At 41.1% G+C, this 40,505-nt stretch carries 34 protein-coding genes, 1 tRNA gene and 2 pseudogenes (1 of these 37 only partly in view); 11 read left to right on the top strand and 26 right to left on the bottom strand.

The window, feature by feature from the left end; all coding sequences use genetic code 11:
• A protein-coding gene (locus ICL16_RS26110; protein WP_190833835.1) for a sulfate ABC transporter substrate-binding protein crosses the window boundary here: on the top strand, positions 1-366 show its final stretch. The gene continues 756 nt to the left of window position 1, outside the view; 366 of the gene's 1,122 nt are visible here — the last part of the coding sequence; the start codon falls outside the window, past its left edge; the stop codon is at positions 364-366.
• A gap of 52 nt (positions 367-418) precedes the next feature.
• Here ICL16_RS26110 and ICL16_RS26115 read toward each other — a convergent pair whose 3' ends face one another.
• The 5 genes from ICL16_RS26115 to ICL16_RS26130 form a co-directional block, all read right to left on the bottom strand.
• On the bottom strand, positions 419-715 hold the full coding sequence (locus ICL16_RS26115; protein ID WP_190833838.1) for a putative quinol monooxygenase: 297 nt from the start codon (positions 713-715) through the stop codon (positions 419-421).
• Between the two features lie 200 nt (positions 716-915).
• Positions 916-2,268, bottom strand: a complete 1,353-nt coding sequence (locus tag ICL16_RS26120) for a selenium-binding family protein (RefSeq protein WP_190833839.1) — start codon at positions 2,266-2,268, stop codon at positions 916-918.
• Between the two features lie 35 nt (positions 2,269-2,303).
• The gene (locus ICL16_RS46925) at positions 2,304-2,426 is read right to left on the bottom strand and encodes a hypothetical protein (protein WP_273039495.1); all 123 of its coding nucleotides are present in this window, start codon (positions 2,424-2,426) and stop codon (positions 2,304-2,306) included.
• Positions 2,427-2,713: 287 nt separating this feature from the next.
• Positions 2,714-2,815 (bottom strand): PEP-CTERM sorting domain-containing protein, encoded by a 102-nt coding sequence (locus tag ICL16_RS46000; protein ID WP_190833841.1) that lies wholly within the window; start codon positions 2,813-2,815, stop codon positions 2,714-2,716.
• A gap of 307 nt (positions 2,816-3,122) precedes the next feature.
• A complete protein-coding gene (locus ICL16_RS26130) occupies positions 3,123-4,184 on the bottom strand; it encodes an isopenicillin N synthase family dioxygenase (protein WP_190833843.1) in 1,062 nt (353 codons plus the stop codon).
• A gap of 891 nt (positions 4,185-5,075) precedes the next feature.
• Between ICL16_RS26130 and ICL16_RS26135 the strand changes: the two genes are divergently transcribed.
• The gene (locus tag ICL16_RS26135; protein WP_190833845.1) at positions 5,076-5,582 is read left to right on the top strand and encodes a sterol desaturase family protein; all 507 of its coding nucleotides are present in this window, start codon (positions 5,076-5,078) and stop codon (positions 5,580-5,582) included.
• A gap of 35 nt (positions 5,583-5,617) precedes the next feature.
• Here ICL16_RS26135 and ICL16_RS26140 read toward each other — a convergent pair whose 3' ends face one another.
• Positions 5,618-7,942 carry an FAD/NAD(P)-binding protein gene (locus ICL16_RS26140; RefSeq protein WP_190833847.1) on the bottom strand — a complete coding sequence of 775 codons (2,325 nt, stop codon included), beginning with the start codon at positions 7,940-7,942 and terminating at the stop codon, positions 5,618-5,620.
• A 126-nt stretch (positions 7,943-8,068) separates the two neighbouring features.
• A complete protein-coding gene (locus ICL16_RS26145; protein ID WP_190833849.1) occupies positions 8,069-8,281 on the bottom strand; it encodes a hypothetical protein in 213 nt (70 codons plus the stop codon).
• Between the two features lie 99 nt (positions 8,282-8,380).
• Between ICL16_RS26145 and ICL16_RS26150 the strand changes: the two genes are divergently transcribed.
• Positions 8,381-8,776, top strand: coding sequence for a hypothetical protein (locus tag ICL16_RS26150; RefSeq protein WP_190833852.1), 396 nt, complete (start codon positions 8,381-8,383; stop codon positions 8,774-8,776).
• A gap of 166 nt (positions 8,777-8,942) precedes the next feature.
• On the opposite strand, the gene ICL16_RS26155 is transcribed toward ICL16_RS26150, so the two are convergent.
• Both ICL16_RS26155 and ICL16_RS26160 read right to left on the bottom strand, forming a co-directional pair.
• A complete protein-coding gene (locus tag ICL16_RS26155) occupies positions 8,943-9,824 on the bottom strand; it encodes a helix-turn-helix domain-containing protein (protein WP_190833854.1) in 882 nt (293 codons plus the stop codon).
• Positions 9,802-13,641: an AAA domain-containing protein gene (locus tag ICL16_RS26160; RefSeq protein WP_190833856.1), complete on the bottom strand. Its 3,840-nt coding sequence runs from the start codon at positions 13,639-13,641 to the stop codon at positions 9,802-9,804. The genes ICL16_RS26155 and ICL16_RS26160 overlap by 23 nt, the downstream gene beginning before the upstream one ends.
• Positions 13,642-13,944: 303 nt before the next feature.
• Between ICL16_RS26160 and ICL16_RS26165 the strand changes: the two genes are divergently transcribed.
• A complete protein-coding gene (locus ICL16_RS26165; protein ID WP_190833858.1) occupies positions 13,945-14,682 on the top strand; it encodes an HAD family hydrolase in 738 nt (245 codons plus the stop codon).
• Here ICL16_RS26165 and ICL16_RS26170 read toward each other — a convergent pair.
• From ICL16_RS26170 to ICL16_RS26200, 8 genes and pseudogenes are all read right to left on the bottom strand, one after another.
• Positions 14,674-14,853 (bottom strand): type II toxin-antitoxin system HicB family antitoxin, encoded by a 180-nt coding sequence (locus tag ICL16_RS26170; protein ID WP_190833860.1) that lies wholly within the window; start codon positions 14,851-14,853, stop codon positions 14,674-14,676. The genes ICL16_RS26165 and ICL16_RS26170 overlap by 9 nt on opposite strands.
• A gap of 228 nt (positions 14,854-15,081) precedes the next feature.
• On the bottom strand, positions 15,082-16,353 hold the full coding sequence (locus tag ICL16_RS26175) for a phthiocerol/phthiodiolone dimycocerosyl transferase family protein (protein WP_190833862.1): 1,272 nt from the start codon (positions 16,351-16,353) through the stop codon (positions 15,082-15,084).
• Positions 16,354-16,511: 158 nt separating this feature from the next.
• Positions 16,512-18,848, bottom strand: coding sequence for a GUN4 domain-containing protein (locus tag ICL16_RS47375; protein WP_337907124.1), 2,337 nt, complete (start codon positions 18,846-18,848; stop codon positions 16,512-16,514).
• Between the two features lie 408 nt (positions 18,849-19,256).
• Positions 19,257-19,514: pseudogene (locus tag ICL16_RS46015) on the bottom strand (hypothetical protein); the annotation flags it as partial.
• Positions 19,515-19,517: 3 nt separating this feature from the next.
• The gene (locus ICL16_RS26185) at positions 19,518-21,170 is read right to left on the bottom strand and encodes a hybrid sensor histidine kinase/response regulator (RefSeq protein ID WP_190833864.1); all 1,653 of its coding nucleotides are present in this window, start codon (positions 21,168-21,170) and stop codon (positions 19,518-19,520) included.
• A 131-nt stretch (positions 21,171-21,301) separates the two neighbouring features.
• Entirely contained in the window at positions 21,302-21,994 is a 693-nt protein-coding gene (locus ICL16_RS26190; RefSeq protein ID WP_190833867.1) for a DevA family ABC transporter ATP-binding protein, read from the bottom strand.
• A gap of 13 nt (positions 21,995-22,007) precedes the next feature.
• On the bottom strand, positions 22,008-23,183 hold the full coding sequence (gene devC, locus ICL16_RS26195) for an ABC transporter permease DevC (RefSeq protein ID WP_190833870.1): 1,176 nt from the start codon (positions 23,181-23,183) through the stop codon (positions 22,008-22,010).
• 60 nt (positions 23,184-23,243) lie between these two features.
• On the bottom strand, positions 23,244-24,665 hold the full coding sequence (locus ICL16_RS26200; protein WP_190833872.1) for an HlyD family efflux transporter periplasmic adaptor subunit: 1,422 nt from the start codon (positions 24,663-24,665) through the stop codon (positions 23,244-23,246).
• Positions 24,666-24,738: 73 nt separating this feature from the next.
• On the opposite strand from ICL16_RS26200, the gene ICL16_RS26205 reads away from it, so the two are divergent.
• The gene (locus tag ICL16_RS26205) at positions 24,739-25,353 is read left to right on the top strand and encodes a TetR/AcrR family transcriptional regulator (RefSeq protein WP_190833874.1); all 615 of its coding nucleotides are present in this window, start codon (positions 24,739-24,741) and stop codon (positions 25,351-25,353) included.
• 73 nt (positions 25,354-25,426) lie between these two features.
• Here ICL16_RS26205 and ICL16_RS26210 read toward each other — a convergent pair.
• Positions 25,427-25,499: transfer RNA gene (locus tag ICL16_RS26210), tRNA-His, on the bottom strand.
• 112 nt (positions 25,500-25,611) lie between these two features.
• Between ICL16_RS26210 and ICL16_RS26215 the strand changes: the two genes are divergently transcribed.
• The 4 genes from ICL16_RS26215 (at position 25,612) to cobA (ending at position 28,551) form a co-directional block, all read left to right on the top strand.
• Positions 25,612-25,992 carry a DUF4359 domain-containing protein gene (locus ICL16_RS26215; protein ID WP_190833876.1) on the top strand — a complete coding sequence of 127 codons (381 nt, stop codon included), beginning with the start codon at positions 25,612-25,614 and terminating at the stop codon, positions 25,990-25,992.
• Positions 25,993-26,175: 183 nt separating this feature from the next.
• Complete coding sequence (locus tag ICL16_RS26220; protein WP_190833878.1) at positions 26,176-26,865, top strand: manganese catalase family protein; 690 nt, start codon at positions 26,176-26,178, stop codon at positions 26,863-26,865.
• A 136-nt stretch (positions 26,866-27,001) separates the two neighbouring features.
• Positions 27,002-27,715: a sirohydrochlorin chelatase gene (locus ICL16_RS26225; protein ID WP_190833880.1), complete on the top strand. Its 714-nt coding sequence runs from the start codon at positions 27,002-27,004 to the stop codon at positions 27,713-27,715.
• Complete coding sequence (gene cobA, locus ICL16_RS26230) at positions 27,715-28,551, top strand: uroporphyrinogen-III C-methyltransferase (protein ID WP_190833883.1); 837 nt, start codon at positions 27,715-27,717, stop codon at positions 28,549-28,551. Before ICL16_RS26225 ends, cobA begins: the two co-directional genes overlap by 1 nt.
• Here the strand turns inward: cobA and ICL16_RS47380 are convergent.
• The 5 genes and pseudogenes from ICL16_RS47380 to ICL16_RS26255 all read right to left on the bottom strand — a co-directional run bounded on the left by ICL16_RS47380 (position 28,548) and on the right by ICL16_RS26255 (position 33,406).
• The gene (locus ICL16_RS47380; RefSeq protein WP_337907125.1) at positions 28,548-30,116 is read right to left on the bottom strand and encodes an ATP-binding protein; all 1,569 of its coding nucleotides are present in this window, start codon (positions 30,114-30,116) and stop codon (positions 28,548-28,550) included. The two genes, cobA and ICL16_RS47380, sit on opposite strands and share 4 nt — an antisense overlap.
• 360 nt (positions 30,117-30,476) lie before the next feature.
• Entirely contained in the window at positions 30,477-31,499 is a 1,023-nt protein-coding gene (locus ICL16_RS26240) for a response regulator (RefSeq protein WP_190833885.1), read from the bottom strand.
• Between the two features lie 451 nt (positions 31,500-31,950).
• The gene (locus tag ICL16_RS26245) at positions 31,951-32,700 is read right to left on the bottom strand and encodes a hypothetical protein (RefSeq protein ID WP_238360966.1); all 750 of its coding nucleotides are present in this window, start codon (positions 32,698-32,700) and stop codon (positions 31,951-31,953) included.
• Positions 32,701-32,885: 185 nt separating this feature from the next.
• A pseudogene (locus ICL16_RS47385) lies at positions 32,886-33,029 on the bottom strand (helix-turn-helix domain-containing protein); the annotation flags it as partial.
• A gap of 203 nt (positions 33,030-33,232) precedes the next feature.
• Positions 33,233-33,406 (bottom strand): hypothetical protein, encoded by a 174-nt coding sequence (locus ICL16_RS26255; protein WP_190833887.1) that lies wholly within the window; start codon positions 33,404-33,406, stop codon positions 33,233-33,235.
• Between the two features lie 68 nt (positions 33,407-33,474).
• Between ICL16_RS26255 and ICL16_RS26260 the strand changes: the two genes are divergently transcribed.
• On the top strand, positions 33,475-35,037 hold the full coding sequence (locus ICL16_RS26260) for a transposase (protein WP_202895728.1): 1,563 nt from the start codon (positions 33,475-33,477) through the stop codon (positions 35,035-35,037).
• 435 nt (positions 35,038-35,472) lie between these two features.
• On the opposite strand, the gene acsF is transcribed toward ICL16_RS26260, so the two are convergent.
• Positions 35,473-36,549: a magnesium-protoporphyrin IX monomethyl ester (oxidative) cyclase gene (gene acsF, locus ICL16_RS26265; protein ID WP_190833894.1), complete on the bottom strand. Its 1,077-nt coding sequence runs from the start codon at positions 36,547-36,549 to the stop codon at positions 35,473-35,475.
• Between the two features lie 558 nt (positions 36,550-37,107).
• Between acsF and ICL16_RS26270 the strand changes: the two genes are divergently transcribed.
• Positions 37,108-37,605, top strand: coding sequence for a TM2 domain-containing protein (locus tag ICL16_RS26270; protein WP_190833898.1), 498 nt, complete (start codon positions 37,108-37,110; stop codon positions 37,603-37,605).
• Here the strand turns inward: ICL16_RS26270 and ICL16_RS26275 are convergent.
• Positions 37,602-38,261 carry a DUF2996 domain-containing protein gene (locus tag ICL16_RS26275; RefSeq protein ID WP_190833901.1) on the bottom strand — a complete coding sequence of 220 codons (660 nt, stop codon included), beginning with the start codon at positions 38,259-38,261 and terminating at the stop codon, positions 37,602-37,604. The two genes, ICL16_RS26270 and ICL16_RS26275, sit on opposite strands and share 4 nt — an antisense overlap.
• Positions 38,262-38,407: 146 nt before the next feature.
• The coding region (locus ICL16_RS26280; protein ID WP_238360967.1) for an autotransporter outer membrane beta-barrel domain-containing protein at positions 38,408-40,505 on the bottom strand (2,098 nt) is incomplete at its 5' end.

A 40,505-nucleotide genomic window follows, 5' to 3' on the forward strand; every position in this document is an offset into this window, starting at 1 on the left:
AACTATGAGAATGAAGAGATTTTGGCTAGTATCAAAGGACAATCTCAATTTCCTTCAGTGCTTCCTCCAGTCAATATTTCCATTGACACCCCAGTTGCTGTTGTAGACAAAGTGGTGGATAAGCGCGGTACTCGGCAAGTCGCTGAGGCTTTTGTCAAGTTCTTGTTCACGCCAGAAGCTCAACGAGAATTTGCCAAAGTAGGGTTCCGTCCTGTTGATGCTACAGTAGCTAAGGAAACACAGAAGCAATTTCCTAAGATTGGCAAACTCGCTACTATCCAAAACTTCGGCGGTTGGGGAGCAGTTCAGAAGAAGTTCTTTGATGATGGAGCTATTTTTGACCAAATTCAGGGAGGTAGACGTTAGTAGTAAGGCTGTAGGGCAGGCAAGATGCCTGCTCCACAAGAAATAGCTATTTTTAAGCCAATAAATTGTAAAAGCGGACTTCGGGTTCAGAAGCAATTCCTTTGAGTTTAGCTAGTACTTCCTTAAGATGGGTTGAGGCTAAATGAACATCAAAGGCATCTTTTGAAGCCCATTCCTCCACAAAAGTGAAGTCTGTTGGCTCAGACTGATTTTGTAGCAATTCATACTTAATACAACCTGCTTCTTGTCGAGTTGGTTCAATTAGCTCCAGCAGCACAGCCTTGACTTCTTCTATCTTTTCTGGTAAAGCTACGAAACGGGCAATAAGGCGAAAAGTTGAATTTGTCATAAGTAGGTAGGCGTAAATAAATGAAGTACTTAGCAGTAGAGATTAGCTCAAAAACAAGGTCAGTTAGCATTACTTTTTAAGCACAATGTAGAGACGCGAAATTTCGCGTCTCTACTACTTTTACAAAATTAAATACGGTTTATTTATCAAATTATCTTATTTATTCGCGGAGCATTTTCAGATGAGTGTATTTGCTGTTGCTAAATCCAGATATCAGAGGTGGAATCGCCGCCTGGATAGCGTATCTCATGGGCGCGAGCGGGACCACTGGGTTCTTTGCCAAAGTCAACATAAAAGTTCTCGTTAATCTCCAATCCTCCTTTGTTTGCGTCACAATCAATTTGTAAAAGGTAAGAACCTGTTTGAGCTAAATCTGGGTAGAACTGATTATCCCAGGTGCTAAATAGGGAGTTAGTGACGTAGAGCCGCCTGCCATCTAGACTTAGTTGTAGCATTTGCGGTCCTCCAACGAGCTTGTGACCTTTAACTTCACCGCTCTTACCTAACAAACCTCCGCACCAAACCTGTCCGGTTAGCTTGGGATGGGTAGGGTCAGTGATATCATATTGTCGGATGTCTCCATGTAGCCAGTTGGAAAAGTAAAGATAGCGATCGTCCAGAGATACCAGTAAATCGGTAATCAACGAGGGAACTGGGAAAGGCCAGCCTGCTAGTTCTACCGCAGGCACATCCACTACTTTCTCTACCTGCCAGGAGCCATTGGGCTTGTGCCAGTGCCAGATATTGCTGCTAAGAGCGGCTCCTACGTAGCCATGAGTACTGTCAGGATTGTGGTGAAAGCGGACTTCTAGGGGAATTAAGCCTTCCTCTCCCAAGTCAAAACTTTGAATGATATCGTGCTTGTGCCAATCCCAAAAATGTATTTGTTTCCCATAATTGCCAGCCTGGACATCATTCAAGTCAAAGCCAGGGTAAAAGGTTTTGGGTGCGCCCCATTCACTGCTAACCATCACGTTGTGCCGGGGTTGATACCAAAAGTCATAGTTGTACTTCATGGCATCAGCTTGATGCTCCCAACGCCCGATGATGTCAAAGTTTTCATCAAGTAGTAAAAAGCCACCAGGTCCATTTCCCTCGCTGTCTCCCAACATTGAGATCATCACTTGACTATTTGCCAGACAGTGAACTGTATGGGGGGCAGTAAGATTGGTTTTTGCTTTTATTTCCTCTGCCTCAATCACCTTGTGGAGCTTAGGTGCTTTAGGTTCAGCGGTATCGACGATGTAAATACGACTAGAACGAAATCCTGGAATGATTAAATAGCGTCGCGATTTACTGGCATCATCGTGGCAAGAGCTACAGGCGTTCCAACCAAAATGGTGTAGCTCATCTCCGATGTATGGCATAGTCAGGCGATGAATCACCTGGGAATAGGTGGGCGAGTCTGGGTTAGCATCCACTGTTGCCAGGTAATCTGGTTCTTCAATTCCCGATCCAGTGTAGAGGGCGATCGCATACAGGAGCTTTTCCCTATCTGCTTTGCTCGCCGCTTCTGGGGAGGCATAGCCGGGTCCACAACAGGCATGTGCCATATTTTTACCCTCAAAATTGATCACGCACAAGTTAATTACAGCAATTCTACCGGATTACCGTAAGAAATGACCGCCATACCAACCACTAAAGCTAAAGTTAGTCGGAAAGCTATACTCTGCCAATCGCTTGGACTGAAAAACATTTCATTCATAGTCATAACAGTAGGAAAACGAAAACTGGGTAAAGCTAGCCGACGTTATGTAGGATCTACAATGTCGTAGTCTTAAGTATTTTCATTTACTACGGTAAACCGCTCGAATTATGGTATATTAAAATTCAGTTTAAGTATAAAGTTAAGTTAAAATTAACTAATTTAACAAAAAATTAACATATGGGGTGAATTGATGGAACAGTCTGATCCGAAAGACAAAAGCAGTTTTCTCTACCCTCGGGGGCGCTATTACGGTCAAGTTAAGCCCGACAGATCAAACGTGCTTACTTAAATCAGCCTGCAACAGTTCGCTGACGATTTAAGATAGTTCCCAAACCACCAATGAAAAGTACACCTAAAATAGTGGTAGGTTCGGGAATGGCTTTTGCTGCCACAATCTTGAAATCAGGTCCGTTTATAGACCAAAAATACACTTATTTGACTGAATATTACTAAGCACTACAAAAGTAATTGCACAGACTTAAACATGTGCAACAAAGCAACAAGCGAAGTTTTAGACTTCCCTACGCACAAAGGTTGTCAGTCTTTCAGTTGTTGAAAGCTTTTGCAACAGCCTTTTTTATTACTGTATCTCTACAAAATTACAGTAGATAAATATAAATATCCCACAGTTTTTTGTCTGCGTCAACTAAAAAAGTTGTATTACCTTAACTTTTTATACCTTGGTTATTTCTCAATAATTCATAAAACTGTACGACGCAATTCTGGGAAAACTTTAGACACCTTGCTCAACACATAATCACCATAGGTTCCCCGAAAGGCGTGGACGCTAGCTCGATCCCAACGTTCTTCAAGATCGTCATGCACCCCAGAGCGCAGTTCAATGGGCTTGACTTCCACGTGGAAGTTGGGATCGAAGAAGAAGGGGAAAGAAAGGCGCGAGCGTCCCGATTGGTTTTGAACGCGGTGAGGTGTGGAACGATACAAACCGCCCGTCATGCGATCTAGCATGTCCCCAATATTGCACACAAACGAACCAGGAACAGGAGGCGCAGCGATCCAGCCTGACTTAGACTTCACCTGCAATCCACCAGAGTCGTCTTGTTTGAGAATGGTTAAAACACCGTAGTCAGTATGTTCTCCCACCCCCCACCTAGTTCCACTATCAGATGATGATGAATCAGGAGGGTAGTTAAATATACGAAATAATGTCAATGGGTCTGATGTGTAACGGTCAGTGAAGTAGGATTCTTCCAGCCCAAGGCTGAGAGCAATACCAGTCATGAGAGTGTGTCCAAGTTTCGTCATTGCCTCCATATATTCCAGTACTGTCTCCCGGAATAATGGTATGTTGGAGGGAAAGAGGTTGGGACCATGCATGGGAGTGTCAGCTTGCACAAGCGGGTGATCCTCTGCCAATTCCGCACCAAAGTAAATTCCCTCTTTCATGTCGGGTTTGCCAGATGTTAATTCGCCTCCAACCGGAAAGTACCCCCGCCATGCTTTACCACCCAGAGCCATGCGAATTTCCTGTTTAGTTTCCAACGGCTGCGCGAAAAACTGTCGGCTGAGTTGTTCGAGCCTTTGTTGCAACCCTTCATCTACGCCATGCCCAATAATATAGAAAAACCCGCACTCAAGACATGCCTGCCCGATTTGAGATGCAACTGTCTGGCGTAGACGTGGCGGTTTGCCTTTGGCATCGCATTCCGTCGGAGAATCGCCAATTCCAGTCACCAACGCGCTGATATCAATTACTGGGACTTGAGAAAACTCTTTGCCTACAACTTGCGATATTTTCATACTGGTAACAAAGAAACATGTGCTTATTAAAATTTCACATCACTAACGATATTAATCACTTTGAATCCCAGTGTTTTTATGGTAAAATCTAGCTTTTCGATAGCTTTGTGAGAAGTGACAACACTGCTCAAAATTAAAGCACATGATAATAAATTATCACATAGCATCTGAGCCAAATACAACTATTTTGTAATCAAAATATATGTAAACTTAAAATTAAGTAATACTAATTGTGAGTATAACTAAATATATTGCAAAAAAAATGCCTTGCCTTGGATGAGGTCTTGTGTTTTTTCAGGGACTGTGCAATAGTATAATCATAAATATACGTTAAATATATAAATTTAGCGTATTTTATATAGTAATGAAAGATTTTTAAGGACTTTGGGAACTCGTTCCACTTTCTCCAGAGTTGATTTAGGAACAATAATACGCTGCTGATGTCTTTTATCGCTTTGGTTTACTCTCGAATCAAATCAACGTTTCTGAGGCACTATTAACCGATCCACTCAGGGTGTTTGATGCCGTTGCTATATCTAACAAATAATTTATTGTTCTCCTCGCGAGAGAAAGAGATGAATGGAAAAGAATGATTGTATCATTTCTCTTCTTACTGTTTATCTCTTTCTCTTTTTCTTTTGAATATTATTCAATAATGAAACAGCAGAACCTCCTGAATTTGCTAAGTAGAGAGTTGATTGTGTAACTGTGTACGATCGCTTGCTTTTTACTGCAATTTATGCAAGAGTATTATTCAACGGCAAAAATACGGTAATTTGATAAACTTTAAGTAAATAAAATTTTGGCAATACAAGCTCCGCCCAATCTTAGGGCATCGCTAGTAGAAGTCAACGATACGCTTAACAGTTTTCCCTTCAAAAAGGAGTCAAAATGTTTGAGGCTTTGGCTTTTGCTTGGCTATTACTGTTTTTTGGTGACTTTCTTTCTACCTTCTGCTACCACGTACCCGAACATGTTTTTGGTAGCCTCCATCTAAAAACACACCACTCGGCAAAGAAAGAATTCCGTCACTACGCTATCCTGTTGTTCAATTACAAGATTCTTTTAGATGGTTTTCTGGGTGCTTTACCGTATATACTCGTAGCGTTAATTTTATGGTCTTTTTCTCCCGTCGGCGTAGTCTTGGGATTGCTTTTTGGTCAGTTTCATGTATGGTGGAGACATACCAGTGTTATCGGTTGGCAAACTCCGAAGTTTGTGAATTTTTTGTGTCAGATTCTGTTCATCACAACTCCTGAGCAACATTGGCTTCACCATCAAAAAACTAACGTAGGCTTTGGCGATATTTTTACATTCTTTGATCAACCTGCTAAAATTTGGTTCTGCTGGCTACGCTTTCTCAGACTGTACCTGCGTTCCTTACTGATTCAGCATTAGTACATGGCTAATAGCTGAAGTCTATATAAGCACTCTTAAATGTACATAGCAAAGTAGTCCTCATAAATTTCAGTATTGGTTGATAACGTTAGTTCTACTTTTTCACGCTCTGCATCGATCGCCGAAGTGCCATTAGAAAGACTTGCTTCTGGCATAAAATCGCCACAGTATTCATTGGCGGGTACGGCTTCGTTCATCTTTTTAGGATAGCTTAAACCCAGATGGTTCATGATCGTGATAAATTGATCGCGGCTACGATCACTAAATCGGGGATTGAGGCGTTTTTCTTCGCCAATTGTAGAAACGGTGCGCCCTTTGTAATCATGGGCGGGATAAACTAGGGTTTCCTCTGGGAGAGTAAATAACTGTTGTGTCACAGTATCGTACAGAATGCCTGCATCGCCCGATTGAAAGTCTGTGCGTCCACAGCCCCGAATTAATAAGGCATCCCCTGTTAATAGATGAGTTTTGTTGACTAAATAAGCCAGATGACTATCGGTGTGCCCTGGTGTGGCAATCGCCTCAATCCGTACAGTTCCCACAATTAAGGTTTCGCGATCGCCAAGGGAGTGATCCGCAGACCGAGCAGTACTATTTAAGGGTACCATTACCTGACAACCTGTTTGTTGTCTCAGTTTACCTGCTCCGGTGATATGATCGGCATGGATGTGAGTTTCCAAACAGTAGCGCAAGTTCAACCCCAAGTCATCCAGCACTTGTAAATCACGGTCTACTTGTTCTAATACTGTATCAACCAGCACCGCTTCTTTCGTTTGACTGTCCGCAATCAGATAAGTGTAAGTACTGGATTCCGGGTCAAAGAATTGGCGAAACAACAGTGTTGACTGGGGAATGGGGGATCGAGGAGCTTTGCTGTCAAGTTCAATGGTGCGATCAAAGGGTGAAACGGGACGTACTCTCACTGGGAGTGACTGCAACAGCGTTGCCGCTAGTGCCTGTGCCTGCTCACGCAATTCTGGGACGGCGATCGTTTCAAACAAATTGCCTTTGCGCGGCGTACCCAAGGTATAGAGCAGGGTTGAACGGTTGCCCTGAGCATCGAATACTACACCATCAGCGGCAGTATCCATCCCCAAGCCAATTTCGTTGGGACGGATCAACCCTTGGTCAAGTAAACTGGCAATTATTAGGGGTTGGGGCGATCGCCGATAATCTGCGTGAACCCCAGTGCAATTCACTACGCGACTAACCTGCAAAACCCAATTCATTGTCGTTTGACGTCGGCGAACTGTCACTGCTACCCCGTCAGATACCGTTTGATAGTCCTGAATGCGCCCGGAGGTAATAGTTAGTTGTCCTGAATCCAGCATTGCTTGGATAATCTTGCCAATTTCGGGGGCAATTCGATGCCGATGCACATCCCAATAGGGGGTGGCATGGCGTAAAAAACGCTGCTGCTCCACGCGGGGCAGTTGCTGCCACAGTTGCTGAGTGATGGGACGCAGGGAATCAATCACTGATCGCCAGTCGTATCCCTGCGCCTCTGCCGTCTGCACCTCACTGCGAATGCGCCGGAGCAAGCCTCGAATTGTTTTAGGTGCGGTGTCAGGGGTTAAAAAGGCGGGGTAGGGTTTTGTCGATTGATGTGGCAATGGTTTCAAGCCCCGGCGAGACACGGCATGAATTTTGCCTCGATGGTTGCGCTCGTGGAGTGCCACCACCATATCCACCATCGTTAATCCAGTGCCAATTAGCAATACAGGCGCATCCGGCTCAAGCTCTTTCAAAGCATCGATTGACCAAGCATGGCGTAGGTAGGAGTTGTTGGTGCGATCGTTTGACTGTGATGTTGGAGGTGGAGAAAGTGGAGGAGGTGTGGATGCATTTCCTACTGCCAGCACAATTTTATCTGCCACGAAAGTACGGCTGCTCCGTAAGGAGACGATCGCTTGTTTTGCTTGTGGCTCTACTGCTACCACTTCATCAATGACGCGCTCTAGCCGAACGTTACTTGAAGCCGTAGCTTCTGCTTCCTCCAGAATGGACTGGATATAAAGCCCGTAGATCTGACGGGGAATGAAGCTGCTGGCGTTCAAATCTTTGGGCAGGTATACCGCCAACTCGTTACGGTTATAGTGGAGCCAGCGCAACAGATGACCGGGATCATCGGGAAAGGCACTCATCTTGCCTGCGGATACATTCAGCAAATGGCTGTTGGTGTTGGTGCTGTAGGCAACTCCCTTGCCAATTTCGTGACTGCGCTCAATCAGCTTGATCAGCAGAGGTCGATTGGCAGTTTTTAACAGGTGAGCCGCTACTAAAGAACCACTGAAGCCAGCGCCGATGATCGCGACCGTGGTAGTTGAAGGATGTGCTGTCAGGAAATTAGAATCAATCACGGTGCTTAATAATGTTTATAGTGACAAATGTTCGAGTAGCAGATTGCTACTCACAAAATCCCAGATGACATCTCCTCAGGCACTAATGCTTTTATTAAACGCCCGTGGTAAAAATAATTTTGTCTATTATACTACAGATTTATCGGGTTTTGTGTGTATGACTTGGAAGACTGCCAAAAATAGATAGTTTGCCCTACTAGAGTCTGCATCCAACAACATTCTACAGTGGCGATCGCTACAAGCAAAAACGAACTCGCCCAGCCCAACTTCCAACACTTTACTACCTATCTTTGAGACATGATTCTTAAAGTTAGAGACAGCCAACAACCAGATCATCATTACTGACTGGCTATAGTCATCCTCTCAGGTGATGTCACAAAGAAATTTTCAACGCTAAATTAAAAATACCAGGAGTTCTCAACTCTGGAGACTAATAGTATGAAAAAAATTATTCCTATTCTTTTAGTAGCTTTAGCAACCACTACTGGATTTCTACTTAACACTCAGCCTGTTGAGGCACATGGACGTTACTACCGCAAACATTACTATCGCCGATATTATCCATTTCCAGCCAGATCTTGCTTTCCCGTAACTCAGTGGTATCTTAAAGAAGACCCAGGCTATCATCCTCAAGCCTATTCCGATGGTTATCGTCAGGGACGTGAGAGCGCAAAAGACGGAGATAAGTACAAGCCGCGTACTGCAGGTGGTGAATTTGCGCGTGGTTTTGATGACGGTTACTACGGTAGGAAATTTGCTGGGCAGAGGCAAATTGTTGCTAACACCTATGTACCATATACCTCATCAGATTGCGGCTGGTATGGATTTTATTAAACTCGTCCCCACTCACTCGTTTTCAGCCTCCGGCCCACTCTCGTTCCCAGCCTCCGGCTGGGAATGCCTTCCTTGAGGCGGAGCCTCAACCTAAACCAAGCGAGGCAGAGCCTCGTAGTAGACATTCCCATGCTGAGCATGGGAACGAGACTCACTAAGACTCGCCTCAGGTTATACTGTGAGGAGCATTTTTTTTCCTAGTTCGCTTGGGCTTAGTCGGAGTTTTTGACTTGTGAGCAACTAAATTAAGTTGAGATTCAAACAAATCATTTAGAGAAATTTTTTGTTGACTTTCTAATTCTGCCAGCCAAGTAGATGCTTGCTCTAAAATTTGCTTACCCCGCCTTACTTGAATTTTATGTTTATCTTCTAAAACGTCAAATAAAACAAAAATTGAGATAGGTTTCCAGTAGGGATGAGACTCACCTGCGATAGAAAAACTATTGACATTTTTGCCATTTTCTGGTATGTGAAGTCCTAATCCAGAAGTTTGAATAAATTGTTGAATATCTGATAAAGTTAAGGAATTAACATCAGGTGTTACACTATCTATAGGAAGTTTTTCTGTTAAATCAGGCAAGTCTGTTACTTCCATCGCTAAAGAATCAAAGCGAAAAGAAACTTCCGCAAAAGGATCAGCGATCGCATATACTTGTTTAAGTTGTGGTGGTAGTGGCACACCCCCTTGTTGATACAACATACGCCCTTCATCGGTAAGTATAATTGCACCAGCCGATGAAACTTCAAGGTTAATTAAGCCTTTCAAATTTTCCACCGTACTTTTCACAAACACCAAATCTAACCCAAGTACCTCTGCCAATTCCTTCACAGTCGGCACAGGATTAAACTCAGTAGCAGCACGGAGAATAAACTCCTCTAACACATTAAACTTACGTGGCTCTGTAATAGAAACATCTACTGGTGTTTGTAACAACTTATAGCGAAATTGACGTGCAGCCAGCACAGATAAATTTTGATGCTGCTCAATTTGCTCTACTAATGAACTTAAATTAGCATCGATTGGCTTAGCAGAGGACGTTTGAGACATCTACAAATCCTCCATAACTACGCACCACCTGAGAAACTTCCTGATACATACTTCCCACTGTACCCAATTGCTGTGTAAATAAATCATGACAACCCACCACTACCAGCAATTCTTGAGCGCGAGAAAATGCGACATTAACCCGTTCTGGTTCTTTAGCAAAACCAATATCTTTTCTGGTATTATTACAAACAGTACTAACAATAATTACCGGACGCTCCATACCTTGAAATATATCAACAGTACCAGTACGAATATTCAGAGAAGGATATTTTTCAGATGCAATTCTGTCTTTAATTAATCTTAATTGAGCGCCATAAAAAGTGATAATTCCGATTTCTTTCTTAGGTTCACCAAGTGCCACCTGAGACAACCATGCTGCTTCCATTTGCTCACATATACGTTCAATTATATCAACTTCTCGTACATTAAAGCGTGATGTACCTTCTTTTTGCTCAGCAAAACCCTGCCCAACCGGAGTTTTCACCCAAATAAGATGGTGATTTTCTTGAATATTTTTAGTTACTAACTGGTGAGCGCGTCTCTTGTCTGGTTCCAGAATACCACAGTTGAGTTTATGCTCGTAAAACTGATTAATCGCCCTCATAATTTGCGGGTGCATCCGATATTGAATTGTCAGCATTCTTTTAATGCTTTCATCAGCAGACTCAAATTGAATTTTGAAGAGAGATTCCTTAATAAAACTTAGCTCCTCTTTTGTACTACCCACTTGCTCAGCAACATCTTCTATAGTATCATCACGTAGCATTGGTGGTAACTGTCGATGATCGCCTACTAAAACTAACTTTTGTCCTTTCAAAGCAGGAATTAACAGTTCTGGAGGAGTACATTTACTCACCTCATCAATAATGACAACATCAAAGCTCGGAAATTCTCTCGAAAAATCTCCCTTCGCCGCCTGTACACAAGTAATCCCAATGACGTTAGCATTATTAATATAAATCTGTTTTAAATCGTTTTCGTCTTGTGCTGATGGATTGCGTAGTTTAGCAATCCAGTCTTGCACAAAGTCTTTGTAGCGATCAAGATAATTTTCTTCTTTTGCTAATTCCTGTTGCCCTAAGTCAAATTGTGATTTAATTTGATGTAAAACTTCTAAATCATAAATTTGACTGTTCGATATATCAGGTTTAAATTTACTTGGTATTTCTGCCCATACTTGCTGCCACCAATCTCGCTCTTTAATTAAACTAGTTGGTATATACGTTTTTAGTTGCTGCTCAACTGTAGCTAACTCTTGGCGTGATTCTTGAAGTTGCAGTCTGGCATTCTCATATTCTACTTCTAACTTAGATAGCTCCTGCTGTAAACTTGTTTGAATTACTTGGAGAACAGAAAAAGGTTCCAAGGAAGAAATTAACGGTATAAGCGAAACACTCTCTTCCCAATATTGAACTTGCTGGAAAAACTGTGGCGAGTTTTGTAAAATCTCCGATTGATTGGCAAGATATTGATTAGAGATATGACGTATTTTTTCTGGTATATTTTCTTGTTGACTCAGCTTCTGCAAAAGATTAATAACTGGACTAAGTTTTAAATTAATTTCTTGCTGGGTTGTTTCTACCTGATACTGTGTAGCAGATATTTGCTGTTTCAAGTTAGCTTCTTTTTGCTTAAATTCATTTAACTGTTCCCGCAGACTTTGTAACTGTTGCTCAGTTTCAGTTTTAACCGGAAAAACACATTGACGTGCATTTGTCAGAATACTATCTAGCAATTCTTGTGCAATCCGGTTGAGAGTAGCATCAATATTATTAGGTTCCCAAGATGCACCATACACCTGTTCCATTTTATGCAAAAATTGGTGTGTATTCTCAATTAAGATTCGCCTCTGATTCTGATTAAGTTGGGAATAGTTAAGAAATTTTTGGACAATTTCTCGCCAATGAGTATAATCGCTGCTTGATAATACTATAGGAGTTTGATTTAAACTTTGGTGTAAAAACTCACTAAATCGATACTGCTTACCACGTCTGTCAATCAAACCTCCTTCTACTTCATAAGACAGTGCATTTCTCAATTGCGCCCAGTTGGGTAGATGATTTATCCTGTTGATTTTGTAATTTTTTGGTACTAGTGGTAGGTTTAATGAACGAGCAAGCATCCATAAACCTGCTGGTAATTCAACTAAATCATCTTTGAACAGTTCACTTGTTTGCTGACAATTTTTTAAAATTTTGTACAGTTTAGCATGTGCTGTAGACTTCCATTCCTTAACTGTAGTAATTACAAAATCAATCTCTGATTTACGCTTTTCTAAGTTATTGAGTTTCGGTTGTATTGCTTGTTGTTTTGTGAGGATTTGTTGATAATCTCTTTTCACTTCCTCTAGAGACGCAGAATTTTGTTCTAAAATCTGTACCAAGCTTATAACTTCAGATATAGCTGTAGTCACATCACCACAAGTAGCTAATATTGTCCTCAGTTCAGATATTCCTGTTGCTACAGTCTGTTGTAACCAAACTGCCAATCCAAATGCACCATATCCAGGGCGAGTAAAGCCTAGTTCATTAGTTTGATGAATAGCTTTGCGCACGTTTGCTACAAAATGTTCTACTACAGTGTTACCTTTTGTATAAGGTTGAAGACGTGGTAAAAAGTTGGCAACTTCCTCGGCTTCCCAATTTATATTTGGTGCAGCATTGAGTAAATTTGCTAATCCTGTTATGAGTGATTCTATCTCTGTTCTCTGTGCGATCGCAACACTATAAATTGTTTCTTTGTTTCTACAGTTTATCTCTAAGCTCGTCTTTTGATTTTGCAAGTGCTGTTGTTGTTGTTGAAACTCTAACTCTGCTTGAAAGTATTCTGTAAATTGTTGTGCTGGTATCAGCAATTTATGAATATTTTCTAAATTTTCTTGCCGTTTTAATAGATTATTTTCACAATCATTGGCAGTATTTTGTAACCATGTACCTATTACGTTGTCTTCTAAAAATATTTGACCTTCTTCTTGTACTCTTTCAGCTTTTCCTCTACGTAAAGCACGAATCACAGGATTGTGAACTAATCGACTTAAGGCGTTATCTACAGCTAAATTTGCTTGTGAGGCAATGAGTGTTTTACCACCACGTAAGGCTACTTGATAACAAATTTCGGCAATAACTGTTGTTTTACCTGTACCTGGTGGTCCTTGAATTAGAATAAGATCTGGGGAGGATAGTACTGTTTCTACTGCTGCTATTTGATCTGGATTTGCGTCGCGTTTTAGTAAGTCTTGGGTTTGTAGTTTAATCGTTTTTTTGGGAATTCTGGCTGTAGCTGCGTTGAATAAAAATTTGTTTAAGTATTTGTTTTTGGTGTTACCTGCTTGCAGGTTTTCTAAGGCTTTTTTCTTTTGGTTGATTTGGTGAATGTCTCCTGCGGCTTCAAAATATATGAATCCTTTTTTGGGAAGTTGGTAACGTCCGTAGGCTATGCGTTCAACTATATTATTATCTAGTTTAATCCGAATTTTGTTATTTTCGTCAATGTCTATGATATTTCCTAATTTTTCTATTTCTCTTCGGCTTCTTGGTTGGGGTGGAGATTCACAGATGGCTACTTCTTCGTTAATGGCGTTTCGAATTCTTTGCCAAAAGTTATCTTCGTCTAGTGGGTTTTGTTTTGCTCCATCCAGGGTTGCTAGTTCTGGTTTGATTTCAAATGTGACTCTTCTGGGGTTGTTTTCTATGTTGTGGCTGAGAAATGGTACGCAAAATTGTCTTGCTTTGGCTATGCGTTCTTCTATTTCTAGGAATGTTTGCCAAATTTTTAGTTGTTGATTTGTATTTGTATGGTGATTTTTTTGTTTGAACATTTGGCTTTTGATCGTATAAGATAGTGTTTGGTTTATTCTATTGGGTCTGTTATATTTTTTTTATGAACCGCCTTCTCTTCGAGAGGCTTCGCCAACGCGCAGCGTCTCGTTCGCGCAGCGTCTCCGACAGGAGAAGAGAAGACGCCAAGAACGCTAAGGAAAGAGAAGAAGAGAAATGAAAGTGTTCACGAATTATTTAGGATGACTATAGGTGATTTTATGATGGGAGGGGAGTTGCTTTATTAGGATACATTAAAAAATAAGAGGTTGACAAATTTTTTCAGTAATTTTGGGAGGTGTGATTTGGTTACGATTAGGTGTAGGAATTTGACGTTTGCTAATATTGAGGCGATTTTGTTTGATAAGAATGGTACTTTGGAGGATTCGGAGAGTTATTTGCGATCGCTTGCTCAAAGAGGTGCAAGGATTATTGATGCGCAGATTCCTGGTATTGGGGAGCCTTTGTTGATGGCTTTTGGTGTTAATGGTGATAGTCTCGATCCTACGGGGTTAATTTCTGTGGCAAGTCGTCGTGAAACGGAGGTGGCGGCTGCAGCATATGTTGCTGAAACTGGGCGGGGATGGTTTGAGTCGCTGAAAATTGCCCGTCAAGCTTTGGCGGAAGCGGAAAAATATGTTGGTGTAACTCCTTCGCCTCTATTTGTTGGTAGTTTGGAGGTTCTTAAGTATCTATCTGATGCTGGGCTGAAACTTGGTATTCTCTCAGCGGCTAGTACATCAGAAGTAAACGATTTTGTCAAGTATCATAAGTTAGGCGATTATATTCAATTGTTGATGGGTGTTGATGAAGGTCCAAGTAAACCAGATCCAGTTTTATTTTTACAAGCATGTCTTGCTTTGGGTGTGGAACCGAGTGCTACATTAATGGTGGGAGATTCTGTCGGTGATATGCAAATGGCACGTAATGCTAACGCCGCAGGTTGCATCGGTATTACTTGGGTAGGTAAGTCAGATAATGTTAAAGGTGCGGATGTGGTGATTAATCAACTTGATGAGATTCTAGTTGATCCGTTACAGTAAGTGGACAAACTGGTTGAGTTCCTCAACAACTTCCAAGTACTCTCGAATTGCGATCTTAATGTTTTCTAAAGCCTCCGTCTCCGTTTCACCTTGAGAACAACATCCGCGCAAGGCAGGGCACCAGACAGCATAGCCTTCTTCAGTTTTAAGCAATTTAACTAGATATCGCATGGGTATTCGACTGCTTTATAAGCATAACCTCTTCTCTATGTTACTGATCGGCTGGTTTGACAAATGACTCCCAATACTTCTCGGTTAAGACTTGATCCCCCCAACCCCCCTTATGAAGGGGGGCACCAAACTAGGCTGTTGACTCTGTGCCTTTTTTAGCGGGTTGTTCATGCATAATTTGAAAATTTTGACTACAGCGGAGTGTCAACAGCGAGGCTTTTTCTTCATTTAAATCATTTTTGTTTGAGCGGCATCAGATAGTCGCTGCATCGCTTCAAGTTTGATTCTCTGTGCGCTGGCATTGGGAAGTACTGACTCTGGATAACGCCACGTCAAACACATTCTACCTTTTAGTGTTACTACACCTATTATAATTGGTAGGGTTTTTGGACCAGTTACTGTTACATAGAGTTCCTGTAGTTCCAAGTCATTAAACTGATGAGGAATATTTAACCGTCCCATATTGGTGATTGCTAAATCGACAGTGATTTGGTTTCTGAAATCGACAAATCTGTCTCCTTGATAGCAGTTAGATAACAAAGACCGTGCTCTTGATACATCTTCAAACAATTTCCCTTCTGTAATTACTAAATTAAGCTTGTGTTTGACATCGCGGGCTAAGTCCCAAAACTCGGAACTCTTAGTGATGGTGTGAGAAGTTGTTGGTCTAGTAATATATTCACCAAAGTTTTCACCGATGGGTGGGTGAAGATATTTGCGAAGATTTATCGGAGAGTGACAGTAGATAACAGTTTCAAGTTGTAGGTTTTTCTCAGTAGCCAGCGCTAACAAAAATGAAGCACATATTGCACCATGAACAGTGGTTTGCTGCTCTCGACATCTAGCAACAAGTTGAGTTGTATCTTCATGGGAAAAATTCCAATGGAGTAAACGTAACTGCCAATCTGAAAAATCCTGTTTTTGTTGCGGATGGGTAAGTAGTGCAACTTCAGGAAGTTGAGTCCACTCTTTGTTGTCTTGCCCTACTGTATCTGAAGCAGTTTCAATCAGTTCGTCAATGGGGGGCAAATCAGGTAGTAGGGAGCGATCGCTATCTGGTTCACCTATGTAACGTAAGATATCCCGAATGAGATAAGCTGCTGATATCCCATCACCAATACAGTGATCGAAGGTGAGAATTAAATTAGCTTCATTAGGAGATTGCAGCAACACGAAACGCAGAAGTGGACCAATATTCCAAGGTATAGGGTGCAATAGTTCTTCTTGTACAACCTGACACCAATGCTCCGCTCCTTGTCTGGGAATAACTTTAAGTGGGATATTCGGGACGTTTTCAGAAACAAATCGCGGTCGATTATTTTGTTCAACTACAATTCTCAAGCCAAGTCGAGAATGACGACGTTGTACCCAAGCCAGAGCGTCAGTTAGCTGCTTAACGCTCAACATTCCTTTAATTGTTGCACATAAAACAACATTTTCTGGACTATTCTGGCTGCTTAACCACATCAAATGTTCTGTTGGTGTAAGAAGACGGTTCATTGTTTTTCCTCATCTGTGAGTGTTTCTTAGAAATATCTAACTCTAATTGGAACAAGCGTTCTGGCGTACTAATTACTAAAGAATTTTTATAACAGATAATCCTCCAAATCCTTAATAGAACTGGTTTCTAGCCGAATAATCGCACTATAAGTTACACTTTACAAGCAGCGATGCGAGAGAATAGACCATCTTTCGTGGATGTGTTTCTCATAACACACGTACTCTGGGAGATGTCCTTGTGGAGCGCTTGTATTAAATACTACATTTGAAGAGCCAATCCACTGTCCTTTCTCCCTCCATCCCACGCGATCGCCAAATTTTTTCCAAGCTTCTTCATAGAACTTGCCGTCGGCCATTCCCCCGACTTCAAGGTAAATTCGTTTCTGAACGCTGAAGCCAAAACGCCCATTGCTATATCTTACCCATAAGCTGTCTATGGTACGGAGGTCTGTACAAGGAAAGTTCAGCAGTTCTTCAACTCTGATCCAATCACCTGTGCTGCGACCAACAGCTTGGAGTATCACCAAGTAAGTTTCATAGTCTGCTTCAAACCACTGTCCTGCTTTCAGTAAATTTTCTAGTTTAGTATAATCTATACCTTTTTCAGACTGTTGTTTTGGACGGGTAATACGTGGTGAAACCTGTAGCAGTTTAGCTATATCTATACCTTCTAAGCTATATTTTTCATTTATCATTATTTTTGAGTCCTGAGTTTCTTGTTTATCAGAATAGCGAAGGAGTTCAACAAGTTTTGCATCGCCTCCCCAGTATTTTGTAGTACTGTCATAATCATCAAAGTTAGGAGACACACTGAGAGCATAATTTTGTAATTTTTTCATGAGCGCATGGTCTGCATCTAAATCAACAAGCAGCCGGGGCCATTTCAAAACGAGCACAGTAAATTTCCCTAACTGCTCTAGCGTTAAATGTTGTTTATTAAAATCCTCTGACTGCACATCGTCAAATAAACCTGTAGAAGCAGCGATAAACGCTTTCAATCTAAATAGATTAATAAACTGCTTTACCCGACGGGGGTTATAATCCAAAGCAGAAATAACCATTAATACGATTTCGCAAGTTGTCGAATCTTTAGTTACATCTACTTTGATGCGCTCAATGCGTTGTTGTATTATCTGGGTTTCAGGTAAAGGTTCCTGCTCTGGATTGTTAGTTGGTTCTGGTTCTGATTGAGATTGTTGTCTTAACTTACGCTTACGTTTTGGTGCCTTAGTCTCTTGTAATGCAGGACGAGAAATGTGTTCTAAAAAACTGTCAAAAACTTCCTTACTAGGTTGTGGTACTTGGAAAGGTAACTGAATAAACTTCTCCATGAAAGTATAAGCGTAATCCATTCCTTTGGGAGATGAACTACGCCTGACTCTATTTTCTGATTCTAGTACTAAATAAGGAATTAATTGCTTGTATTTGATTGCAAGACCCGCTGCCACTTTATCCCGATCCATTCCAAGAATAAAAATCAATTGCGGGTCGTTTGATATCATCATATTTATAGCAAGCATTAGCTCAGCCCACTTAGGGACTTCACAACGGTCAATGTCATCAATGAAAACATACACCTTGTTCTTGCCTGCAAACGCCTCGACAATCTTCTTAAAGTCTTTATGAAAACTTTCAACGAAAGAAACTTGATTTTGATAGTTAGGAGAGCGAAGATATTTAGTCAAATCGTTTTTGGAATCGCCCATGTTGAACAACTTTAGTAAAACAGAAACAACGCCTATTCCGCCAAATAAAATTGTTACTAATTGTAAGAGTGTTCGCAGATTAATTGGCTTTAGATAGTTGCGAGACAATAGTTGAGTTAATTTCTCAATGAAATCATCTCCTATAAACAAAGCAACAATAACAATTACTACTACAACCAGTAAACCAAGTAACACCAAAGAAATAGTCTGAAATCCGTTTTTCCAATCAAAGCGAAGAAAAAATAGCTTAATATTTCCTTTCAGCACACGAAAGATATCACGACGCCGACGAACTTGAGAAATCTGTCGTAAAAATTCAAGTGCGAAAGCTGCCCATAAAGCTTCTGCTTTATCATGCCTCCAAGCATTGAACCATACTGTTTTTGGATGTTTAAATTTTGTAAAGCTGATGCTAAGCGATTCTTTAATGATGCTAATTAGCTTTGGGAAAGCACGTAATTTATTAAGTAAATTTTTGGCGTTATACTTATTAGTTTTAGATTGAAGTTCCTCTTTGCGTTGTTTAAGTTCCTTTTCAAAATTCTGACGCGAAACCTCGACTATTGCTTTCTGTAGCTGCTTCATAAAGGAAGATTTACCACTACCCCACTCACCTTCAATTGAAAGAGTAAGTGGGGGTAGGGTAACGGGATTAGTTAAGAATTCTGCGATCGCTGTAACATAAGGCTCAAAACCAAGAAAGTCTTTTTCTGTAGCTTGGTCGTTAAGACTAGCCTTAGCAATATATGCTTCTTTTGGCTCAGACGTACTTGGATTATTATATACCATAAATACCCTGAAAAGAACAAAAACAAGTTTCCTATATGCTTTACTACAAAAGACAAATCATATTTTCCAGATGCTTTAAAGAATTTTCTGTTGATGTAATATCGCTTTTAAGCGTGCTGGTTATGTGACTATAAACTCCAAACCACTGTTGTAGTAGATTTATGTGCTATTGCGTTGCTCTGTTGCTTGTCAACCAAAACTTAATCTAGGTATTGAGCCAAAATGCTTGTAAAATCATGCATTCCGGCTCTGAAAAGCCTTATTATATCTAGTTATCAACACTTTTCCCAAAATAAACGCTACACATCTAAGTTAGGATTTACGGTTGACAATAAATCATGTATCTGAATAGCCATAATTATGAGCATAACTTTATCTATTTTACTGATTGGCTGGTTTGACAAATGACTAAACCTTTGTGCGTTCGCGTAGCGTGCCCGAAGGGCAATCTCTTAAGATTTCGTATCGATTGTCAGTCACTAATAATGTATGTTCAAATTGAGCAGCTAGGGATTTATCCAGTGTAACTACAGTCCAACCGTCTGATCAAGTGCGAGTTTGATTAGAACCTGCTGTTACAATTGGTTCGATTGTTAATGTCATTCCCGCCCGGAGTTTCACATTTGGAATTTCACGAGTACGATAGTTGAACACTGATGGTTTGTCGGTTCATGGACAAATTGAAGAAGGTAAACTGACTGTCACCTTAGTTCCTTGCCCTAATTGACTTGACAAGGTAATTTTACCACCGTGCAAATCTACACAAGCTTTAGTAATTACAAGTCCCAAACCTGTTCCGGAAATTGTGCCAACATTACCGCCACGACAGAAGGATTGAAACAAGTTTTCTTGGTCTTTTGTTGGTATGCCAATTCCCCAATCTTGAACAGAGAAAACTATCTGTGTTTCTTCTTCAATCAAGTGAAATTCAATATTACCACCTTCTGGAGAATATTTAATTGCATTGGACATTAAGTTGCTAAATATTTGCCGCAAAAGTCCTTTGTCACCACAAAAGCTGAAGTTATTTCCTGTTACTTTAAATATTAATTTATGCTGTTCGCTAGTTAATTGCTGTAGTTCATCTATCAATTCAGCAAAAAATTGATTGAGATTGAGCGAGACTGGCTTAAACTTGGTTTTATTCAATTCAAATTGATTCACAACCAGCATATCATCCACTAGTTTGGACATATGCCTGACTTTTTGCTCGATAATTTGTAGAAATCTTTGTTTTCTAGATTCATCCAGTTTATGAGAATTTTGTTTCACCGTTGATGCCGCAGCCAAAATTGAAGCTAAGGGTGTGCGATACTCGTGGGAAACTGTGGCGATGATTTGCGATCTAAATTCGTTCAGTTGCTTTTGTTTCTCTAGTGCTGCTTGAGTTTGAGCTAGTAATTCTGCTTGCTGGATCGCGATCGCCAATTGCACCGATAATTCATCAAGGATGTTTACTTCATCTACTTGCCATTGTCTTTCTTGTGAACATTGGTGGGCAATTAATAAACCCCAAAGTTTAGGAATTTTATTTCCGCTGTTACTTAAAAGGATTGGTACTGCTAAATTAGCTTTCACCTCAAACCTTTCTAACAAATTACGGTAGCAATCACTTAACTCAGCATTATGGATATTAGTGATAGTCTGTTTATTTCCTTCGTAATTTATCCCTTTTGTTTGTTGAAAGTAGGTTTCTTTAATTTCTATCCCATATGTTACACAAAAGTTTTGACCAACTGACTCCGCCACAACCAAGCCATTTGTATCATTAATAAACTGGAATACCACTACGCGATCGCACTTAAGCAATTGTCTTACTTCCGCAACTGTAGTTTTGAGCGTTTCCTCTAAATTTAGAGATTGACGAATGCGCAAAGCTGTGGTATATATTAACCGTTGTCGTTCCTGGGTTTTACCTAGCAGTTTTTGTAAATGCGACTGCTTAATTGCGTTACGGACTGCTAATTTTAGCACATCTGCTTTGAGATGCTGCTTAACCAAATAATCGTGAGCGCCACTTTTCATCGCTGCTACAGCTACTTCTTCATCCCCATATGCCGTCAGCATAATTACGGGTACAGGTGTCTGATTTAATTGCTGCTTTAACCTATCAAGGAACTCTAACCCATTCATACTAGGTAAGCAAAAATCCACCAGAATCAAATCGCAATGAATTTCCTTACACAAAGCAAGTCCATCTTCTGCCGAGTCTGCCTCCAAAATCTGGTATGACTGGTCAGAATTCCTCAAGAGGTAGCGACGATAGGCTTCCCGATCCTCCGCACAATCATCAATGATGAGTATTGTCCAGGTATTCGACATGAAAGGATAGGGTACAAGGGAACAACTTGCTGTCTAAAATCTTCTCATACTTTTCTCAATTATAAAGAACGGTCAAAAAACAAACATCAATAAAATCTAAAATTCATCCCACATGAACAAAATACCAAAAATCATCCTACCTCCGATAGATTTTTGGCTAACTTTCCATCTTCCATATGGACGATGCGATCGGCAATATCCAGAATACGGTTGTCGTGAGTCACCAACAAAATAGTACAACCTTGCTCTTTGGCTAGTGTTTGCATCAAGTTAACAACATCCCTTCCCGACTTACTATCAAGAGCAGCGGTAGGTTCGTCTGCTAAAACTATTTTGGGATGACTCACCAACGCCCGCGCAATTGCTACCCGCTGTTTTTGTCCTCCCGATAAGTCATCGGGATAGTAATTGACACGATGCCCCAATCCAACCAAATCCAGCATATCAACTGAGCGCTGGTACATTTGTTTGGGTGAAATATGCTGATGCAGTTCCAAGCCCATCCTGACGTTTTGTACTGCTGTCAAACTACCATGCAAGTTATGTGCCTGGAAGATATATCCATTACTGCGTCGTGCCTGCACTAGTTCTCCTGCACTAGCACCACAAAGTTCTCTTCCTAGCACCCGTAAACTACCATCTTGAGCAGAACGCAATCCACCCACTAAAGTAAGCAGCGTAGTTTTACCAGAACCAGACGGACCTGTCATAATGATAATTTCACCAGCGTTGATTTCTAAATTAATATCAAATAGTACTTGTTTACGCAGTTGACCTTTACCAAAGTAGTGGTTGAGATTTTCAATAGAAATTACAGGTGGCATAGGATTTTGAATTTTAGAACATATCAGCAGGATCAGCAGATTGAACTTTACGAGTGGCGATCGCACCTGAAATCATACACATAATAATAGTGAGTATCTGTACTTGTAAAGCTCTTGCCAAAGTCATATATAATGGTAGGTTAGTAGCGTTCCGTGTCATAGAATAGAGTCCAAAGGAGACAGCAACTCCTGGTAAAAAACCCAACCCTGCCAAGATTATTGCTTCCTCAAACACCACTCCTAGTAGGTAGAGATTGCGATACCCCATTGCTTTGAAGGTGGCATATTCTTTCATATGAGCATTAACATCAGTTGAAAGTACTTGATAAACAATAATCACCCCTACCAAGAACCCCATCGTTACACCCAAGCTAAAGATAAAGCCAATTGCAGTGTTTTCTTGCCAGTATTTTTTCTCAAAACTGATAAATTCCTCTTGGGTTAAGACTCTCACATCATCACCCAAGTGAGATTTCAAGTATGAAGCCACCTGTTGCGGTTCATAACCTGGTTGTAATTTTATTAATCCTACACTGACACTGCTGGGTTCATGTCTGGGGAATAATCGCAAAAAGTTTTGGTCACTGGTAATTAGAGTACCATCAGCAATAAAAGAAGCACCTACTTTAAAAGTACCACTAATAGTAACTGTCCTGCGGGCAATTTCTGTAGTAACGGGTTTACCTTGATTAATTTGATTAAGCGCTTCTTGGTATTCTCCTCTAGAGGCACTATCAAATAAGACGGTATCGGGAAGTTTAATCTCGTCCAATTGAGAGTTAACTTCTGGTAAGTTAAGAGCTGGCTTGTCTGGATTAAACCCCATCACTAATACTGTTGTCTTCTGTTGCGTTTGGGGATTTTTCCAGTCGATAAAGTTGACATACATTTGTTCTGCCGACTTTACTCCTGGCATATCCGTTGCTTGATACAATCTTCGGCGTGGAAACGAAGACATATTTGCCAGGTTACGTGCTTGGGGACTAATTAAAAAAATGTCGGCAACCATACTGCCATGTAGTCTGGTGTTACTATCAAATAGGGCAGTTTGAAACCCTAGCTGCATGAACATCAGAACATCGGCAAAGGCAATGCCTGATAATGCTACTAAGAAACGACCTTTTTCATGACTTAGTTGTCGCCATCCTAATGGTGTTCTTCGCCGCAGTTGTTGAATGAATCCAATCATAGTCAATTTTAGATGCGTGGTTTTTGGCACATCATGTAGAGACGCCCCGCCGGGGCGTCTCTACAATTCGATTACTGCTTTTACTTGTAAATTAGTGAATCTGGATGCTTTTTCTGTAGATGTTGGATCTAGGCGAACATGAACTTCCACTACTCTGGCATCTATATTACTAGAGGGGTCGCTGTTAATTACGTTTTGCCTTAGTACCTGTAAGCCAATTCTGTCTACAGTTCCCAGTAATTCACCATTTAAAGATTCACTGACTAGACGCACTCTCTGACCTAATCGTACTTTACCGATGTCACTTTGGTATACTTCTGCAACGGCATACATTTGCCCAGTTTGCCCAATCTCGGCAATACCTTCATTGGAAACTAATTCCCCAGGAAAGGTATGAATTTTGAATACCTGTCCCTCTTGAGGTGATTGCACGTAAGCCATTTTTAAATTTTCTTGCGCTCTTTTCATGGCGGCAACAGCACGATTTACTTCTGCTTGGGCTGCTAACACATCCACTGGACGAACTTCTGCTATCTTATCTAAGGTGGCTTTGCCTTCTTTGATTTGTTGATCAAAAGAAGATTGAATTCGTTTGAGGTTAGCTTGTGCTTCTGCTAGTTGTTGTTTTCGGGAAGACTGGATACGATTAAGGTTAGCTTGTGCTTCTATTATTTGCTGCTGTCGAGAAGATTGGATGCGTTTGAGGTTGGCGCGTGCTTCGTTGAGTTTTTGTTGTGCTGTAGCAACTGTTAAATTTTTAGTATCTCTTAAAGAGATAGCAATTGCTCCTTCTTGGTATAATTTTTCATAGCGTTGAATTTCTGCTTGGGCATTTACTAGCTGTGCTTGAGCTTCGGCAATCGTCGCTTTTTGGGCTTCAATTTCGGTGTTTTGCTCGGCTTCTAGGCGAGCAATCGTCGCTTTTTGTGCTTCAATTTCGGTGTTTTGTTCAGCTTCTAGGCGTGCAATCGTCGCTTTTTGTGCTTCGATTTCGGTGTTTTGTTCAGCTTCTAAACGAGCAATTGCCGCTTTTTGTGCTTCGATTTCACCTTGTTTTGCACCTGCTTTAACTCGCACAAGGTTTACTTGGGCTACTCGCACTGCCTCTTGTGCTTCTAATAATGAAGCTTGTAGGCGATCGCGACTATCTAATACTGCTATCATTTGTCCAGGCTTGAGTCTATCTCCTTCTTTTACCAGCAGTTTTTCTACCCGATTTCCTTCCACGTTAGCTGGCGCTGATAGTTTGATTACCTCTCCTTTTGGTTCTAGTCTTCCAAGCGCTGTTACTGTTTTTACTTCCACAGCATTGGCTGCTGGGACTATTTTCTGGCTATTTGCGTTTCTAAACCTTTGTACTGTGTACAAACTAATTCCACCTACTACTAGGGTTGCTAGTATAGCTGTAAGTATAAGTGGACGGATTGGTTTACGGTAGATCGATTCTTCTGTTTTTGATTCTAATTTGGGATTATGCACCATAACGCCCTTCTTCAGCGGTCGTGTAAAACTAAACCGTTTAGTCATATAATATAACTAAACTAAACTTTTTCGTATGGTACGTGCAAGAATTAGTGAAGAGCGCGACAGTTCCACTGATAAAGTTGAACAGATTCTCCTTGGAGCAATGCAAGAGTTTCTCGTTCACGGCTATGCAGGTACAAGTATGGATAAGGTAGCTGCTTGTGCTGGAGTTTCTAAGGCAACTGTCTATAGCCATTTTCAAGATAAACAGGGACTGTTTAAAGCGCTGATTGAAAAATTGGCAAGAGAAAGGTTTCACTCAGTCTTTGGTACAGAACCCTTAGAAGGCAATCCGAAAATAGTGCTGCGAAATCTCGCTCAAAAAGCATTAAATCATATGCTTGAGGATCAAGAATTTCGTGCATTTAAGCGCGTGCTGATTGGGGAATCAGAGCGTTTCCCAGAGTTGGCTGTCGTTTGCGTCACTAATATAGTCAAGCCAGTGATTGAGATTCTAAGGCTTTACTTGGCAAGTCGAAAAGAACTGAAAATTTCCGATCCAGAAGCAACGGCGCGAATTATGCTTGGGTCACTAGTTCATTTTGTCATGACTCAAGAGATGATGCATGGTAAGGATGTGATCCCAATGAAGAGCGATCGCCTCATTGACGCCTTAATGGAGCTGATTCTGCAACGTATAGAATAGACATCTCCACCAAAATAATTATGCATCACCCAAAAACTGCTGTACAGACGTTCCATGGAACGTCTCTACTAAGGGCGAACGATGGGACTCGAACCCACGAATGGAGGAACCACAAACCTCTGCCTTAACCACTTGGCCACGCTCGCCATTGATATATATGAGTATAGCAGATATTTTTTAAATGATCCAGTTTTTTTTTCAGGAACGGACTCAGTTAACCTTGAGTCTAAAATTTAGAGATAGTAACGTGTGAAAAAAATGAAAGCCTTTACCATTATGGCATGTGCGGGAGCAGTAGCGCTAGCAGCCGTGGGAGTAGCAATGGCAACAACAAATCCCAGTCCGGCTGAATATGAAGAGTATGCTGCGCAACAACTAACAGAATATATAAAAGCTAATGTCTGCAAGAAAACACCAAATTTATTAAAGAATTTAGTAAATCTCAACTGCAACCAACTGATAGAATCGGCTAACCCGCAGATGCGCGACATTATCGCCGCCAGTACGCAAAGACAAAATTTTCTAATTTTCAGTATCTATCGTACAGATTTAACACTGAATTCCTTAGTACCTTCATACCAATTTGAAACAGTGGGAGCGTTTGACAAGTTCTATACTTACAATGCGCAACAACGTTAGTAGCACCCACACTCTCTTTTGATAGAGCAGCAAGTCTTCCTCCAGAGGCAAGCTCTTCTTGGTGATTGTATTTAGGATTGTGAGGTATATAGAGTGAATATCCAGCTTTCTAGAGTAGGTTCGTTGAAGTAACTTACTCAGTTTCAAGTTGGAATAAAACGGCGGTTCTAGAGGATAAGAGTCATGTTCTTCCATAAAAAAGAAACAATTCACACTGTTAACGTTAACGAGCCAAATCCACGTTTTGCCCAACTTCTGCTTGAACAATTTGGTGGTGCAACAGGTGAACTAACAGCTGCTCTACAATACTGGACTCAATCTTTCCACTGCGAAAATCCTGGTATCCGGGATATGTTACAAGATATTGCCTTGGAAGAGTTTGGTCACTTGGAAATGGTAGGCAGACTAATTGAAGGTCACACTAAAAATGTAGACCAAACTGAAGCTTATAAAAGCACTTTGTTTGCCGTGCGGGGTATGGGACCACATTTACTAGATAGCCAAGGTAATGCTTGGAGTGCTAACTACGTTAATGAAGGTGGCGACGTAGTGCGGGACTTACGGGCTGATATTGCTGCTGAAGCAGGCGCACGTCAAACTTATGAAGAGTTGATCAAACTTGCTCCTGACGAAGGTACCAAGAAGACACTCGTACATTTATTAACAAGAGAAATTTCTCATACCCAAATGTTTATGAATGCGTTGGATTCTTTGGGTAAATTAACTGATCCTTTCTTTGGTAATATCCAACCTGATAACACAGTGGATATTTACTATAATCTGTCTACTAATGGTAAGGATGAACGTGGTCCTTGGAATTCAGAGCCTAATTTCCGTTACATAGCTGATCCTACCAGTGAAGTGAAGTCTTAATTGACTGCTTAACTTTTTCAGTCCCTTTTAACGAACTTGAGCTATAAGCCTTGAACTTCAGTTCAAGGCGTTATTGTATGCATCTGTGTGTTTATTCTCACGCTATATTAAAATAACACCTTCACAATGATTGATCATGCCATCTGCGTATCTGCTCGTATCTCACGGTAGCCGCGATCCCCGTCCAGAAATTGCTATGCAGCATTTGGCTCAGATGGTAAGGAATAAGTTGCATTGCTTACAGCCAAAATCTCAAATGGTTGGAGTAGCATATTTGGAACTAAGTCCTGAATCTTTACACGAGCAAGTGATTCGGTTTGCTCGCGATGCTATTGCTTGTGGATGCGATCGCTTGAAAATTCTACCTTTATTTCTGCTTCCGGGAGTGCATGTGATGGAAGATATTCCATCTCAGGTGGATTTGGCAAGGCAGGTTGTTGGTGAAGATATTATGATAGATTTGCTGCTATACTTAGGTAGCAACTCCGGTTTGAAGCGGTTATTGGAAAGAAAAGTTACTAACAATTACCAGTGGATTCTCTTAGCTCATGGTAGCCGTCGTTCTGGTTCAAAGCTGGTGGTAGAAGATATGGCGGCTTGTTTGGGAGCGGTGGCAGCTTATTGGAATGTGAAACAAAGTTTACTATTGCGGGTGAGGGAGTTGATCGGTGCTGGGTATGAAAAGATTGGTATTTTGCCTTATTTTTTGTTTGCTGGTGGGGTGACTGATGCGATTTGTTGGCGGATTGAGGAGTTGAGGTTAGAGTTCTCTGAGGTGTGTTTTTTTTTGGCTGAGCCTTTGGGGATGAGTGATGAGTTGGTTGATTTGGTTTGGGAGTTGTTGGAATAATGAACAGCGAAGGCGCGTTCGCGGAGCGTCACGTTCGCTCCGCGTCTCCGACAGGAGAAGTGAAGAACGCGAAGGAAGAGGAGAGGTTTTTGGGTAAGGTTTATTTGGTGGGTGCGGGCCCTGGTGATCCGGGGTTGATGACTTTGAAGGGGAAGGGTTTGTTGGAGTGTGCGGATGTGGTTGTGTATGATGCTTTGGTGAGTCGGGAGATTTTGGGGATGGTTAATCCTCAGGCTGTGATGATTGATGCTGGGAAGCGTCGGGGGCGTCATTCTTTGGTTCAGGATGAGACGACTCAGTTGTTGATTGATAAGGCGCGGGATTTTGCTGTGGTTGTGCGTTTGAAGGGGGGAGATCCGTTTATTTTTGGTCGTGGTGGTGAGGAGATGGAGGAGTTGGTACAAGCTGGGGTGTCGGTGGAGGTTGTGCCTGGTATTACTTCGGGTATAGCGGCTCCGGCTTATGCTGGGATTCCTTTGACGCATCGTCTGTATAGTTCATCGGTGACTTTTGTAACTGGGCATGAGGCAGCGGGTAAGTATCGTCCGGCTGTAAATTGGAATGCGCTCGCTCTAGGTTCGGAAACTATTGTGATTTACATGGGTGTTCACAATTTGTCTTATATTGTGGAGCAGTTGCAAGGGGCGGGGTTGAGTTTGGAGATGCCGATTGCTTTGGTACGTTGGGGTACTTTGTCGCAACAGGAGGAACTTATTGGTAAGTTGGGAACTATTGTTGCGCAAGTTGAGGCAACTGGTTTTGCTTCACCAGCTATTGTTGTGATTGGTGCTGTGGTAAATTTGCACAGCACTTTATCTGGTTGTCGTCCGGTTTAAGGTGCGATTAAAGGTAGTGACAGTGTAAAGGTAGTGCCTACTCCTTGTATGGTGTCTACTTTTAAGTCTCCTTGTACTTGTTTGAGTTTACTATGTACTATGCTTATACCTCGACTGAATGGTGTGCTTGTATGTTCACTAACTTTTAATTTGGATTCAAATATCAGTGATAACAATTCATCATCACTAATTTGAGCTAGTTGTTTTGGTTCTAGCCCTATTGCTAAAGCACGGCTACGAATTTTCTCAGGAGAAATACCACTGCCATCATCTTTAACTGTAATCAGTGTACGATTTCCTTGATGAGTTGCTTTGATTTCAATTAATCCTTGTTCTGGTTTACCACAAGCACGGCGGATTGTTTGATCTTCTATGCCGTGTTGGCAAGCGTTAATTATTAAATGCATCAGAGGCTCGTCGAGAGCTTCTAAAATGTTAGATTCAATTAGAGTGTTCGCACCTTCTATTTTCAATTGTACATTTTTGCCGTACTCTACACTCATTTGGCTCAAAGCTAAGGGAAAGCGCTCAACTAAATCTGATAGTGGGCGCATCCTGATTTGGGTAAAGGATTTTTGTAACTGCTGGGCTGTTTTATTAAGTAGAAGGTTAACTTTACCTGTGTCTTCTAAACTCAGTTGAATGTCTGTAGTAATTTCTTGGATTTTAACTACTGCTTTCATCACTGTTTGTGATAAAATTTGTAGTTCATCATAGCAGTCTTTTTCTACATAATCGCTGCTATCACTATTATCTGTCCAGTTGTCTTCTAACTGATACTGTGTATAGGTTGCTGTAGCTATTTTAGTAGTAAATTTGTCATAAGCAAGACGTAGTTCATAGTTTTCTCGCTCCATGTTTTTCACACGAATGCTCAGGTTACGGATTAGTTTTTGTAATCTTTCTATTTGCATTTTATAATTATGATTTTGGGTGTTAAGTTCGCTGAATAAATCTTGATGAGAGGAGTCAGGAGTGAGAAGACATGTGTCAGGAGAAATACTATGTTTAAAGCTAGACTCAGAAATGTTATTACTGAGCTTTTGATTGTCTCCTAATCTATTAATCGAAGCTATTAACCCCTCATCTGTGTAAACAGAGCTCATTCTGTCTCCTGTCTCCTGTCTCCATGCGATCGCATCCTCAGGTATTGGCGCACCCAATCGTTCATACAATTCCTCAAATACTGGATAACAAAATGTTGTTAACCACTGCTCGTCAATAGTATAACCTTCTGAATGTAGTCTCACTATTTGACGTAGCCAATCTAGTACAAATACTAATAAATTGTGTAAATCATTGTCAAATTGCCAAGAAATTTTATAAGTTTTCAAAACTATAAATAAATCTTGCAATCGCTGAGCTAAATCACCAAGTATACGAAACCCCATTAAGGCTGCATCATTTTTTATATAATGAGCATATTTTAGTGCTACATTTATTTTTTTTAGAGTAATAGTACCATTATCTTTTATTTCTTGTAATGTAGCTTCTAAGGTATCTATGTATTCAGTTACTCCTTCGAGGAACTGCATCTGAATTTCTAGTTCTTTGCTTTTTAACATAATAATAAAGTATTGTCTACAATTATTTTAGAGACGTTCTATGGAACGTCTCTACATTATTTTTTCGGAGATGTTCAATCAACAATTAGCTACCTTGAACTGTTAACTGCTAATTGTTAACAGTTCAAATAAATTTGTTCATAAATCAAATAGAAGTGCTTGAGTAGATGCTAGATTTTTAGAAAAAGACTAGTTTTCCTTCAAGGCTACTCAAAACTTTCTTTAAGAGTAATCTTTTTAAGAAAAAATTAATAATTGCGCTTCAAGAATTTTTGCCGTGACAAAATAGATTTATAGTAGTCTTAGTAATAGTGAATACCAAAATTAAATCAAGGTGTTATTTTTATGTCTATAGCTTAATTATTTAATGTATTGAAAGGCGATTTTCAGTAAATCTGCTTGTGTAAAAGGCTTAGTTAAATACCCTGAAGCTTTCACAAGTTTTGCCCTTGCTCTATCTATTAAGCCTGTTCTTCCTGTTACCATAATTATTGGTGTATTTTGAAAATAAGAATGTTTACGTAGTAAGGAACACAGTTCATAACCATCTAAATTAGGCATCTCAATATCTAGTAAAATTATGTCAGGTTTCACACGGATAATTTGCATTAAAGATTTTACTGGATCGTTAACTCCAACAAAGGTAAAAATTTGCTCATCCAAAAAACATTTAATGGTATTGATTATGATTGGGCTATCATCAATACAGAAAACTGTGTATTTTTTGTTGAAAGGATGTTGGTATACTTGTTGAGCGCTATGTAATGGTGGTTGTTTTTTTGATTGTGTCGATGGCGATCGCCCTTGAAAAACTTGAAAGCGATGGTTTACCTTTTGATTGTCAGAATTTTCTGGACTTTTGTACTGTTTTTGAAAGTTTTCGGCAAGTAAAAGCAGATCGAGATGACAAAACTTAGGCATGTCGTCTAAAAAACTTTCTGAAGAAAATTCATAACTTCCCTCTTTTAACCTTAAAAATGGCTCTAAAACCTCTAATGCCAATCTCTCAATCAATGTTCCTGCTTGGGCTAAGTTAAGATGCCTCTGATTAACTAACCAGCAAATGGCTAGATAATCTGGATTAGGAATTGCCTGATGCTCAATACCTGTTTCAAATATTGCTTGTAACTGCTGATAAATCCCTGGATGAAGAGTAGAAATTTTCTGACTCAATTGTTGTAAATTTTTGTAAAGCAAATTAAACATGTTATCTGCGTAACAAGCGTATATTAGTTTACCCTTTTCAAGATAGAATAACCATGTAGCTGTCGAGCTATAAACCTGCAAACAACCAGTATTCTGTTGGCTGGTGATCTTCGTTAGTAGAGCTAGTGGTTGTAAAGATTGAAAAAATCTGTATCTACCAATAGGAAGAGTTTTCATAGGGGTAAAAGTAATATTTTTATGGAAACTTGTGGATAGCCTTGTTGAAATAAACAAAAATATCAACAGAGGTACTGATAGCTATGTAGAGCTTGCTATTACCAGATAGTAAAATGACTCAGATATGGGTCATAAAAAAGTATGTCAAAATTGATTGTAGATATCTTTTCCTCATATTACTGTAACTCAAACGTTAGGCATACACTTTTGTGTAAGCTACAGGCGACGCGAACTAGTAGAAACACACTCCAACGTTATTTTGTGATGAATAGCTTGGGAAACAGGCTCGTTTGCTAAACTGATTAATTAGTAAACTACTAAAAAACAGTAAAGTTTAGCTAAAAGATAGACAAGGATATATTAATCACTAACATTAAAATTTTGTCGTTTCCGGAAAAAAAATAAAACATAATCCATTTCTTTAAGAAGTGAGAAAACATGTTTCTTAATATTAAGGTATCCATTCCAAAACAATATTTACACGACTATCTTTATCCCGTCGAGCATTTTGTTTTTGAATATCTGTAGCAATACGGAGATTACGAGTAACAGCATAACCTACGGAAAAACTAGTTAAACCAACTTCTTCATTAGTACCTGGGTTAACCCAACTTTGAGTTAGAGATATGTCTGCAGCACCATCACGAGACAAAACTAACAGCAACCTCGCACCTAAATTCACTCCATCTGTAGAGTAACTATTTGTTTGCAAATGCCTAAAACCTACCACAGGTGCAAAATTAACATAACTACCTAAAGGACGTAAATAATAATGCAAATCTACACCGTAAGCCTCATGCTTACCATTAAATGCTGCCTGATACTCACCACTAACAGTTAAACCATCACCAATAAAAACATCCTCAACACCAACATTTACTCCAAAAGCTTGTCCCATTGAAGGAAACACAGAAAAACCAAATCGTACTCTTGTGCAAAAACTCGGATCATTCCTAATATCCTCCAATACATTTGGCACTTTCCGCCGCCACCGCTGTAAAACAGGACTACCTTCAATCACCTCCGGACTTAAATCCAACTCAACAGGAGGTTCACATCTACCAGGAGTAGCTGTTAACAGCAAACAAGCAGCCGCAAAACCGATCTCCCCAAGCCAACGCCAGTCGCCTACACAGGGAAAGCGATCGTTCGCGCTAACTCCTGTGATTAAGGGGGTACATACATTTGCGCAAATCAACATAACTGATAACAATTCTTAACTTCTCTTTCAATCCTTGGCGTCCTTGGCGTCTTGGCGGTTTATAAAAAAGGATAGCAGAAACTTAATTTGATCAAGACCAGTACCTCAACAATCAGTTATTGGTCTTGATCAAATTAATGTGCGATCGCCAGACAGGCTCCAGAGAAAACTGCACCTTGCCAATGCTAATACTCCAACCCTTGACTCTTTTCAGTTTTGTTTCTACTTCGAGTAGAAAGCCCCATTGACTTCAGTAAACGAGTAATGTGGTAATTGCTAACTTTTATACCTAATTCTTGGGCAAGATGTTTTCCTAACCACTGAGAAGTCCAGCGCTCAAACGAATAGCCATAATCACGAGGGCAACTTCTTGCGCGAGTTCGTTTAGTTGCCCTGGTGGTCTAAAGGTATCATCGCGATCGGATGCCCAGAATTGAGCTATTTCTGTTTGATCTGCTGTACGAACAGTACTATTCTCAGCACCTAAAGCGGTTAAGCAGAAAGACTCAAGTCTAGATAAAACACAGCAAATCTATGTAATTTGTCCTCTAGCCCACTTTTCGACCAAATCGCTAATACTTCTACAACCACGCTCCGAAGCTCTTTGCTGTAGAAGTTTTTTTGCTGTAGGAGTTAAAGCAATGTGTATGTGAGTTTTTACCTCGTCATAATCTTGCCCTACTCCTCTAAGTTTTTTCTTTCCCATTTTTGATTTAGATATGGTGGCTGGTCTAAAAATATGCTATCATTTGTTTATAGAGGAGGTAAACAATCATGGCAAGCAAGAAACAACGTAAAACAGAAGAAACCTATACTCAGGTAATCCCTGTTGTTTCTTGTTCTGATGAAGCACAGGTGGATCAAATAATGCACCTGTGTGGCATCCCTAGATCACTCACCTATAACAAACTTGGTTCTTTGCAAGGCTGGGACTTAGATTGGAAGAAAGCTGATTCCATCATTAGGACAATATTAAAACCCGATGATATTGGACTTCCGGGGAAGATATGGGAATGGGCTGTCAATGACACGATGAAAGCGATTTCTGCGCAACAAGAAGCGGCTAAAGTTTATCTAGTGCGCGAGATATGGCGAAAATATCCAATGCAAAGCGTCCAACAACAACGCTTAAAATGGCTAGCAGAGAACAAAGGGAAGAAAAAAGGAGAGGAGTTAAAAGCACTTAAACTTGTGTCGTTAGAGATGTTTCCAACCTGTGCTATTGAAACGGCACGGAATAGGCTGATTGAATTACTGGAAACAGACCCAACTAAGGATAAATGGCTCCATCGTAAATTTCGCACTCAGTACAAGCGAGGTCGTACTTTTGTTCGCAATCAGATTGTTTATCAGGGTCAAGGCTACACCTGCAAACGAATTAACCGTCATTCTGTCGAATTACAAATCCAAGGGTTAGAGCGTGGCAAAAAGATTACCTTAAATCTTAGATGTCGCCATATTATCAAAGGTCAAATCCGAGTCATTCGGAACATTGATGGGCAATTAGAAGTACATTGCGTCCATCAACGCACGAAGACCTTGCCAGAGGGTAAGCCTACTCAATCAATAGGATTAGACAAAGGATATACAGAAGGGTTTTATACTTCTGACGGTCAAGCGATAGCGTCTGGACTTGGGAAGATGATGACCGAAAAGACCGAGCGGATTGCCAAAACCAACCGTAATCGCTATCGGATTAGAGCATTCGCAAACGGTATTACAAAGCATGACCCAGCCAAGGCAGCGCGTATTTTAGAAAAAAATCTTGGCTATAAGGTCAAAACTCGCAAGCTACAAAGCGAGAAAGAAACTATCAAGAATTTTATTCGCTTTGATTTACGACGGGTCATCACTTCACCTATCGATATAATTTGCGAGGATCTCTCTATCCCCATCAAAGGCAAGAGTCAGGCAAAGCACCTTACACGCAAGCTTAATCAATGGATGAAAGGGGAATTACAAGCTTCAATTGAGAAAATCTCTTTGGAGACTGGATCGACAATATCAGTGGTCAATCCAGCTTATACATCGCAACTTGATTCTTTGACGGGAACGCTTTTAGGTTGCCGAAAAGGGGATCTGTTTATCCGTTACACGGGGGATGTAATCCAGGCTGATTGGAATGCGGCGATAAATGTCCGTGTTCGAGGGCAGGATAACCAAATTACTAGATACATGCGATCTAGCGAGGTGGAAGCGATCTTAGTAGGTCGCACTGTCCAATACTTACACTCAATCGGCTATTCCGTTGCAGCAGCGCTATTACTTGGATGGTTGCCATCTAAGTTTAAGACCACTGCTTTGAAATATGAGAGTAAGTATTACCCACAGGGGTAGCGGGTACGCTTAAGCTCTGATCTGGGAGACTCAAGCCCCGAAGTCGCCAACGTGCTTTAGCCACGACCAAATTAGATGATAGCAGCAATTAAAGACACTTCTGTTGTTTCTGCATAGATTCAATAAGATTTAGTTTACCCCGAAATTCTCAAACTGTTTTATAACACTGACAACATCAGTTACGATCTTCGTTCACAGGAATTACCTGGTGTTGCACGCTCTTACGGCAGCTTTTCACAAGCAGCTCAAGAGGATTCTGATAGCCGCATTTACGGTGGAATTCATATCGACGCCGCCACTGTAGATGGGGTAGCAGTAGGCAGAAATGTTGCCAACTTTGTGTTTAATAATTTTTTGATTTAGTCGGAGATTACCAAGAAAATAAAAAAGGTTCTGCGAACGTGCAGAACCTTTTAACTTATAAAGAGCGATCGCCTAACGTACAGTACCGTGAGCAGCCATAGCATCAATTGGCTTCATCAAATACAACCGCAACAACTGCCAACCATTAGAAACGTAATAAGGTAACTTCTGGAAGAATTGTAAAAACTTAGGAGTATTAGAATTAGCGATCGCCGTCAACTTCTCATTATTTTGCACACAAACATCCAATCGCTGATAAAACTCCGGAGTTTCCACATCCAGCATTACCGGGAAAACACGCCCTGCAGTTTCATTAGTTTTCTTAATCACATAGATGTCGTACTCCCGTGCATCTAATCCAATCGCCGCATAAAAGTCTTTACGCTGGATATCATTCAGATACATAGTTGCAAACACCGACAGTAAGAAAAACCGACTCCACAACCGCGCCCTCCAATCATTTAACATTTGTGGTTGGGCTTTCATGATCGCATCAAAGAAATCCCCGTGACGGTTTTCATCCTGACACCAGTTTTCAAAGAACCGGAAAATCGGATAAATCCTGTCTTCTGGATGTGACTCCAGATGACGATAAATCGTGATATACCGCCAATAACCAATTTTTTCCGAAAGATATGTTGCGTAAAAGATAAATTTCGGCTTAAAGAAGGTATAATCCCGACTCTTAGTCAAAAACCCTAAATCTAGCGACATATTGAAATCTGACATCGCTTTATTCAAGAAGCCAGCATGACGGGCTTCATCTCGCGACATCAAAGAAAAGCACTCTGCTAGTACAGGGCTTTTGTCTTTCAAACGACGGCTGAGTTCTTTATAAAGCAAAAAGCCGGAAAATTCTGCAGTACAAGAACGTTCCAGAAATTCAATGAACAATTGACGTTTTTCTCCGTCAATATGATCCCAGGATTGTTCAAACTCAGCATCCCGAACAAAGTGATGGCGGTTGTAGTCAGCACGAAACTCTTCGAGAATGGCTTTCAACTCGTCTTCATTCACAGAGATGTCCATCCGTGCCATCTCGTCAAAGTCAGTGGTGTAGAACCGGGGTGTTAGCAGGGTTTCCTTGGCTGGGACTTTGATCCCTGGGCGCATTTCGTCAAAGCTAGGTTTTTTTAGGGAATCTACCATGTTTTGATTGCAATGAGTTTTTATCTAAAGTGCCTGAGAAAGCCAAGCAAAATGCTCTCCCCAGGTGCATTTGCAGTGTCTCTGTTAGATATGAGACTTGAATACACTATTTGTATCAAATCTCAGTCTACCAAGGAGGGGAATAATTGCTATGAGGTAAAACGTTAAGAGTTGCAACAATCGCTCTCGTTTTTTTGGAAATAGGGGAGGGAGATTGGGGTTGTTACAAGTAAAGTGGAAGCGATCGCACGCTCGCCCCTACCTGTGAAAATCACCCGTTTGGGTGAATCTACTGCGTGAAGTTTAGCACTATGCGCTGATCTTATCCTGAAAGAAAGACCATGTATGATAAGGGCGAACAGCTGCTCGCCCCTACTGTTATGTAATTTCTGCAACTTAAAAATTAGGAAAATTTTGGTTTTGCTGGTTATCGTAGGATAAAGAGTTATTCAAATTCATGACTTCTAAAAACCCAACTAACTGCCTATAAAGTGACGAATCAGAACAAAAACTAATAAGACTGAAAAGTAACAGCGCCGACGAGGGGTAAAAAACAAGATGAATGCTGACAATAACAAAAAACAAGAACGACTTCTAGTTTCCTATATTTTGAGTGCAGCTTGGTTTTTCGGCTTGGGCGGACTGCATCGATTATATAATGGTAAAATTGGCACAGGGCTATTATGGCTGTGTACAGGCGGTATACTGGGTATAGGGCAATTTGTGGATGTGTTCCTCATACCTAATATGGTTGATGAACACGAAATGAGACTGAGACTTAAAGCTGGGTTGTCCCCTCTGGGTGTGCCATTAAATGAACCAGTCGTAGCTTCAGAAGTATACCGTCCCACTGGTCATCAGTTAGTGGTAAAGCTGATTGAAGCTGCTGAAAGTAAGGGTGGCACACTTACTGTTACTCAAGGTGTGAAGGCAACAGGAGCCACTTTTCCTGAAGTCGAAGCAGCGCTGAAAGAGTTGCTGAAATCTGGCTATGTAAGAATAGATAACGACCCCATTTCTGGAGCCGTTATCTACCATTTTCATGAATTAAATTAGTTTCTTCCCAGCCACTTTTGACCGTTCAAGCGTTGCACTAGTCCATATACTAAAAGGTCTAGTGTAACTTTGCGCTCATCAATTAAGAATGACTCAAGAGTGCTGGGCTTTTTGCCTTCATTACAGGAAAATGCCTTCTTCCCTTGAATATCTTCTTCAGGAAAATATAAGTTAAACTGTCGCAATCCGTTTTGCCAACTACCAAGAATTTGCCACCATTCAACGCCAGTGTCAAAACCCTTAATTGCTACTTTTTGTTTGGCAAAATTTAGCTGTAAATCTTGCACACCTTGAGAAGTAATCGCCTTTTCCACAGCAGGTAAGTAATGTTGCTGTATAAATTCGGCAAATGGTTTATCTTCAACTGCTGGGGCTTTCTCTTTTTTTGCAGCTCCCTTGGCGGCTGCAGCTTTTTCTCCTGGCTCGGATGACGCGGCGGCTGGTTTTTCTTTTTTGGGTGGTGCGTCAGCTTTTTTTGCCGCGTTGGGATTATCTCCTGATACCGCATTGGCATCTGGTGCGTTGGCGCTAGGAATATCTGTCGCTGCTGGTGAATCTGTACTAGGAGCGTGTTCTTCAGCAACATCGGGAGCCTGCTTCTCAACAGTGCTGGGAGCTACTTCCCCAGCTTCATTGTGATTGGTTTCTTCTGCCATTGCTATAAGTCAATCCTTTGTTTAGCGGAACCGAGCGATCGCTCACCTTGAGGTTTTTCTCATTTTCATTTTGACATACACGACTTGCTAAAATACAAAGCGATCCCTCACTACTAAGCAAATCTTGTTAGCTTGAACGCTCAAGCTTAACGAATAGGGCAAGATGCCGGATTGAACAAGGGACTATGAGGATTAACAGTTGATGCACTAGCGACCAAAACTATGTTTCCATTGGCATCAACTACCCACCCGGTGGCTTCCACAATTTCAGTAGGGGGATTGACAGAATTAGCTTCTGTGTTGCTTCGTTCCCTTGCCTCGATATCCTTCGCCCTTGTTGTCTTTAGCGCCCTTGTCTCCAATGGAAGCCTCACCCAATCAGCTAGCACCGCATCACTCATTAATGGTTCAGTGGGACTGGGGGCAACTCCTCCACGTCCAGTTGCAGTAAATGAACCCCTTCTTTGCTTACCACCTGGAGCGCAGCCAGTAGCGATTTGCTGTGTAGCATCAACCAGATTTACGGGCAGTTCTACTAATCCTTGTGTGGGGTCAACATCAAGTGTGTTGATTTGCACTATGCCAGCTACTCCAAGTTCAGAACTGGCTGTGATGTCACTTAAGGGAGTTGGGCTATTGCGAGACTGAAGACCAAAGATGCCTTTGGTTGTAATATCAACTCTACCACCTTTACCAGTAAATGCATTGGCGGTTATGTCACTATTTTCTCTTGGGACAGCGATGATGAAAGGGGCATTAATGGTAATGTTACCACCGTCACCGCCTGCACCATCAATACCCGCAGAAGTGGAAATTTGGCTATCACGGCGTAGCAACAGTAAGTCACCCACTTGTAGGTTAATATTACCGCCATTACCTGATGCGGATGTAGCGATGAATCTTCCGGAGTTATCCAAATAAATTTTAGGTGAGGTAATTTCAATGTCTCCGGCGCTTCCTGTACTTTGAGAACGAACAAAAAAGCCACTATTAGGATCAATAGGTGCAACAACATCTCTACCAAATTTTTCTACTCTCTCAGTGAAAGTGCGATCGCTTCCATTGACTCGGACTCGGTCTGTGGCATTGACTGTAATTTTACCTGCATTTCCAGTGCTAGAAGATGTAGAGAGAACCTGTCCACCTTTGAGAATCTCAGCCTGTCTCACATTTAAGGTAATATTGCCGCCATTACGATTATTGGCAGTTCGCGCATCTAAAACCGCGCCATCTGATACGCGCAAAGCACTCGTATTTACAATGATATCGCCACCTTTACCTGTAGGACTCGAAGTATCTGTAAATAAGGCACTAGAGCGTCCGCTAATTGAGTTGGTTCCAGAAACACTAACGGAATTCTTGGCGTTGACTTCAATGTCACCTGCATCCCCTTGTCCAAAGGTGCTCGCATCAAGTACAGTGCCATTGGTCACAGACACAGTAACAGCGCTAATGCGGACGTTCCCGCCCTTACCTACTCCTGTCTGTTCTACTCTGCTGAAAGCACCACTGGAATATCTGCCATTGCTAAAGGTATCATCAAAAGAGACATTGCCCCTCGCATCAATTATCACACTACCTGCATCCCCTTGTCCAACGGTAGCCGCAACAAGTTGAGCGCCATTGGTCACATACAAACTCTCAGCGCTAATGCGGATGTCCCCGCCCTTACCTTTTCCTGTTTGTTCTACTTTGCTGAAAGCATCGCCGATATCAAAAGAGACATTGTTCCTTGCATCAATTATCACACTACCTGCATTCCCTTGTCCAAGAGTGCTTGCAGCAAGTTGAGCCTCATTGGTCACATACAAACTCTCAGTGCTAATGCGGATGTCCCCGCCCTTACCTACTCCTGTCTGTTCTACTGTGCTGAAAGCACCACTCGAAGATCTGGCATTGCTAGAAATACCATCAAAAGAGACATTGCCCCTCGCATCAATTACCACACTACCTGCATTCCCTTGTCCAAGAGTGCTTGCAGCAAGTTGAGCGCCATTGGTCACATACAAACTCTCAGCGCTAATGCGGATGTCCCCGCCCTTACCTTTTCCTGTCTGTTCTACTGTGCTGAAAGCAGCGCCGATATCAAAAGAGACATTGCCCCTCGCATCAATTATCAGACTACCTGCATCCCCTTGTCCACTGGTACTGGCTTGAACTTGAGCGTCATTGGTCACATACAAACTCTCAGCGCTAATGCGGATGTCCCCGCCCTTACCTTTTCCTGTCTGTTCTACTGTGCTG

The sequence above is a fragment of the Iningainema tapete BLCC-T55 genome, assembly GCF_014698965.1.
Taxonomy (GTDB): Bacteria; Cyanobacteriota; Cyanobacteriia; order Cyanobacteriales; family Nostocaceae; genus Iningainema; species Iningainema tapete.

What these genes read in the sequence shown, in the direction of transcription:
- ICL16_RS26115 (WP_190833838.1), bottom strand. Translation starts at nt 715, where the DNA reads ATGACAAATTCAACTTTTCGCCTTATTGCCCGTTTCGTAGCTTTACCA.
- ICL16_RS26120 (WP_190833839.1), bottom strand. Translation starts at nt 2,268, where the DNA reads ATGGCACATGCCTGTTGTGGACCCGGCTATGCCTCCCCAGAAGCGGCG.
- ICL16_RS46925 (WP_273039495.1), bottom strand. Translation starts at nt 2,426, where the DNA reads ATGACTATGAATGAAATGTTTTTCAGTCCAAGCGATTGGCAGAGTATA.
- ICL16_RS26130 (WP_190833843.1), bottom strand. Translation starts at nt 4,184, where the DNA reads ATGAAAATATCGCAAGTTGTAGGCAAAGAGTTTTCTCAAGTCCCAGTA.
- ICL16_RS26135 (WP_190833845.1), top strand. Translation starts at nt 5,076, where the DNA reads ATGTTTGAGGCTTTGGCTTTTGCTTGGCTATTACTGTTTTTTGGTGAC.
- ICL16_RS26145 (WP_190833849.1), bottom strand. Translation starts at nt 8,281, where the DNA reads ATGATGATCTGGTTGTTGGCTGTCTCTAACTTTAAGAATCATGTCTCA.
- ICL16_RS26150 (WP_190833852.1), top strand. Translation starts at nt 8,381, where the DNA reads ATGAAAAAAATTATTCCTATTCTTTTAGTAGCTTTAGCAACCACTACT.
- ICL16_RS26155 (WP_190833854.1), bottom strand. Translation starts at nt 9,824, where the DNA reads ATGTCTCAAACGTCCTCTGCTAAGCCAATCGATGCTAATTTAAGTTCA.
- ICL16_RS26160 (WP_190833856.1), bottom strand. Translation starts at nt 13,641, where the DNA reads ATGTTCAAACAAAAAAATCACCATACAAATACAAATCAACAACTAAAA.
- ICL16_RS26170 (WP_190833860.1), bottom strand. Translation starts at nt 14,853, where the DNA reads ATGCGATATCTAGTTAAATTGCTTAAAACTGAAGAAGGCTATGCTGTC.
- ICL16_RS26175 (WP_190833862.1), bottom strand. Translation starts at nt 16,353, where the DNA reads ATGAACCGTCTTCTTACACCAACAGAACATTTGATGTGGTTAAGCAGC.
- ICL16_RS47375 (WP_337907124.1), bottom strand. Translation starts at nt 18,848, where the DNA reads ATGGTATATAATAATCCAAGTACGTCTGAGCCAAAAGAAGCATATATT.
- ICL16_RS26185 (WP_190833864.1), bottom strand. Translation starts at nt 21,170, where the DNA reads ATGTCGAATACCTGGACAATACTCATCATTGATGATTGTGCGGAGGAT.
- ICL16_RS26190 (WP_190833867.1), bottom strand. Translation starts at nt 21,994, where the DNA reads ATGCCACCTGTAATTTCTATTGAAAATCTCAACCACTACTTTGGTAAA.
- devC (WP_190833870.1), bottom strand. Translation starts at nt 23,183, where the DNA reads ATGATTGGATTCATTCAACAACTGCGGCGAAGAACACCATTAGGATGG.
- ICL16_RS26200 (WP_190833872.1), bottom strand. Translation starts at nt 24,665, where the DNA reads ATGGTGCATAATCCCAAATTAGAATCAAAAACAGAAGAATCGATCTAC.
- ICL16_RS26205 (WP_190833874.1), top strand. Translation starts at nt 24,739, where the DNA reads ATGGTACGTGCAAGAATTAGTGAAGAGCGCGACAGTTCCACTGATAAA.
- ICL16_RS26215 (WP_190833876.1), top strand. Translation starts at nt 25,612, where the DNA reads ATGAAAGCCTTTACCATTATGGCATGTGCGGGAGCAGTAGCGCTAGCA.
- ICL16_RS26220 (WP_190833878.1), top strand. Translation starts at nt 26,176, where the DNA reads ATGTTCTTCCATAAAAAAGAAACAATTCACACTGTTAACGTTAACGAG.
- ICL16_RS26225 (WP_190833880.1), top strand. Translation starts at nt 27,002, where the DNA reads ATGCCATCTGCGTATCTGCTCGTATCTCACGGTAGCCGCGATCCCCGT.
- cobA (WP_190833883.1), top strand. Translation starts at nt 27,715, where the DNA reads ATGAACAGCGAAGGCGCGTTCGCGGAGCGTCACGTTCGCTCCGCGTCT.
- ICL16_RS47380 (WP_337907125.1), bottom strand. Translation starts at nt 30,116, where the DNA reads ATGTTAAAAAGCAAAGAACTAGAAATTCAGATGCAGTTCCTCGAAGGA.
- ICL16_RS26240 (WP_190833885.1), bottom strand. Translation starts at nt 31,499, where the DNA reads ATGAAAACTCTTCCTATTGGTAGATACAGATTTTTTCAATCTTTACAA.
- ICL16_RS26245 (WP_238360966.1), bottom strand. Translation starts at nt 32,700, where the DNA reads ATGTTGATTTGCGCAAATGTATGTACCCCCTTAATCACAGGAGTTAGC.
- ICL16_RS26255 (WP_190833887.1), bottom strand. Translation starts at nt 33,406, where the DNA reads ATGGGAAAGAAAAAACTTAGAGGAGTAGGGCAAGATTATGACGAGGTA.
- ICL16_RS26260 (WP_202895728.1), top strand. Translation starts at nt 33,475, where the DNA reads ATGGCAAGCAAGAAACAACGTAAAACAGAAGAAACCTATACTCAGGTA.
- acsF (WP_190833894.1), bottom strand. Translation starts at nt 36,549, where the DNA reads ATGGTAGATTCCCTAAAAAAACCTAGCTTTGACGAAATGCGCCCAGGG.
- ICL16_RS26270 (WP_190833898.1), top strand. Translation starts at nt 37,108, where the DNA reads ATGAATGCTGACAATAACAAAAAACAAGAACGACTTCTAGTTTCCTAT.
- ICL16_RS26275 (WP_190833901.1), bottom strand. Translation starts at nt 38,261, where the DNA reads ATGGCAGAAGAAACCAATCACAATGAAGCTGGGGAAGTAGCTCCCAGC.